The 57671-nt window shown below is 41.7% G+C and carries 52 protein-coding genes and 2 pseudogenes (1 of these 54 running past the window's edge); 19 read left to right on the top strand and 35 right to left on the bottom strand.

Annotated elements, in window-relative coordinates:
* Both ACQ76V_RS08460 and ACQ76V_RS08455 read left to right on the top strand, forming a co-directional pair.
* Window positions 1–184: the final stretch of an RtcB family protein gene (locus ACQ76V_RS08460; RefSeq protein ID WP_441000051.1), read on the top strand. The gene continues 1007 nt to the left of window position 1, outside the view; 184 of the gene's 1191 nt are visible here — the last part of the coding sequence; its start codon lies beyond the left edge, outside the window; its stop codon occupies window positions 182–184.
* 111 nt (window positions 185–295) lie between these two features.
* Entirely contained in the window at window positions 296–1609 is a 1314-nt protein-coding gene (locus ACQ76V_RS08455; protein ID WP_441000050.1) for an Nramp family divalent metal transporter, read from the top strand.
* A gap of 64 nt (window positions 1610–1673) precedes the next feature.
* Here the strand turns inward: ACQ76V_RS08455 and ACQ76V_RS08450 are convergent, their stop codons facing one another.
* Window positions 1674–2759, bottom strand: a complete 1086-nt coding sequence (locus tag ACQ76V_RS08450; RefSeq protein ID WP_441000049.1) for a Gfo/Idh/MocA family oxidoreductase — start codon at window positions 2757–2759, stop codon at window positions 1674–1676.
* 77 nt (window positions 2760–2836) lie between these two features.
* Window positions 2837–3727, bottom strand: coding sequence for a DUF72 domain-containing protein (locus ACQ76V_RS08445; RefSeq protein ID WP_441000048.1), 891 nt, complete (start codon window positions 3725–3727; stop codon window positions 2837–2839).
* Window positions 3728–3915: 188 nt separating this feature from the next.
* On the opposite strand from ACQ76V_RS08445, the gene ACQ76V_RS08440 reads away from it, so the two are divergent.
* Together ACQ76V_RS08440 and ACQ76V_RS08435 are read left to right on the top strand one after the other, a co-directional pair.
* Complete coding sequence (locus ACQ76V_RS08440; RefSeq protein WP_441000047.1) at window positions 3916–4281, top strand: nuclear transport factor 2 family protein; 366 nt, start codon at window positions 3916–3918, stop codon at window positions 4279–4281.
* Window positions 4282–4294: 13 nt separating this feature from the next.
* Window positions 4295–4789, top strand: a complete 495-nt coding sequence (locus ACQ76V_RS08435) for an SRPBCC family protein (RefSeq protein WP_441000046.1) — start codon at window positions 4295–4297, stop codon at window positions 4787–4789.
* A 58-nt stretch (window positions 4790–4847) separates the two neighbouring features.
* Here the strand turns inward: ACQ76V_RS08435 and ACQ76V_RS08430 are convergent, their stop codons facing one another.
* Window positions 4848–6404, bottom strand: a complete 1557-nt coding sequence (locus ACQ76V_RS08430; RefSeq protein ID WP_441000045.1) for a S41 family peptidase — start codon at window positions 6402–6404, stop codon at window positions 4848–4850.
* A gap of 72 nt (window positions 6405–6476) precedes the next feature.
* On the opposite strand from ACQ76V_RS08430, the gene ACQ76V_RS08425 reads away from it, so the two are divergent.
* The 5 genes from ACQ76V_RS08425 to ACQ76V_RS08405 all read left to right on the top strand — a co-directional run bounded on the left by ACQ76V_RS08425 (window position 6477) and on the right by ACQ76V_RS08405 (window position 11863).
* A complete protein-coding gene (locus ACQ76V_RS08425) occupies window positions 6477–6902 on the top strand; it encodes a hypothetical protein (protein ID WP_441000044.1) in 426 nt (141 codons plus the stop codon).
* Between the two features lie 55 nt (window positions 6903–6957).
* Entirely contained in the window at window positions 6958–7623 is a 666-nt protein-coding gene (trhA, locus tag ACQ76V_RS08420) for a PAQR family membrane homeostasis protein TrhA (protein ID WP_441000043.1), read from the top strand.
* 140 nt (window positions 7624–7763) lie between these two features.
* On the top strand, window positions 7764–10631 hold the full coding sequence (locus ACQ76V_RS08415; protein WP_441000042.1) for a TolB family protein: 2868 nt from the start codon (window positions 7764–7766) through the stop codon (window positions 10629–10631).
* Window positions 10632–10692: 61 nt separating this feature from the next.
* Window positions 10693–11250, top strand: a complete 558-nt coding sequence (locus tag ACQ76V_RS08410; protein ID WP_441000041.1) for a DUF2911 domain-containing protein — start codon at window positions 10693–10695, stop codon at window positions 11248–11250.
* Between the two features lie 16 nt (window positions 11251–11266).
* The gene (locus ACQ76V_RS08405; protein ID WP_441000040.1) at window positions 11267–11863 is read left to right on the top strand and encodes a MarC family protein; all 597 of its coding nucleotides are present in this window, start codon (window positions 11267–11269) and stop codon (window positions 11861–11863) included.
* A gap of 77 nt (window positions 11864–11940) precedes the next feature.
* Here the strand turns inward: ACQ76V_RS08405 and ACQ76V_RS08400 are convergent, their stop codons facing one another.
* Window positions 11941–12291, bottom strand: a complete 351-nt coding sequence (locus ACQ76V_RS08400; protein WP_441000039.1) for an AtuA-related protein — start codon at window positions 12289–12291, stop codon at window positions 11941–11943.
* 158 nt (window positions 12292–12449) lie between these two features.
* On the opposite strand from ACQ76V_RS08400, the gene ACQ76V_RS08395 reads away from it, so the two are divergent.
* Complete coding sequence (locus ACQ76V_RS08395; RefSeq protein ID WP_441000038.1) at window positions 12450–12815, top strand: nuclear transport factor 2 family protein; 366 nt, start codon at window positions 12450–12452, stop codon at window positions 12813–12815.
* Between the two features lie 204 nt (window positions 12816–13019).
* Window positions 13020–14270: a beta-ketoacyl-ACP synthase II gene (gene fabF, locus ACQ76V_RS08390; RefSeq protein ID WP_441000037.1), complete on the top strand. Its 1251-nt coding sequence runs from the start codon at window positions 13020–13022 to the stop codon at window positions 14268–14270.
* A 62-nt stretch (window positions 14271–14332) separates the two neighbouring features.
* Here fabF and ACQ76V_RS08385 read toward each other — a convergent pair whose 3' ends face one another.
* The 8 genes from ACQ76V_RS08385 to purM all read right to left on the bottom strand — a co-directional run bounded on the left by ACQ76V_RS08385 (window position 14333) and on the right by purM (window position 21238).
* A complete protein-coding gene (locus ACQ76V_RS08385; protein WP_441000036.1) occupies window positions 14333–14716 on the bottom strand; it encodes a hypothetical protein in 384 nt (127 codons plus the stop codon).
* A 158-nt stretch (window positions 14717–14874) separates the two neighbouring features.
* Window positions 14875–15405, bottom strand: coding sequence for a DinB family protein (locus ACQ76V_RS08380; RefSeq protein ID WP_441000035.1), 531 nt, complete (start codon window positions 15403–15405; stop codon window positions 14875–14877).
* A gap of 54 nt (window positions 15406–15459) precedes the next feature.
* Window positions 15460–16215, bottom strand: coding sequence for an alpha/beta fold hydrolase (locus ACQ76V_RS08375; protein ID WP_441000034.1), 756 nt, complete (start codon window positions 16213–16215; stop codon window positions 15460–15462).
* Window positions 16216–16246: 31 nt separating this feature from the next.
* Window positions 16247–16726 (bottom strand): nucleoside deaminase, encoded by a 480-nt coding sequence (locus ACQ76V_RS08370; RefSeq protein WP_441000033.1) that lies wholly within the window; start codon window positions 16724–16726, stop codon window positions 16247–16249.
* Window positions 16727–16728: 2 nt separating this feature from the next.
* Window positions 16729–16938 (bottom strand): hypothetical protein, encoded by a 210-nt coding sequence (locus ACQ76V_RS08365; RefSeq protein ID WP_441000032.1) that lies wholly within the window; start codon window positions 16936–16938, stop codon window positions 16729–16731.
* 68 nt (window positions 16939–17006) lie between these two features.
* Window positions 17007–19397, bottom strand: coding sequence for a glycoside hydrolase family 31 protein (locus ACQ76V_RS08360; protein ID WP_441000031.1), 2391 nt, complete (start codon window positions 19395–19397; stop codon window positions 17007–17009).
* Between the two features lie 121 nt (window positions 19398–19518).
* Window positions 19519–20004 (bottom strand): CIA30 family protein, encoded by a 486-nt coding sequence (locus ACQ76V_RS08355; RefSeq protein WP_441000030.1) that lies wholly within the window; start codon window positions 20002–20004, stop codon window positions 19519–19521.
* Window positions 20005–20233: 229 nt separating this feature from the next.
* The gene (gene purM, locus ACQ76V_RS08350; protein WP_441000029.1) at window positions 20234–21238 is read right to left on the bottom strand and encodes a phosphoribosylformylglycinamidine cyclo-ligase; all 1005 of its coding nucleotides are present in this window, start codon (window positions 21236–21238) and stop codon (window positions 20234–20236) included.
* A gap of 455 nt (window positions 21239–21693) precedes the next feature.
* On the opposite strand from purM, the gene dtd reads away from it, so the two are divergent.
* Complete coding sequence (gene dtd, locus ACQ76V_RS08345) at window positions 21694–22134, top strand: D-aminoacyl-tRNA deacylase (protein WP_441000028.1); 441 nt, start codon at window positions 21694–21696, stop codon at window positions 22132–22134.
* 124 nt (window positions 22135–22258) lie between these two features.
* On the opposite strand, the gene ACQ76V_RS08340 is transcribed toward dtd, so the two are convergent.
* Window positions 22259–23623, bottom strand: coding sequence for a prolyl oligopeptidase family serine peptidase (locus tag ACQ76V_RS08340; protein ID WP_441000027.1), 1365 nt, complete (start codon window positions 23621–23623; stop codon window positions 22259–22261).
* A 45-nt stretch (window positions 23624–23668) separates the two neighbouring features.
* Window positions 23669–24184 (bottom strand): annotated as a pseudogene (locus tag ACQ76V_RS08335) (TolB family protein); the annotation flags it as partial.
* A 350-nt stretch (window positions 24185–24534) separates the two neighbouring features.
* On the opposite strand from ACQ76V_RS08335, the gene ACQ76V_RS08330 reads away from it, so the two are divergent.
* Window positions 24535–25437: an alkaline phosphatase family protein gene (locus ACQ76V_RS08330; RefSeq protein WP_441000026.1), complete on the top strand. Its 903-nt coding sequence runs from the start codon at window positions 24535–24537 to the stop codon at window positions 25435–25437.
* Window positions 25438–25441: 4 nt separating this feature from the next.
* Here ACQ76V_RS08330 and ACQ76V_RS08325 read toward each other — a convergent pair whose 3' ends face one another.
* Together ACQ76V_RS08325 and ACQ76V_RS08320 are read right to left on the bottom strand one after the other, a co-directional pair.
* Entirely contained in the window at window positions 25442–25858 is a 417-nt protein-coding gene (locus ACQ76V_RS08325) for a DUF6567 family protein (protein ID WP_441000025.1), read from the bottom strand.
* Window positions 25859–26007: 149 nt separating this feature from the next.
* Window positions 26008–26568, bottom strand: coding sequence for an adenylate kinase (locus ACQ76V_RS08320; RefSeq protein ID WP_441000024.1), 561 nt, complete (start codon window positions 26566–26568; stop codon window positions 26008–26010).
* A 162-nt stretch (window positions 26569–26730) separates the two neighbouring features.
* Here ACQ76V_RS08320 and ACQ76V_RS08315 point away from each other — a divergent pair, with 162 nt between their 5' ends.
* Both ACQ76V_RS08315 and ACQ76V_RS08310 read left to right on the top strand, forming a co-directional pair.
* Window positions 26731–28092 carry an alkaline phosphatase D family protein gene (locus tag ACQ76V_RS08315; protein WP_441000023.1) on the top strand — a complete coding sequence of 454 codons (1362 nt, stop codon included), beginning with the start codon at window positions 26731–26733 and terminating at the stop codon, window positions 28090–28092.
* A 99-nt stretch (window positions 28093–28191) separates the two neighbouring features.
* The gene (locus ACQ76V_RS08310) at window positions 28192–29070 is read left to right on the top strand and encodes a mechanosensitive ion channel family protein (RefSeq protein WP_441000022.1); all 879 of its coding nucleotides are present in this window, start codon (window positions 28192–28194) and stop codon (window positions 29068–29070) included.
* Between the two features lie 63 nt (window positions 29071–29133).
* Here ACQ76V_RS08310 and ACQ76V_RS08305 read toward each other — a convergent pair whose 3' ends face one another.
* From ACQ76V_RS08305 to ACQ76V_RS08295, 3 genes are all read right to left on the bottom strand, one after another.
* Window positions 29134–32349, bottom strand: coding sequence for a VPS10 domain-containing protein (locus ACQ76V_RS08305; RefSeq protein WP_441000021.1), 3216 nt, complete (start codon window positions 32347–32349; stop codon window positions 29134–29136).
* 156 nt (window positions 32350–32505) lie between these two features.
* Window positions 32506–33903 carry a RagB/SusD family nutrient uptake outer membrane protein gene (locus ACQ76V_RS08300; RefSeq protein WP_441000020.1) on the bottom strand — a complete coding sequence of 466 codons (1398 nt, stop codon included), beginning with the start codon at window positions 33901–33903 and terminating at the stop codon, window positions 32506–32508.
* Between the two features lie 20 nt (window positions 33904–33923).
* A complete protein-coding gene (locus tag ACQ76V_RS08295) occupies window positions 33924–36944 on the bottom strand; it encodes a SusC/RagA family TonB-linked outer membrane protein (protein WP_441000019.1) in 3021 nt (1006 codons plus the stop codon).
* A gap of 572 nt (window positions 36945–37516) precedes the next feature.
* Between ACQ76V_RS08295 and ACQ76V_RS08290 the strand changes: the two genes are divergently transcribed.
* Window positions 37517–38743: an FtsX-like permease family protein gene (locus ACQ76V_RS08290; protein WP_441000018.1), complete on the top strand. Its 1227-nt coding sequence runs from the start codon at window positions 37517–37519 to the stop codon at window positions 38741–38743.
* Window positions 38744–38747: 4 nt separating this feature from the next.
* Here the strand turns inward: ACQ76V_RS08290 and ACQ76V_RS08285 are convergent, their stop codons facing one another.
* From ACQ76V_RS08285 to rpmB, 8 genes are all read right to left on the bottom strand, one after another.
* Complete coding sequence (locus ACQ76V_RS08285) at window positions 38748–39194, bottom strand: MarR family winged helix-turn-helix transcriptional regulator (protein WP_441000017.1); 447 nt, start codon at window positions 39192–39194, stop codon at window positions 38748–38750.
* Window positions 39195–39266: 72 nt separating this feature from the next.
* The gene (locus tag ACQ76V_RS08280) at window positions 39267–40034 is read right to left on the bottom strand and encodes an exodeoxyribonuclease III (protein WP_441000016.1); all 768 of its coding nucleotides are present in this window, start codon (window positions 40032–40034) and stop codon (window positions 39267–39269) included.
* Window positions 40035–40116: 82 nt separating this feature from the next.
* Complete coding sequence (gene tyrS, locus ACQ76V_RS08275; protein ID WP_441000015.1) at window positions 40117–41331, bottom strand: tyrosine--tRNA ligase; 1215 nt, start codon at window positions 41329–41331, stop codon at window positions 40117–40119.
* A gap of 6 nt (window positions 41332–41337) precedes the next feature.
* Window positions 41338–41904 carry a CvpA family protein gene (locus ACQ76V_RS08270; protein ID WP_441000014.1) on the bottom strand — a complete coding sequence of 189 codons (567 nt, stop codon included), beginning with the start codon at window positions 41902–41904 and terminating at the stop codon, window positions 41338–41340.
* Window positions 41905–41915: 11 nt separating this feature from the next.
* Window positions 41916–42371 carry a GatB/YqeY domain-containing protein gene (locus ACQ76V_RS08265; RefSeq protein ID WP_441000013.1) on the bottom strand — a complete coding sequence of 152 codons (456 nt, stop codon included), beginning with the start codon at window positions 42369–42371 and terminating at the stop codon, window positions 41916–41918.
* A 100-nt stretch (window positions 42372–42471) separates the two neighbouring features.
* Entirely contained in the window at window positions 42472–42639 is a 168-nt protein-coding gene (locus ACQ76V_RS08260; RefSeq protein WP_441000012.1) for a DUF4295 family protein, read from the bottom strand.
* Window positions 42640–42661: 22 nt separating this feature from the next.
* Window positions 42662–42826, bottom strand: coding sequence for a 50S ribosomal protein L33 (rpmG, locus tag ACQ76V_RS08255; RefSeq protein WP_095607703.1), 165 nt, complete (start codon window positions 42824–42826; stop codon window positions 42662–42664).
* An 8-nt stretch (window positions 42827–42834) separates the two neighbouring features.
* Window positions 42835–43080, bottom strand: a complete 246-nt coding sequence (gene rpmB, locus ACQ76V_RS08250) for a 50S ribosomal protein L28 (protein WP_342521455.1) — start codon at window positions 43078–43080, stop codon at window positions 42835–42837.
* Between the two features lie 288 nt (window positions 43081–43368).
* Between rpmB and gyrB the strand changes: the two genes are divergently transcribed.
* Window positions 43369–45294, top strand: a complete 1926-nt coding sequence (gyrB, locus tag ACQ76V_RS08245) for a DNA topoisomerase (ATP-hydrolyzing) subunit B (RefSeq protein ID WP_441000011.1) — start codon at window positions 43369–43371, stop codon at window positions 45292–45294.
* Window positions 45295–45408: 114 nt separating this feature from the next.
* Complete coding sequence (gene gyrA / locus ACQ76V_RS08240) at window positions 45409–47865, top strand: DNA gyrase subunit A (RefSeq protein WP_441000010.1); 2457 nt, start codon at window positions 45409–45411, stop codon at window positions 47863–47865.
* 65 nt (window positions 47866–47930) lie between these two features.
* Here the strand turns inward: gyrA and ACQ76V_RS08235 are convergent, their stop codons facing one another.
* From ACQ76V_RS08235 to mnmG, 4 genes are all read right to left on the bottom strand, one after another.
* Complete coding sequence (locus ACQ76V_RS08235) at window positions 47931–48881, bottom strand: L-lactate dehydrogenase (RefSeq protein WP_441000009.1); 951 nt, start codon at window positions 48879–48881, stop codon at window positions 47931–47933.
* A 31-nt stretch (window positions 48882–48912) separates the two neighbouring features.
* Window positions 48913–49854 (bottom strand): helix-turn-helix transcriptional regulator, encoded by a 942-nt coding sequence (locus ACQ76V_RS08230; protein WP_441000008.1) that lies wholly within the window; start codon window positions 49852–49854, stop codon window positions 48913–48915.
* Between the two features lie 87 nt (window positions 49855–49941).
* A complete protein-coding gene (locus ACQ76V_RS08225; protein WP_441000007.1) occupies window positions 49942–50577 on the bottom strand; it encodes a 16S rRNA (guanine(527)-N(7))-methyltransferase RsmG in 636 nt (211 codons plus the stop codon).
* Between the two features lie 46 nt (window positions 50578–50623).
* The gene (gene mnmG, locus ACQ76V_RS08220) at window positions 50624–52513 is read right to left on the bottom strand and encodes a tRNA uridine-5-carboxymethylaminomethyl(34) synthesis enzyme MnmG (protein WP_441000006.1); all 1890 of its coding nucleotides are present in this window, start codon (window positions 52511–52513) and stop codon (window positions 50624–50626) included.
* Window positions 52514–52728: 215 nt separating this feature from the next.
* Here mnmG and ACQ76V_RS08215 point away from each other — a divergent pair.
* A pseudogene (locus ACQ76V_RS08215) lies at window positions 52729–53511 on the top strand (sugar phosphate nucleotidyltransferase).
* Here ACQ76V_RS08215 and ACQ76V_RS08210 read toward each other — a convergent pair.
* From ACQ76V_RS08210 to ACQ76V_RS08195, 4 genes are all read right to left on the bottom strand, one after another.
* On the bottom strand, window positions 53506–54486 hold the full coding sequence (locus tag ACQ76V_RS08210) for an SDR family oxidoreductase (protein WP_441000005.1): 981 nt from the start codon (window positions 54484–54486) through the stop codon (window positions 53506–53508). The pseudogene ACQ76V_RS08215 and the gene ACQ76V_RS08210 sit on opposite strands and share 6 nt — an antisense overlap.
* 141 nt (window positions 54487–54627) lie before the next feature.
* Window positions 54628–54951, bottom strand: coding sequence for a hypothetical protein (locus ACQ76V_RS08205; RefSeq protein ID WP_441000004.1), 324 nt, complete (start codon window positions 54949–54951; stop codon window positions 54628–54630).
* 90 nt (window positions 54952–55041) lie between these two features.
* Window positions 55042–56286, bottom strand: a complete 1245-nt coding sequence (locus tag ACQ76V_RS08200; protein ID WP_441000003.1) for a sensor histidine kinase — start codon at window positions 56284–56286, stop codon at window positions 55042–55044.
* A gap of 65 nt (window positions 56287–56351) precedes the next feature.
* Window positions 56352–57671 (bottom strand): histidine kinase dimerization/phosphoacceptor domain -containing protein (locus ACQ76V_RS08195; protein WP_441000002.1); only part of this gene is annotated, 1320 nt, incomplete at its 5' end.

The raw sequence follows: 57671 nt of genomic DNA, 5'->3' as shown, positions 1-57671 counted from the left end.
CCGCCTGCAAAAAATAGGAGTGGAGCTACGCGGCGGCGGACTTGACGAGGCTCCCCAAGTGTACCGTCAGCTAAAAGACGTGCTGGAATATCATCAGGATACCATTCACATTCATCATTACCTCAATCCCATCGGAGTAGTTATGGACGGACCCGAGCAATTTGTCCCAAGTACCATAAAGTAACTCCTCCCCTTATCTGATTCACAGTGGAATAAACCATCTCTTTTTGTTTCATTTCCAATTTTCTTATTGTTCTTTTCAATTTGAAAAGTTTTCTAACCACAGATTTCTGTTATGGCTGAAGCATCACAACCTGCTGTGAGCAATAAGGGAGAGTATAAAAACCAAGATACAGATCGCTGGCAAGGAATAAAGCAGAGTTTAGGCCCCGGGCTGTTGATGGCTGCGGCAGCTATCGGAGTTTCACATCTTGTACAATCCACCCGTGCTGGTGCTACTTACGGCTTTGCCTTAGTTTGGGCTTTAGTTCTGGCTAATTTCTTTAAGTATCCTTTTTTGGAATATGGTCCGCGTTATGCCATTGCCACCGGCGAAAGTATGATTGATGGATATAATCGTCTTGGCAAATGGGCCATTGGCATTTTTGTGATTTTCACCCTGGGAACGATGTTTGCCGTTCAAGCCGCCGTAACCATCGTAAGTGCCAGCCTGGCTGCCGAACTTACCGGCATTGCCCTTACCCCTTTATCGTGGAGTGCCATACTGCTGGCCATCTGTATTGTTTTGCTTACTTCAGGGCAATATTCTGCGCTCGACGGTGCCATAAAATTAATCATGGTCGTACTTGCAGTATCAACAATCGTAGCATTGGGCGCTGCTCTCTTCCAGGGCGGACAGCACGAGGTTGCCAGCTACTATCCAAGTATCTGGAATGTGGCCGGTGTCTCCTTTTTAATTGCTTTAATGGGGTGGATGCCGATCCCAATAGATGCAGCAGCCTGGCATTCGCTGTGGACCTTAGAACGGGAAAAGCAAACCCAGTATCGTCCCAAGCTTAAAGAGTCACTGCTGGATTTTAATATCGGGTATATCGGGGCAGCGCTGCTGGCGTTAGGATTTCTCCTACTCGGTGCACTCGTCATGTACGGAAGCGGTGAAGAGTATGCCGGCAGTGGCGCAATCTTTGCCAACCAACTGCTGGGATTATACACCGAGAGTCTCGGTGATTGGCTCTATCCGGTAATCATCATCTGTGCTTTCACCACCATGTTCAGCACTACGCTCACCGTCACCGACGCCTACCCACGCGTCAGCCGTCGCATGCTGGAAGTCCTCATGCCAGACATCATGCAGGAGAAAGACAATCTTCGCGTTTATCGCATTCTTATTGTTGTCATTTCCCTGCTTTCGCTTGGCGTACTTTACTTTCTTGGCGATTCGTTTACCCTGATGGTTGATCTGGCAACCACCTTATCCTTTTTAACTGCGCCGGTTTTAGCGTACCTCAATTATAAGCTGGTAACTGCCGATCACATGCCAGAAGATTGCAAACCAAAACCCTGGCTTAAATGGCTTAGCTGGAGTGGATTGGTATTTTTGACCGGCTTTGCGCTGTTATATTTGTATTGGATCATCAGCTTTGGATAACTATTTATGTCAAAAAAGCTAAGAGAAACCGGAAGCTGTTCTCAAAAATTACTCTACCTTATTTTTAAAGCCTAATTTGGGCTTGGTTTTTCTGGGATGATTCCATGATGACCTGAACAATTCGAATATCTTTTAAGCCTTCTTCGCCGGGGACGACAGGATCGCGCCCTTCTTTAATAGCTAGCGCTTCATTGTCCATCTGTCGCGCCTGCTGATGATTGGGATCGGGTGATAACTTAGTACCATCGTTGGTTTCGCCCTTCACGCCGCTGTACGTTTGGAACGGCTGCAGTTTATACCATCCATCCGTACAATCCACATTCAGGTAATTTGTTGATTTGCCAAAGCTGGTTTCACCAAAGGCCATAACGCCATCGGGAAACTCGAGCTCAAACTCAGTAAACTCATCCACCTCATCATAGATATTACGTTCCGACCACTGTTTTCCTCGGACTGCAACAGGTTCCATATTTGTAGAGTAGCGCGAAGCATTAATGGGATAAACGCCCATATCATACAACGCCCCGCCGCCGAGTTCGGCATCCCGACGCCAGCTCTCGGGCGAATGCTGGGCATTGTACCCCGCGCCGGATTTAACTTCCTCAACAGCACCAAAGGTTTCCTTTTTTCCATATCGTATAATCGTACGATTATTGGGTTCGTGTTGCAGTCGATAGCCGATCGACAGTGAAACATCATTTTTATCAGTCGCATCAATGATCGACTGACATTCTTCAACGTTCATAGCCATCGGTTTTTCACACCACACATGCTTGCCGGCTTCGGCCCCAATTATAGCATATTTTGCATGAAGGCCCGGCGGCGTCACTACATAAATGATATCAATATTATCGTTATTAGCCACTTCGTGCATGTTCTCATAGTTATACACGTTATCATCGGGAATATCATAGCGCTTTTGCCAAAGCGGGATTTTGTGGGGAGATCCGGTCACAATACCGCGAAGCTCGCAGTGTTCCGTTTTCTGGAGGCCGGTGGCTAAACGCCCCGTGCTGTAACGGCCCAATCCCACCAACGCCACGCCCAACGTTTCTTTCTGTTTGGATAACAAGATGTTGGGGAATCCCAATGCTGCTATTCCCAATCCCGTTGTCTTCAGAAAATCCTTCCTGGAAAAATCTTTAGCCATAATATTTGAAATTCCTCGATTTCATATTGCGACTACCCCAACGAATAATGACGAACTATCATTTAACTGCTTGTTTCTTAAAACAGATCATTTTGCTTACCCGGCAACTGCGGTGGTTCCAAATCGGTCCCCAAGGCCTTATTTAATTTTTGAATAAAATAAGCTGACAGCTTTGGTGACGCTTTCTCGTTATTTTGATGCACAAAAAAGTGGATGTTATCCAGTCCCTGTTCGTTCCAGCCTTTTAGCCGTTCTACCCACTCGTCGAGACGACGGTAATCCGATTCGTGGTTAGCACCCACATACCGAACAAACGCTTCGTTATTTGTGAGGCGCATATGCAGCAGGTCGCGCCGCCCGGCAGTATCCGTAATTAGATTCGCAACATTATTTTCTTCCAGCACCTGATAGAGATCGTCGGCCACTCCGGATTCCGCAAACCAGTCGGGATGGCGGAATTCAATAGCCAAGGGCACGCCCTCGGGCCAATGCTCTACAAAATTAGCTACCCGGTCAAAAAATTTGGGCTTAAAGTTACCGCGCAGCTGTAGAAAAGTGGTCCCGAGTTTTTCTTTAAAATGGATAATGCTGTCATAATAATCGTCGGTAGCTTCTTCAATTCCATTCAACCATTTCAAATGACTAATATAACGGTTAACCTTGGGGAAAAATTTAAACTCCGATGGCACTTTATGGTACCAGGTTGTTATCTGATCTTGATCAAACGTATTATAGAAAGTGGCATTGAGCTCCACAGAGTTAAAATTTTTACCGTAGTATTCGAGCTCATCACCCACGCCATCAGGATAAAAATTCTTGAGGTCTTTTTTGTTCCACTTTGCGCATCCCACAAAAACATTCGGGACATCTTTTTCACCGTATGCAGCCAATACCATTGGGGTTTCCGGATGATCCTCGGGAAGAGAAAGATTATAATCTTCGGGATTATCAACACTGCCAAATTTCATAACTAACGTTATATGCCTGTTTCGATTGGTTGTTCATTTTGAGCAAGGGCCATAAATCCAAATATAGGATTTCACCTACAACATGCTGCTCCAAAATAGGTATAGGCTGTAATATGCAAAAGTTATATTGTAGAATGCCATATTGAGTCATTATGGTAACTATCCTAAAACGAGGAGAGAGGTCAATCATGACTAATAAAAAGCAGTTCTTACGTAATTTAAACAAAGCATTTGCCATTAACGATGTTGATTATGTTTCAAAGTGCGTTACCGACGACATACAATGGGACATGGTCGGTGAAGATATAATCAAGGGGAAGACAAATCTTAAAAGAGTACTTATAGAAATGGGAAATGACATTCTCTTTGATTTGCAGATTGATGATATCATTATACATCAAAACAAGGCCGTAGTGGAAGGGACTATGTCCTCTCACGAAGGCAAAACATACGCTTTTTGTGATATCTATACTTTTGCAAGCGGAGAACATCCGATCATAAAAAAAATGAGCTCTTATGTCATAGCTATGCTGAAACATCCATTACAAGTATAATGAGGGAACCTTTATGAAAAACACGTCCACCCAAAAGGGGTTGGTAATAATCCGAAATTTTAATGCTCCGCGAGCGGTTGTCTGGGAAGCCTGGACTAATCCTGAAATCGTAACACAGTGGTGGGGCCCCATAGGTTTTCGCTGCCCCTCTGCAGAAATTAATTTGCGTGAGGGAGGCAGCTATTTAATTTACATGCGTTCGCCCGATAACAAAGATTACTGGTCAACAGGGACTTACAAAGAGATTATATCACCGCGAAAATTGGTATTCAGCGATAGTTTTTCTGATCCCGAAGGAAATGTAGTTCCCGCCTCGCATTATGGGTTTAATGAAGATTTTCCACTGATAATGGAAGTCGAGCTCATGCTTGATGAGATAAATACCAAAACCCGAATGACGCTCACCCATACCGGAATCCCCAAAGGGGAGATGAGCGAGCAAAAGAAAGCCGGGTGGCGCCAGTCTTTTGATAAACTGGATGCATATTTTAGTACTTATGCAAAATAGAAAAAGGGAATCAGCGGTATTTGCCAATTCCCTTTGGAAACTTTTTATGTCCTGTTTATCACTTCTTATCTGTAGGTATCATAAAAGGCTCAACATGCATGCCTTGTCTATGAGGCTTAAATGCATCTAATCCAGTAGGTAATTGCACTTCTTTCATTTTGATCTGGTCAGTGGTTGCCTTTCGTTTTGCTTGTTGACCTATAATTACGTCAATTGCACGAGAAAAAAGAGGTTCTTCGGGGCTGCCGATCTTCGGCTTATTTAAAAGGTTATCTAATGTTATCTCCGTCACGCAATTATCATTTTCATCATCAGCACAACCATTCGAGGTATATCCATCCGGAGCAAAACCATTAGGATAGGCCTCTCCATCAGCGTTAACAATTTTTAGCACAATCGGCTGTATGGCTTTCTTGTGATCGGGATTAGCCTCGTCGCTATTCAAATAGGGAGTAGGGGCATCATACAGCGTTAAAGATCCTTCATCCTTACCTACCGTTTTCAACCCGATATATGTCACTTCCATATGAGGACGTAAGCTATTGATGACCGTCTCACTGGCTGAAGCCGTGCCCGAACTCGTCAATACATACACAGTATTCAACGACAAGCTGTTTATGGGTTCGGTATTGACAAAATTGCCTTCACTATCACGATCAAACTCTCCATCTTCATTTTCCAGCGGAACTTCATCTAAAAAAAACACTTCCCGATTATTCTGGGAGCGCTTCTGATTGTATTCAAACTCTCCAAACTTTGTCGAACTTCCGAGCCCGGAAATCATGCTCGTCAGCAATTGACTTGTAATAACAGCCCCGCCGCCGTTATAGCGTAAGTCCAAAACAAGCTCATTTACACCTTGGTTTTTAAAATCAGCAAATACATCGTTTAAGCCTTGATGTGAATTCGTCTGAAAAGCGTTATACATCAAATAGCCGATTTTCACACCACTGGTATCTATAACCTCACTGGTAAAGATAGGGTCTTCAATTACCTCTCGCGATTCTACCGTCACCGTCTCATCTTCTACATATTGAATAGTCCCCCCTGAGGTATCGATATGAGCCAGCGTTAAATCATGGGCTGAATTATTAGTCAAAAGATCCAGGTAATTATTTACTGTTATAGTATTTCCATCTACTTTTGTAAATAAATCCAACCGCTCAAGTCCAGCATCTTCTGCCGGTGAGCCAGGAATAATATAGCGTACATACCCTACTAAATCCGTTTGTTGCGAATCTTTATAGTAGAATCCATAATTCAGCCCCAATGCAGCATAAATACCATCCTGTTCATTTTGATATTCTTCATAATCATCGATAAAGAAAGAAAAATCGTCATTCGGATGTCGTAATGATTCAAATAGGGCTTCGGCATCTGAAAAATCTTTCAGATAGTTATTGAAATCAGTGTCATTCGTAAAATAGTCGTCCCCAAGTTCGGTGACATCTGCCTGCCAATAATACCAGTAATTCATGGCATTCCATACGAACTGCTTTTCGGCCGTCGCTTCTACATTATTTTCATTTCCGGAATCGGGATCTGTGGGACTTGAATCACTACAACCAATCATTACCGCAAATAATAAAACCCAGATAAATCGCAATTTTTTCATAACTTTTGTACTAAATTAAAGCAAGAGCTGTTATACACCTATAAAACTAATTCCAGATCACTTTTATTTCCAATGAAGATTACAACTTTACTTCTAACCTCTCTTTTTCTGTTTTCATCAGGGTGCTCATCTACAGAAAATACAGCAAGTAATGGAAATATTCAGATTTTAAATGCGACCTATCATAATTGGTCGCGTTCACCTGTTGGCAGTTCAGATCTGCCAGAGGTAGGGACTGATTTAAAAATTACGGTGAAGAATTGGGCTTCCAAATATAGTCCTGAATATATTATTTACAATAATAGAAAATCGCTCTCTGCATCTGTAAGCGATACTTTAGAAGATAGTTTGGTAATTACCGGAAAAATAATTCGTACATCCTCCAAACTTCCGAAAACTTCTGAAACGGTTTCGCAGTCAGATCGGTTGGTATATAAGACCGAGGAAGGAGAACAACATTATATTGAAATCACCAATTGGGAATCCTCAAAAAAATAAATACCTCACCATTCTTTGCGATGGGGATTTTGTATCTTGGAGCTGATAAAAAGCCATGAAAAAACTACAGCAATACATTCGTGAACCCATCAATACCCTTACTCATGGAGTAGGTGCTTTACTTGCTGTCGTTGGGTTAGGTGTTCTTATTTTCGAAGCCATGCAACGTGGTTCCATCAGTCACCTCATTGCTTTTTCTATTTTTGGGCTGAGCATGATTCTTCTTTACACCGCCAGCTCGCTTTACCATGCCTTGCCCGTTAAAAAGAAGACCTTAGAACTGCTCCAAAAGCTGGACCACAGCATGATATATGTGCTCATTGCCGGGACCTACACCCCTATCTGCCTGCTCGTACTCGAGGGTGGATGGAAATGGGGATTCTTTACGACCATCTGGAGTTTGGCGATCATCGGTATCATCAAAAAGTTTTTATGGATGAGCGCTCCACGTTGGCTCTCTACCTTGTTTTACCTGGGCATGGGTTGGCTGGCCGTTATCATCTTTCCCACTCTCATGGAAAAACTGCCGATGGCTTTCATGGTATGGATTGGCGTTGGTGGGCTGGCTTACACGTTGGGCGCTGTAATCTATGGCATTCAAAAACCGAACCCCATTCCCAACTGGTTTGGCCATCACGAAATTTGGCACCTGTTTGTAATGGCAGGCACCTTTTCACATTTCTGGGCTATTTATTACTATTTACCCGGTTATGGAGGATGATTTTGGAATTATGTCCTCCTTTTTTTCCTGCGTAGTAGGAAAATATCCAACGGAAAGGAATTGCAACTCAAACTCATCTTGATGATTGCCGCAAATCTTTATTAGATTGATCCTATCCAAAAATTATTAAAGAAAGAAGCATGGTTCGTAACGCGCTACTAACCCTAAGTTTGATTTTTTTATTCTGTGCTTCTGCATTTGCTCAATTCTACCCCACCCAACATCGTCCGCCCAACCAACACTGGCAGCAATTAAAAACTCATCATTTCAAGTTCATTTATGCCCAAGAAAATGAAAAGCAAGCCTTTGAGCTGGCCCAAATGTTAGAATCACAATATCCAAGTGTTCAAGATATTGTAGGTGGAGAACTCGAGAACTTTCCGATCATCTTAAACAACTATAACGATCGTTCCAACGGATTTGTCACGCCCTATAACTTCCGGTCTGAAATTGAACTTCCACCTATCAAAGGCAAGTCACTGAATCCCCGAACGGGCAATTGGCTGGCCAACGTGGGTCCGCATGAGTTGGTTCATGCCCTGCAATTCAATAATCTGGGCACCTACAATTTTCCTCGTGTTGTCAGCTTGTTTTCCCCAGACCTTGCACGCATGTTTCATGCTGCTATTCCGATGGGCATGCTCGAAGGTATTGCCGTTTATCATGAAACCGAACACATTACCGATTACGGCGGCAGAGGTAATTATCCTGTTTTTACCAACCAATTTGATGCAGCCTTCAACAGTAATCAACGCTGGTCTATGGGACAGCTGATGCAGACATCCAGCTACACGCGGCCATTTGGACGGCACTACATAGGAGGCTACGAATTTACCGACTGGCTTCACTCCAAATTTGGGGATAATATTACCCGCAATGCACTCGATTTTTATATGGATTTCCCTTTCCTCGGTTACGGGGTGGCCCTTCGCCATACTACGGGGTTGTGGCCAGGGCAACTTTACCATCAATTTGAAGAACACCATAAAAGCCAACAGGAAGAAAAGAAACCAGAGCCACGGTTTTTAGAATTGGGCGTGCCATATAAGGGGGCTGAAATCCGCCGCCCGAAATGGCTTTCCGATTCTAAACTTATTTTCTACGGCTCGTTTTACAATGCTCGCTCCGGCTTCTATACTTATGATCTTGCCAGTAAAAAAATGCACCGTCTTATTACTTCCAATTCAGTTCGTGATTTTCAGTATGATCTTTCTGGTGATCGATCACAGTTAGTCTACAGTTACTACGAAGCAGATCTCATTTATGACAATATGGCCAAAGCCGAATTGGTGCAATATAGTTTTGATACTCATCAACAAAAACAGTTAACCAAAAGGGGTCGTTTATATGCACCCGTCTTTTATGGGGATAAGCTTTGGGCCCTCAAATCACAGCCTGCTCGGTCGAAGTTGGTAACGTTGGGCAACTCCAATTACGACGATGAGCGAGAGGTTTTTTCGGCACCTAATCACGAGATAAAAGCCGTGGCTGTCCACCCTGAACACAACCAATTGGCTATTGTCTCCAACAAAAACGGAGAGCAAGCTCTATGGATTACAGAACGGAATAACATCTCCGAGCCGCTAAAAGATGCGCCTGATGTAACTTTTGAAAAGGGCTCTGTTTTTGACCCCGAATGGCACCCTGCTGATGATAAAATTTTATTCAGCAGTGATTTCTCGGGCACCATGCAACTTTATGAGTATGATCTGTCTGATCAGGAGCTTTTACAGGTAACCAATTCAAAATTCAACGCGTTTGAGGGAAGCTACAGCCCGGAAGGAAATCGGATTGCTTTCGTCCGCCAAGATGAGAACGAACGGCTGCCGACTATCATGGAACGATCGAAATTTGCAAATCAGCCGGTTGTACAAAATCGTTGGAAAGATCGGAACACCCGTCATTCCGCGGTTACTGATATTATTTCCGATTCCGTTGCCCAAGCTTCTAATAAATGGGACCCCGGATCATATTCTTCGGGAATGGGCTGGCTAAAACCACGTACCATTTTGCCCTTTGCAGATGAGGTGTCGAATCAAAATGATTATGAGATCGGCATATCGTTACACAGTGTAAATACACTATCGACAAAAGCTTACTCGGCGGATGTCTCTTACTTTAAACAGCGAGGCTGGTATGATATCATTTATCAAAACAAAACATTTTGGCCCGGGGTTAAACTGCGTGCATTTAATGAGCCGTCGTATCGATCTGCTTCAAACGTTGGCCTATTAGGCCGGCAGGAGCGAAGCTTGGCACTAAGTATACCTCTGCAGGTTAATTTGAATCGGAATATCTACAACACTACGCTATTTGTAGAACCGGAAGTTCGCCGATCACAGCTTCGCTTTTTTGATACCAATTTTAGCAATTCTATCTCTGACTTTGCCAACATTAGTGCTGGTAATATATACACCCAGTTCAACTATAGGCTCCAACAAAATATTAGAGACCCTCAACCTAATACCGGTCTTATTTTGTTTTCCGAAATTGAGCATTACTTATCGGGAGATAACATTACATTCGGATTTTCGAACAATGAAATTACTTTTTCATCGCCAAATACCACAGCCCTGAGAACGGGCATCTATGGTTTTGTTGCTCCGCTGAAACGGTGGAACCAATCATTACGACTTGGGTTGCGCGGAATCACCCAATCTGGGCTGATTTTCGATAACCAATCTATTGTTTCCGACGGGTTTTCTAACTTTGTTTTTCCCAATTCACCTAATCTGTTGAGTTTTGATACCCGCTACACCATCCCGCTCACCTATGTTGATGATGGTGGACTGCTGCTTCCCTTTTATTTAAGCAATATCTACCTGGTCGCTTTTTCCAATACCGTTACCGATCCAACATTCTCTGATTGGCACGATCAGTCACGTACTGTATTTGGAATGGGAATACGGGCTAATTTTCAGCTTTCTAATTTACGATTCAACATTGGTTTGGGCTTCGGTTATGAACCCACGCGCAAGCAATCCCAATTTTTTATAGGGAACTTTTAAACGTATACTTATCTCAGAATTTTTGTTTTATTCTCTAATCATGAATCTACGTTTTCTTTATTTGCATAAATTAATTCCAGTGTTATTGGCAGGTCTCTTTTTGCTAACGGGATGTCGAGAACCCGAACCACAAGAGCCAGATGCCGACCGACGTAAAAGTCCTATTGCTATTGCCCAAACAACCCACCAACCGAGCAATACCTATGTTAAAATTGTATATGGGCAACCTTATAAAAATGATCGTCAAATTTTTGGTGAGCTGGTCCCTTACAATGAGGTATGGAGAACCGGAGCTAATGAAGCAACGGAAATTACAACGACGAAAGAGATCATGTTCGCCGGAGAAACCGTGCCCGCCGGCACGTATGCGTTGTTCAGCATCCCGCGAAAAGAAGATAGCTGGACCATCATCCTTAACAAAGAACTTGCACAATGGGGAGCATTTGATTACAACTCCAAACACGACTTTTTACGGGTTGAGGTCCCTACCTTATCTACAGATAAAGTAACCGAAGCGTTTACTATTCGCTTCTCCGATATCCAAGAGGATTCCACCAATATTATTATGGAATGGGATCAGGCCAGAGTGAAAATCCCTGTTACATTTTCTAATCCCTGATAAATGGTCATATAATATGGATTTAGCTGTTTTCCTGAATGCCTTAACTGGGTTTTTTGTGATTATCGATCCCATTGGAGCGGCCTTGGTTTTTCACTCTCTGATACCGGAGGGAGAAAAGCACCATCGCCGCATGATGGCTTTGAAATCAATTATAATTTCAGTTTTTCTGCTTATTGTATTTGGAAATTACGGCGAGCCACTACTTGATCAGCTGGGAATCAACATTAATTCGCTGCGTATTGCCGGTGGACTACTACTTTTCTATACGGCTTTCAATATGATTACCGAAGGTGTTGAATATGAAGATACTACAGTTAAGAAAGATATCTCCGTGTTTCCAATGACCATTCCTTTACTGGCCGGACCAGGGGCGCTTACGTTATCTATTCTGCTGTTTTCCAATGCTTCAAAAATATCCGCCAATCTATCAGTTATTGCAGCTATCCTCTCCATTTTACTGCTTACCTTTATTCTGATGCTAACATCCAAATATCTGAAAAAGATTATAGGTAAAACCGGGGATGAGATTCTGCGACGATTTTTAGGAGTGCTCTTAGCCGCTCTTTCCATCCAGTTTATTTACGATGGGATTCGTCAGATGGTTGAATAATCGGTAAGTCCAGCAAACAACATTTTTAGCTGAACGCAGAACATTGCACCAAGTAAAAAAACTTTGTAAAAAACGATCTACGCTGTCTCTTTTACTTTCTCCAGCAGTTCGTCAGGTACGTCTAACTCCATCCGCAGCAGCATAGAGGCGTGGGTTTTACCCTGAGCATCCAGCTTTAGGGATACTGTTCCGCCGCCGCCCAAGCTCTCGTGCAGCACAAAATTAAGTGCCCCAATATTGGGAAGTTCATACCGCTCAACGTCACCTTTACAGATGTGTTTCATCTGCTCTTTTACCACATCGGCCGTGAGGTTTTCCTTTAAGAAGGGATACACATCCGGGTGTCGAGCTATCACTCCCACATTACTTCCGTCCCCTTTATCACCGCTTCGTCCGTGTGCAATTTCAATGAGCTTTACCGTAGCCATAAATTTTTATCTCTGCATTTTGTTTTCTGTTGTTGATAAAGATAGACCGATGTTCGACTCCCTGCAACCAAAAAATTTTTTCTTTTCCGTAAACGATTTTTAGTCAAGTACCGTTATATCGTCTCACAAATACTTTAATATCAAACTTTATAACATTTATGAGTTATTTCGATAAAATTTCTGACATCTACGATCACATTGCACAAGGTACCGCTATGGATGCCTTTGAAGAATATTATGCGGAAGATGTCACTATGATTTTGGAAGACGGTACGGCTGTAGAAGGTAAGGAGGCCAACCGTGAACGCGAGAACGAATTTTTCAGCAGCGTTGAAGAATTCCACGGTATCCAAGTTTCTGGGATTACTTCGAATGAAGATGAAGGAATTACTGCTGTAGAATCAACTATGACCGTTACTTTCAAGGGAACTGACGAACCTATGGATCTTGAACAGGTTGCCGTGCAACACTGGGATGGAGACAAAATCGAAACTGAACGTTTTTACGGAACACAGACGGACTAACGTTAATCCCATAGTCCTGTTACCTAAGCCCTCCTCAACCAGGAGGGCTTTTTTATTTGTGCCCTTTTATAGGCTTCCGGATTACGATTCCAGATAACAAATTGGTGGAAGCTTAAAGAATCCGTAATTTCCACGCGACTTATCTTGTCAATAGTTTTATTTATTGACCTTTTTCATCGCAATAAAATTTACTCCTTTTTTATAATGAGCAAGCCTAAACGAGTTGTAGTAACCGGACTCGGTGCCATATCTCCGCTTGGTAACAACGTGCCCGACTTTTGGGAAAACCTAACCAATGGGGTGAGTGGTGCCGACCGAATTACCCATTTCGATCCCTCTCAATTTCGCACACATTTTGCCTGCGAGCTCAAAGATTTTGACGTCAAAGAGCACTTAGAGCATAATACCATTCGGCGTTCTGATCCCTATAGTCAGTACGCATTGGTTGCAACAGACCAGGCCGTTGAAGATTCCGGACTCGATTTTGATGAGATGGATCCGTTTGATACCGGCGTTATCTGGGGCAGCGGACAGGGCGGCATGAAAACGTTCGAAGATGAAGTTAAAAATTATACGCAACGTAATTTTAAGCCACGCTTTAACCCATTCTTTGTCCCCAAGCTCATTATTAACATGGCGCCGGGTATGATCTCTATGAAATATGGGCTGATGGGTATCAACTATGCCACCGTTTCGGCTTGCGCGACTTCCAATACCGCGATCATGGATGCGCTTAATTATATCCGCTGGGGCAAAGCAAAAGTCATGATTACCGGCGGTTCTGAAGCGGGGATTACCGAATCTTCTTTTGGCGGATTTTCGGCAATGCGTGCCATGTCGCAGCGTAACGACGATCCCAAGAGTGCTTCGCGTCCGTTCGATAAAGACCGTGACGGATTTGTAATGGGAGAGGGTGCAGCCTCGCTCATCCTCGAAGATTATGAACATGCTAAAGCACGGGGTGCCAAAATTTATGCCGAGGTTACCGGTGCAGCCATGACGGCCGATGCCTATCACATGACAGCCACACATCCCGAAGGAAAGGGAGCAACTGCTGCCATGAAACAAGCTCTTAACGACAGTGAACTTAATGCCGAGGATGTTGATTATCTCAACACGCACGCAACTTCTACACCGGTGGGAGACATCAGCGAAATTAAGGCGGCCGTTAATGTATTTGGGGAATCTCCTGATCATTTAACAATTGGGGCTACGAAGTCAATGACGGGTCACCTGCTGGGTGCTGCCGGTGCCATTGAAGCTATTGCCAGCATTAAAGCTATTAATAACAACTTGATTCCTCCCACTATCAATACCGAAAATATTGATGAAGAAATTCCATCATCACTGGATATCGTTCTGGGGGAAACCAGAGAAAAGAATGTAGATGTAGTGATGAGTAACACCTTTGGCTTTGGCGGCCACAACGGTATTGTAGTGTTTAAAAAAGCGTAAGGGATTAGTAGATCTTATTGGTTACTGAACCCCAAGATGGCTTGCTATCGATGAACTGTAAATTAACCATTTTCTTGCGTCATCTTTTTGAAGAGTTTTACGAAACTTTTAGCCGACTTTTTTGATTTAAATTCTAATAAAAACCACGCTTTCCTCAAGTTTGGTTCATCCTTACTTGTAATTGCCGTACCTTCTTGGAGTCTAAATTCTACTACCTGATTTCCCTGATATTTCCGGCGTTTTACTTTTGTGGTTTTTGATACGGGAATAATTATATCGCCAATTATCAACTGCCTCGCATGTTCATCAAAGTTGGCGTTAGCTTCTGCAACGATTCCTTTTTTTGTTACCTCAAGCAGGTTATCCGCATAATTTTTAGTCTGCTGTGATAATCCCATGCCCGGGATAAAAAAATAGATAAGGAGAGTTAGAGTTATGTATTTCATATAATTCTACCTGATGATGGTTAACAACTTTTTTCGATTTATCACCAGGTGTTACCGTATGATAAATCTTAGTAAAAAGTTACGAACTGCCTGATCAGAGTACAATAATTAAGATCGGTAAGAGATAAATAATTTGACATTAATTTCCCCAACTTTGGTCACCGATTCCACGGCGGTACAATCCCATTCATCCGTGCATAAGCTATCGACTGTCCCACATGCTCACTTTTATGGGTGATTAACTGCATCAACACGGCCTGACCGTTTACTGCATTTCCATACAGTTGTGTTTCTTCCTGAAGCTTGGAATCCGGCATTTCCTTGATAGCATTCTTTACATGCGCTATGGATCGCTCCAGGATATCCACCACTTCTTCCTTACCGGTAATTGACTCAATGTTATCAATATTTACATCATCGGGTGCTGGTATGCCAAGGTTTTCATCAAGGTAGTAATAATTATAACGCGCTATATGCGTATAAACTTCTTCGACCGACATCACCTCCTCACTCGGACGCCAAGAATACAATTCAGCCGGCATCGCTTTGGCCAGTGAAAGTACGCGCGAAGCATAGTCAAAATGCCGACTAAATTGATTCTTAAAATTATTGGTTTCCTGAGCCTGAAGGGGCTGAATACCAAGCATTATCATTAATACCAATAGACAAACTCCTATCCGTTTTTTCATAGCGAGTATATTTTTTTTAATTGATGGTTATAAACTTCAATCCTATTTCCGTACTTAGTTTTGACTGCCGTTCTTTTTCTGATTGCGGTCGTTTTGATCGGTTTTTTTTATTTCCCTAAAGAAGTTTTTAAGAGAAAGTACGAGATATTCTTTGTCCACTTCGTTTATGGGGTGCCCTGTTTTAGGTATCACCATCAGCTCTGACTTTTCCGTTATTCTGTAGATCTCTACCGTCTCAGCAAATCCGGCGGTTGTATCGCGGTCACCTATATGAAATCGCAACGGACACATTATCTGTTTCCATTCATCCACTTTTATTTCCGGATGTGCACCCAGGTACTGCAACATATCCCGGGTGCTGTTTACCACACGCTCCCAACCAGAAAGATGTCTTTCACTAAGCTGCTTGACGAAGTGCGGCACCTTTTCTTTCATCTTTTTAGGGTGCAGGTATTTGCTCTCACGGTCGGCCACTTCTTCATCCCATTGTAATATGGTGCCCAACGTTGCCACCCCTTTTACTCTTTCGGGATTATTTTTAGCTAACACCAGTGCAACATATCCACCCATACTATACCCAAAAAAATAAGCCTGATCTATACGGTACTCATCCATATATCCCAATACATTTTCTGCAAAATAGGGAATACGAAAAGAACTATTTGTGGGACCTGCATTCCCGTGTCCTTCAAAATTTAGTTGGTGTACATCAAAATGTTCTTTAAGCTGTGGAAGAATAAAATCAAATTGTTCTGATGTACCCAGTGCTCCGTGGAGTAAAATAAGCGGAGTTTTCTCTTTACCATTCATAATAACCTATCATTAAACTAATATTATATAATCATTGCCCATGATACTTCCGATGCAACTCTTTTATCTCATTTACTAATTCCGGTACCGGACCCTCTACTTCAACATTCGGCACAATTTCATTTATGGATATTGGCTTTACCGGTGATGAATCTTTATTGAATACTTTTAACCATTTAGTTAACTGATTTGAGGAGCTTATAAATACTATTCTTCCCAGTCCCACCCATCCGTGAGCTGCGGCACACATGGGGCAATGTTCACCTGAAGTATAAACCGTAGCTGAGTCTCGCTCTTGGGAGTTAAGGTTTTGTGCTGCCCACTGCGCTATTTCAATTTCCGGATGCCGGGTAGGATCACCTTTTGTATTGATGCGATTCCGATCCTCAAAAAGAACTTCATTATCCCCTGAAACCAATACCGATCCAAATGCTTCATCACCCGCCTCAACTGCTTTGCTGGCCAACGCAATGCAACGTCTTAAATAATCTAAATCGCTTTCTGTAACCATTGTTAAATTCCTTGTGCCGCTTCATATCCTTTCTGATAAACTTCTTGCAATGATCCAGTATCTAAAAAGATCAGTCCTATGAACACTAATAGTACTCCAATTAGCATCATTGCATATCGATATTCCCTATACTTTTTAAAGAAGCTTATAATGAATATAATAATTCCCCCGATAAAGCAGAGGTCTACTAATAATTCATCAATAAAATCCATCACACTTGATTAGCAATAATTAGATATCGACTGAAAACATTATCGCTAATATCTGCAAATATTCAAATCTACTCCTGAGTCCAGTTTATTTTTATTGATACCGTTTCCTGCGTATTCCAATCAAGAGGTATTTGTACTTTATTTGTAGTCTCATTCCATTGTATAGCTACATCTTCACCATTAACCGTAATTTCTTTGGGCTGATCTGAAATATTATGAACTACCAACTCTATGTTTTTTTCTGATGACAAATAGTTTTCACCAATTTTAGCCCGGAAGGTAAAATCCAACTTATTTTCGTTTCGTGCCGACTCAAATGTCAGTAGCTCATACATACCCTTTTCAATAGCACTTCTTGTCAACCCATCATCATTATACATCTTCGAAGACGAATTACTGACTGATTCATCTGCATAATAGTGCAAAACTAAATTATCCCCACTATACTCTTTGACGCTTTGCACCGGATGGCTCATGGGAATAAAAGCCCCGGCGCGCACAAAGGTGGGAATAGTCGTATCATTTACAGCAATAGTAGCTTGTTGTCCACCTTCTAATTTTTGATTGGTATAAAAATTATACCAATTCGTACCATCTGGAAAATAAACTACTTTCTCTGTTTGTCCAGATTCTACAATCGGAGCCACCAAAAAATCATTACCCCACAGGTAAGCATCATCATAATGATATAGCAATTCGTTTTTAGGTTCCCCGAATAACAGCGGACGCATTAGCGGCGCGCCGGTTTTATGATTTTGATACACCAAGTGATAATTATACGGCAGTAACCGATAACGCAGTTCTATAGCTTTCTTGGCCAAGCTTTTGGCACTATCACTGCGAAAAACAGGCTCGCTGGGTACTGCTTCCTGGGCGTGGGGACGATAGATCGGTTGGAATACCCCATACTGCATCCAGCGTACGTAAAGCTCGTCATCCAGATTGTCTCCTGCAAAACCGCCCAGATCACTGTGCATATAGCCGATGCCCTGCATTCCCATCTGCAGCGAAATCTCGGGCTGACTTTGCAAGCCGCCCCAACTGCGAGCTACATCGCCCGTCCAAGGTATAATGCCAAAACGCTGTGAACCCGAATAGCCGGCACGCATTAGAATAAAGGGACGCATATCTGGATCATACTCATAAAACGCCTCGTCTACTAACTTTGCCCATTGATGCCCGTAAATATTGTGCACTTCATCAGCGGTGCCAGTAGCATGAATAGCCTCAGAAGGATGAACTTCAGGCTCCCCCAAATCCCCCCACATGCCCGTAACACCTATGTTCAACAAATCTTTATAAATATTCTTTAACCAATTGTATCCCTTCGGATCAAAGACATCAATAATGCCCGTATTTCCGAAATAGAAATCAAATGTAAGCGGATTACCCAATGAATCTTTAGCCAATACATCATTCTTTACAGCTTCATCCCACCTATTAGATGTGGTTTGCACGTATGGCTCGGTGATCAAAATTGTCTCAATGTGGTCGTTCCGAAGAGTACCGATCATCTGCTCAGGTTTTGGAAAGGAATCAGCATGAAAGGCTAAATTTCCCATATTTCCTTTCATCTCTTTGCCAAACCAAAACAGATCCAGTATGATAGCATCCATCGGAATTTCCTGTTCCCTGAAAAGCTCGGCGGTCTCCAACACTTCTTCCTGAGAGTGATATCCGAATCGACTGGAAAAATTACCAAGCGCCCAGCGTGGAAGCATCGGCTGCTTACCCGTGAGATCGGTAAAACTATCTATAATATTTAACCACGAACTTTTACTAACTATCTGGTAAGTTATCTGCCCACTGATGGTTTTATAAGAAAGAGTATTTTTATCCTTACTATCCAAGTCCATAAAACCAATCGGAGCATTATCAAAATGCAGTAAATATTTTTTAGAAGATAAAACGACCGGCATGGTATAGTTGAGCAGCTCACTGCGGTCGCCATAACCATAGTGTGCCTGATTATATAATTTCAAGCGGTATCCTCGTCTTTTCATATTCAGGGCTCGGGCTCCACCCCCGTATAAAGCTTCCTTCTCGGTAATATTAAAATTAATCGACTTTAACGAATCTTGGTGGTAGCCGTCCTTTTCAGATATCAGTAACTCATTATCCCGATAATAAGATATTTGGAAGGGCGACTTTTGGACCTCGACCGAAATACCTGCAGATGAAAGTTTCACTGATAAATCAGTCTCGGCTATATCCACCGCTACATCCTGCGGATCCATAACGACCGCATGCGATTTTTTATTAAACTCTTCTCCCTCCGGAATAAACGAGGTTTCTACCATATCCGGGGTATAAAACATCAGCCGGTAAGTACCATCACTAACACGTATTTTATAATGGTTTTCACTTTTAGTTATTTCTTTAAAAGCACGGTTAATAGACTGGGAGAGTGCTGATCCACCGGTAAATATAAACAGGAATAGAAATAGTACTGTTCTCATCAAATTATACTAAACTGTGAAAATTCATCGATTTCTGAGTTTGAAGGTAGAATTATTTGATTCCCAGAGTCAATACTTTTTGCTATCTTAAATTCAACCCAGACCAGACCGTACTGGACACTCACTCAGAAATTAATTCAATCTTATCTATCAGCAGCTCGAAGACCTGGGTTTTCTTATTGGCAATCAAAAATCCAAGCTGTTGAATGGAATGGTGATTAAAATTGGGTTGATCCAGATTTTTGCCCCGAAATGTGGGGTATAGATCCCTAAGTGAAATGCTGATTTCTTCCCATTTACCCGTGGTTTCAAAGTAGGTAATGTACGACGCATAGGCCTGCTTATCGTGTTTGACCCGGAACTGGTATCGTTTGCCGTCGCCCTTGAGACGTATTGTGATTTGGTCTTGGGGTTCCACTTTTAGATCGGCCAGGTTATAACGCACTGAGGAAAATCCTCCGTTGTTCTTCAATGAAACCTGTCCGCTGAACCTTCCATGGCCTTCAGGACTCAGGCTGATGTTCCCTTGTGAGCTGCCGCCCATCACTACATCATCCAGCGTTTCCCAGTTATGTAAGCTGGTATTCTCATTGAAATCAAAGATCATCTGGCGGGCCATATTAGTATTGTAGAAAGTTATCTTTATCCAACTGTCTTATAATAATTTTATATGCTTACGTCTTTGCTAAAAATACCCGCAAAGATATATGGTTTATTTTTGATCTTCATTCCAAAAGAATGCAGTAACAATAAATGGTCCAATAAGTATTACAACAAGAATTGTAGTTACGGTACATTTATGGGAAGGCATTTTTTATAATGAATCTGGACTACTCTTACCTTATTTTTCCCATCTCTATCACTTCTTCATCCATTTCCGCGGCAATTTCTTTTACTGCACCAACCGTATTTGGATCTACAATAGCAATGAGCCCAATACCCAGGTTAAAGGTCGCCCGCATATCATCTTCGGGCACGTTACCCAACTCTTGGATGAGCTCAAAAATAGCGGGACGCTCCCAGTAATCCCAGTCTACCTTGATAGAGAGTCCGTCGGGTACCACGCGCTTAGTGTTGCCCATGATACCGCCGCCGGTGATATGCGAAAAGCCGTTAACACCGTCAATATCCCGTGTTGCTCGAATAATCGATAAATAGGATTTGTGAATGGCCAGCATCGCATCCCCCACTGTAGTACCCAACTCATCCACATGATCTGTTATTTCGTATTCCGAAAACAGAACTTTACGTGCCAGGGAATAGCCATTGGTATGGATACCGGTACTGGGAAATCCAAGCAACATATTTCCTTTTTTAATTTTTTTCCCTTCAATCACTTTCTCACGATCTACCATTCCCACGATAGTGCCCGCCAGGTCGAATTCACCCTCGCTGTATATATCGGGCATTTCAGCGGTCTCCCCCCCAATAAGAGCAACGCCATTTTCTTTACATGCTTTTGCAAATCCGCTAACCACTTTGTAACCAACATCCTGCTCGAGTTTACCAGTAGAAAAATAATCCAGAAAAAAGAGCGGATCGGCTCCGCAAACCGCGATGTCGTTTACGCAGTGATTGACTAAATCTTGTCCCACCGTGTCGTATCTTCCTGTTTTGAATGCAACAATCAGCTTCGTGCCTACACCATCTACACTGCTGACAAATACAGGGTCCTCATAGCTGTTTAAATTGGGACGGAAAAATCCTCCAAAACCCCCGATATTGCTAAGTACGGCATCATTGTGAGTTTCTTTTACGACATCTTTTATTGAGTCGACCATTTCTTCTCCAGCCTCAATATCGACGCCGGCGTCTTTGTAGGTAAATTTTTTTTTGCTCATTACGGGTTAATGAAAATTAGTTCGTTTTTTTGACTGAGATAAATATAGCCAACTTGCATCTCGTTTTTAAGAAATATTTCTCCACATTATCCACCGGAAAACATAAGTAACATTAAATAAATAATATTTGTAGTACATAGTAGTTACTGTGGAAAAGTGGATAACTTTTTTAATCACAAAATTTTAGTTAGTAAAACTGTATTGTGGATTATTTTGTGGATAAAGGTATCAATAAACTCAAGGACTTAGAAGAATTATATTTAAGTTATCCACAATCCACAGCAAAGTGAGTGTCAAGAAAAAAATGTTATTGACACGATTTTCTTACTGTATAACTTGTGGAAAATATTATTCTGTTGTTGAAAGCTGTGGAGAAATTTTGTTGGTTTTGGTTGATCTATTTTAAGAAGTAGTTATACACATAATTATCCACAGGGTTATTAACAGACTTAGATATGAAGATAGTGTTACAAAGGGTGTCCGAAGCGAGTGTTTTAGTGCATGATGAGCACGTTGGTGCAATTGATCACGGATTAATGTTGTTAGTTGGAGTTCATGAAGATGACACCGAGAAGCAGATGGAGTGGTTAGCTGAGAAAATATTGAAACTTCGCGTGTTTGATGATGAGGATGGAAAGATGAACCTGTCGGTACAGGATGTAGGGGGAGAAATACTGGTTATACCTCAGTTTACACTGTATGGAGATTATGAACAGGGAAATCGTCCCAGTTATTTTGAAGCCGCAGGTCCAGATAAAGCCGACAAACTGTATGAGGATTTGATTGGTTATTTTAAAAAACACTCGGACCTCAATATTGAAAGTGGTCAATTTGGTGCTTATATGGATGTGCGGCTTCGCAACGATGGTCCGGTGACCTTAGTCATGGAGCGGTGAAAGGATATTATTTTGAGTTGTTATAATTCCATCCTGAACTTGTAGCAGGATCTTTACAATAAAATAAAAGAAGGGAAGCTGTATTAATTCAGTTTCCCTTCTTTATAGAGGACCCCAAAAAGTTTTAATCTACAGGTAGCCATTTTTCAAACCAGTCAATATTTCTTTTCATGGCATCAACCTGCATTTTTGGTGATTGGATGCTGTGCCCTTCATTGGGGTAAATAGCAAGCTTATGTGGAGTGTCATGACGCCAGAAAGTTTTAGCAAATTCAACTCCTTGCTTGGCCACAGGAGATCGCTGTCCAAATTCAAGTAATGTAGGAATTTGTGTAGTGAAACTATTTTTAAATATGGGAGAAATTTCTACATATCGATCCGGGTTTTCATAGGGTGTGGATTCAAAATAATATTCATGGAGCCCTTTGTTTCGAGCCCCTTCAAGATGACCATACATCGATAAATAATTTCCAAAGCCCTCGGCAAAAGATGCTACCTTAAAGATTGGATTGTTTGCTGCAACCATAGGACCGAGCCACCCACCATGACTATGACCCATTATTCCAAGCTTTTCTTTGTTGCCTAAATTATGACTAATTAAGTAGTTAATACCTGTAATAATATCTTGTACGGATTCCTTATCAGGTTTTTCCGGGGTTTTAAATTCTTTACCAAATGAATTAGTGTATCGATAATTTGGGATAAAAATTGCATATCCCTTTGCCGTTAAACTTTGAATGGGAAAAGGCCACTGTTCCAGATAGGGATCAAATTTGTTGCTAACCGGAAGACCGGGCCCACCGTGGAGTAATGTTATCACCGGTGGAGGGTTTTCTTTGTCAAAGTTTTTTGGATGAATATACCAACCCTGTACTTCAGTGCCATCATCAGATTTCCACATTAATGATTTTATCTCTGGTAAAGTTAGGTTCTTAGTATTCTTATTAAAGGATGAAAGTTTTTTAGTTGTGTTAAAGTTGTCACCCGAAAAATAAAGTTCGGGAGCTTCATTAATTTCTTCTTTAATCCAGGCTACGTGTTCTCTATTTGAATTAGAATTAAATGAGAATTGAGATTGGTAGCTGTCAGATACGTTAACAGGTGAAATAGTAGATTCGGATGGATCAATAAGAAATAAACCGCGCCGCGCCTCCTGGGTATTTTCTACATACACCTTATTATCTGCAGTCCAGTGGAAAATGGGTTTATAAAAGTCTTGCTGATCGGCATCTGTTATTAATTCTTTGGCATCCTTTTCCAGATTATAGATCCCAATTTCCGGTGTAGTACCCCATCTGTCGGAATGATCAATTCGTAAATATCCTAGTTTATCACCCGATGGCGACCAGAAAGGAGTAGAATAAGAAATAACATCATCAAAAAAACTGGTCGGATTCTGATTTCCTTTAGCAACTTTATTGAGCTTATTATTCTGATTATCATAAATGGCTAAATCACTTCCCCGGGAAGGTATTCCCGTTTTTTGCATGGGAGAATTTGCTACTTGAAGTGCAATTCTATTTCCATTAGGCGACTATTCAAAATCTTTGACATGTAAAGAATCACTTACTAATATTTTATCATCCCCATTCAGTTTAGAAACAAATAGTTGAAGTGAAGGAGCAGTCCGACGTCTCTGAAGATTATTGTTGATTTTGGAAGCCCTGAAAGTAAGTATGTCAATTTCTACGCCTCCTGTTTCTTCGGACTTGGCCCTTTTTCTTGCCTTCTTCATTGCTTGTATATCTACTGTGGAGTAAGCAAGAGAATTACCGCTGGGGGCAATAGAAAATTGTCTCACACCGGCCGGTACCTTCGTAATTTGCTGACTTAAATCACTGTTAATGTTTTTAGTCCACACCTGTAACTGTCTTTTAGCTCGAGCAAGGTAAGCAATTTTCTTTCCATTGGGCAGCCATTCTATTGATTGAGCACTCTCAGGTAAGGAAAGTTTCTTTTTATCTCGGGATTTAGTATCAATCAACCAAAATGATTTATCATAACTATTTTTAGATAGGTTCGCTTTTCGAGTTTGGACGATTACTTTACTTCCGTCAGGAGAGAGAGAGCAAGCTGACGAGGATCTTCATACGAAATTAAATCTGAAGGAGTTGGTTGCTCTTGAGCTAGTACATTTAAGTTGTTAATGAAGAATAGACTTACTATTGATAAAAGAAAAATCTGATACCTTTTGTTACTCATAATGTGATATTTGATTCCTTAAAATGAGTAAAGCCTACGAGAATGTATATCTGGTGTTACATTTTTAAGTAAGGGATGGTATCTGCTTAAAATTATTTGCATGTAATGAGTTACTTTGTTACAAAGATTGTGATACGAAATCAGGTAAGATGCTGTATTGTATTCTATCTGGTGTAAGGTTTTAATAGTTTATTTGTTATGTCTGTAATATTTCTATTTATAGATGGGGTAGGATTGGGAAAAGCTAATAGATCTAATCCCTTTACGGGGTTTTCCTACCAAGGTTTTTCAGCGATGGCCGGGGATCAGGAATTTTCTGGTAGAGCATCAGAATTAAAGGAAACTAACCATCTGTTTAAATTCTTGGATGCCCGTTTAGGTGTAGAAGGGTTACCCCAGAGTGGAACGGGGCAGACGGCCTTATTTACTGGAAAAAATGCACCCCGAGAAATTGGTAAACACTTTGGACCTTTTCCACACTCCGGTATTAAGCCTTTTATAAAAGAGCATAGCTTATTTATAAAAACCAAGCAGTTAGGTAAACAGGCTAACTTTATAAATGCTTATCCGGATATATTTTTTAAAAAGGCGCGAGAAAGAAATAGGTGGAGCTGTACGACGCTCATGACGAAAAGTGCAAATATATCGTTACATACTACTAAGGAAGTTAAAGAGGAAAAGGCATTAACTGCTGAGTTAACACAACAGGCCTGGCGGGAGCATCTTAATATCGACGTACCGCAAATTATCCCCGAAGAAGCTGCAGATCGACTTTTAGAGCAAACTGAGGAATATGATTTGCTGCTACACGAGTATTATCTCACCGATAAAGCGGGACATAGTCAAGAGCTGGAAAAAGCGACTCGTTATTTACAAACATACGACCGTTTTTTATGGCATCTTATTAACCATAAAGCACCTTCTACGACGATTGTGCTCTCCAGTGATCATGGGAATGTGGAGGATTTATCCATCAAAACACATACACTTAACAGCGTGCCGCTATTTGTATACGGCCCCGGAGCACATAAGTTATCTGGTGCAGAAAGTATTATGGATGTAACACCGGGTATTTTACAGCTATTGGATAATATTTACTAACTTATTAGTCAGTAAATTCAATTACATCAGCACGTACACCTATCATCACTTTAGTGTAGATAAATAAATTTAGGATATCTGTATCGTACCGAACGTTGGTTAATGCCAGGCGTTTTCCATTGATGGTACCATTATCTTTTTCGTAGTTAGTCCAGAGATCTTCCAAGGCTTCTTTGTAAAGCAGTCCGGTTCCTTCCACACGTCCGGCCGCAAACGTACTCGTGGTAAAACCTGTAGAGTAGCTAAAGCCTAAAACATAGGCTGATTCTGAATAGCCTGATACATTTGTTGCTGTAATATTATAGTTGGCCTGTTCCAGGTTAACTTGCGTTTGATTGGCAGAAAGAAAAGCGCCAGAAGTAGTACACCCCGAAATAAATAGAATACTCATAATGGCAACCCACCCGATACAATTTTTCATAATAATCTTGATTTGAAGATGAATAATTAGAGTTGCCGATTAAGTTATTCACCAGTTCAAAGAAGAGATGTAGGGAAATCCCTAAGGTTGTTTAAGGGATTTGTACTGCCAAGAATAAATATGGATAAAAAATGACTACAGAGAGAAAACTACTTGCTGTTTAGCGTGTCTTTAATGCGATTAAATATTTCTTTGATTGAACCGACGCCATCTATGGTTTTTACCACATCCTGTTTTTTATAGTACTTTAGTACCGGCTCGGTTTCTTTGTGGTAAACAGATAGTCGATTTTTCACTTTTTCGGGGGAATCATCGGAACGTCCTTCGCCGCGGCTTAGAATGCGATCAATTAACTCTTGTTCGGGAACTTCCAGCTGTAGAAAAGCGTCAAGGGTTTTGCCTTTTTCATCCAACAGATCATCAAAGGCTTTGGCTTGTGGTACGGTGCGCGGGAATCCATCTAAAATATAACCACCGTTGTATTTATCATCTTTGAGTTCCTCTTTAACAAGGCCTACTACTTTTTCATCGGGAACCAGATCACCGGCATCTAAAATAGCTTTGACTTCTTTACCGAGAGGAGTTTCATTTTTTATGGCTGATCGAAATATTTCTCCGGTAGACAGGTGGGGAATGTTGAACTCTTCACTGATGAGATTAGCCTGGGTACCTTTACCGGCGCCGGGTGGACCAAAAATGATAATGCGCATAAGTTAGTGGTTAGGTTAAGTGCTCTTAATTAAGTGATGCTGAAAATACCGTAAACGACAAGTATATTCAACGAAAACAGGTCAGAAAATAAGTCTTTATTTTTCTTCTGTTAAAATAAGATATTGGAAGGTCGTACTGATTTGTAATTAACTCCCAGATTCATGAGCATTTATACCTTACGTCGATATGTTACACTACTGATCTTTTTCTTTCTTGCCGGATTTCTACAGACCCAGGCACAGCAATCGTTGTTGGAAGCAGGTCCTATGCTGGGCTATGTAGAGATGCAAGAAGCTAATCTGTGGATACAAACAACAAAACCGGCCTCATTTGAATTATTCTATTGGAAAAAAGGGGAAGAACATGCGACTAAACATGTATATAGCAGTTCTACATTGGCGCTGGAATCAAACACAGCCCAGATTAAATTAACGGATCTGGATTACGGAACAACGTATCAGTATGAACTTTCCATAGAGGGACAAAAAGTAGAACGTCCATATAAAACCGAATTTACGACCCAGCAGCTGTGGCAGTGGCGCAAGGCAGCACCTGATTTTTCGGTAGCGATGGGATCGTGCCTGTATATAAATGATTCGCAATTCGATCGTCCGGGTACGCCCTATGGAAAGGGCACCGAAATATTATCGCACATCCCAAAACAAAATCCGGATATCATGTTGTGGCTGGGTGATAATCTGTACTATCGAGAGCCCGATTTCTATTCCAAAGAAAGAATGGACTATCGGTTTAAGGATGCCCGAAATACTCCGGAGATGCAGTCCTTGCTGGCTAATACCATCAATTTAGCTACCTGGGACGATCACGATTACGGGCCCAATAACTCGGATCGATCCTATCGCATGCGTCAACAAGCACTGGATATTTTTAAGCGATATTGGACAAACCCAAGTTATGGAACCCGTGAAACCGACGGTGTTTTTACCAAATATAAATATAGTGATGTAGAGTTTTTTCTGATGGATGATCGTTTTCATCGGGCCCCAAATCGGTTAAAGAAAGAGGATAAGGATTTCTTCGGAGAGGCGCAGTTGCAGTGGTTAATGGATAGTTTGATCGGCAGTAATGCGACGTTTAAGGTTATAGTGGTAGGGAACCAGGTTACTAATAAGATGAACAATCATGAATCGTTAGTGGCCTATGGAGAGGAATATGAGGAGCTTATGGACTTTTTAGATGCACACGATATCCCCGGAGTGCTGTTTATATCGGGTGATCGTCACTTTACTGAGTTGTTAAAAACAGATCGTGAGGATTCTTATCCCATTTATGAGTTTACCTCATCTCCGCTAAGTAGTGGAACGTACGGGAATTTAGATAAATCAAAAGAGTTTGAAAATCCGCAGCGAGTAGATGGGACCCTCGTATATAAAGATCAAAACTTTGGGATGTTGCATGTTAAAGGAGAGCAAGATAATCGGCAATTAATTTTGGAAACTTACGGCTCTGATGGAAAGAAGCTGTGGGATTATACTATTCATGAAAAAGATCTCACAAATTAATAGCTGACTATTAACTAATTTTCGCTATATATTGAGAAGGGAGGCTGGTAATATAATCGGTCTCCCTATTTGTATATTCATCAAACAATTTTCGGCGTTATGACTTGGGAAGAATTATTTAGCTATATTCGGGAAATTTTAAACATTCAGCTGTTTACCATTAGTGAAGTACCCGTAACCACAGCCTCTATTCTTATTTTCTTCCTGCTCCTCACCTTTTTTACCATCGCTGGAATTTTAGCTCGCAGGACGATCAATCGCAAAATATTTAAACGATTTCATGTTGATGAGGGTACCAGCTATACTCTTTCTCGTCTTACGCAGTATGTTATTATTACCATCGGGGTACTTATCTCCTTCAACTTTGTAGGAATAAATTTAAGCAGCCTTACCGTAATATTTGGTCTCCTCTCGGTAGGTATTGGTTTTGGACTCCAGAATGTTACCTCCAACTTTATTTCGGGGCTTATTATTCTGTTTGAGCGTCCCATTAGCATAGGTGATCGCGTGGTTGTTAATGAGATAGAGGGGGATGTTATTGAGATAAATATTCGATCTACGATGGTACGGACGGTAAATAATATTTCTATTGTAGTACCAAACTCAGAGTTTGTCTCTAAAGATGTAATTAATTATTCACATGGAGATCCCACATATCGGCTGGATGTAAGTGTTGGAGTATCGTATGCATCAGATTTGGATACGGTTTTGAAAGCGCTTAAGGAGGTAGCCGAAAATAATAGCAGTGTCATGAAAAAACCCAAGCCGGAAGTACACCTTTTAGAATTTGGAGATTCTTCGTGGAATATGCAGCTACGTTCCTGGATTCCCAATGTTAAAGACTATCCCAAAATTCGAAATGAGCTCAATCAAGCAATTGTAAGAACGTTCGATAAATATAATATTGTCATTCCATTTCCCCAGCGGGATCTGCATGTACGGAGCTCGGTTAGATTGCCTATTGATAAAGAGGGGTAAAAATAAAAAAAGCAGCACCACGGATATTCATGATGCTGCGTTAGATAAGTCTGGATTACTATATTAATTCTCGATGGGAATAGCTTCCTTGTCTACTTCCTCAATTAAGCTCGAAGCATCACCGCGTAAAATGGGCTCTATACGTTCAAACTGTGCATCCACTTGTGCTGCCAGATCCTCATAAACTTCATATTGCTGTTTGGTAGGACGTCCATCGCCGGTACCTACCGTATTAGCTAATGAGGCCAGCTTGTTGTTAAGCTTTATGGGGTAATTTAGGACGTCCTGAAACGACTCGGCTTTCGTCTGCATCAGTTCTCCTTCCACATCTGCAAGTGTTGTTAACATGGCATCAACACGGTCTTGCAGTTCCTGATTGGCTGCATTGTCAGATTTTATGTTATTTAATTCCTCGCGAATTTCTCGAATGCGGTTGATAGCTTTGTGGGTTGTGTCCAGTTTGCTGATGATCGTCTGGTGCAATTCAAACTGTGCCTCGAAATCATCTTGTGTCACGTCAATGCGTGGGTCTTTGGTGATTTCAAAGTTTTGACTCATAATCGTTTGATCATCAACAATTAAGCGTACTTCGTATGTACCGGGTATAGCCGAAGGACCTCGCGTAGAACCGGCCCAAAGTATTTGTCGACCATCGAGGTCTGTAGCTCCTGGGTAACGCATATTCCACACAAAGGTATTTTGGCCCTGTTTAGTCGTTAATACATCAGAGGGCACGTCATGTTCTTTTTCATGAAACTCCTCCGATTCTTTTACTTCATTTCCATCCAGATCTTCTTTGTTAGAGAAGGTGCGAATAACATCACCATTTGATTCAGCAAACTGCAGCTGTATCTCCTGTTCAGAAATTTTACTATTTAGATTATAGTGAACAACCACGCCATCCTTTGGATTTTCACCCAGTGTTTGGCCGGGCTCGGGTTCGGTGTGGTTACCAAACAGGTAGGTTGTTTCCGGCTGATAGAGGTAGTAGTCGGATTGCGTAACTTGCTCTCCAAGTTGATGGAGCACAGATAAATCATCAAGGACCCAGAACGAGCGACCTTGTGTAGCTACCACCAGATCTTTATCGCGTTTATGAACGGTTAGATCTGTAATTGGTACGGCAGGGAGATTAAGCTGAAACGGTTGCCAGAGTTCTCCATCATTAAAGGATACGTAAAGGCCGGTTTCGGTTCCTGCGTAAAGGAGTCCTTCTTGATTGGGGTCTTCGCGAATGACGCGAGTAAAATCTTTGCTGGGGATGCCGGTCGTTATTTTCGTCCAGCTTTGCCCATAATTATCCGTTTTATAAAGCATTGGTTGAAAGTCGTCAAACTTATAACGAGTTGCAGCCAGGTACGCAGTACCGGCATCGTGGGGAGAGGGGTCGATGATGCTGGCCATAGCTTCGGGCATGCCTTTGGGTGTTACCTCCGTCCAGCTGTCTCCATTATCGCGACTAACGTGAATAAGTCCGTCATCAGCGCCAGTCCACAGAACGCCGGGTTCAACCGGTGACTCTGCAAAGGTAAAGATGGTATTATAATATTCAACGCTGGTATCATCCTTAGTGATGGGACCGCCCGATTCGCCCTGCTTGGATTTATCGTTGCGCGTCAAATCTTCGCTGATGGTATCCCAGCTCATGCCCTCATCATCAGAGCGATGTACAAACTGGGACGTCGCATAAAGGAGATCAGGGTCATGGGGCGAAATATAGATGGGGAAGGTCCATTGGAATCGATATTTTAGATCCTTGGCACCGGCACCCATGGGGTTGTCCGGCCATACATCAATACGATCACTTTGGTCAGTAAAATCGTTGAACTTATTAAAGTATCCGCCGTAACTACCGCCGTAAGTAACATTGGGATTTTCGGGATCTGGAGCAATATAGCCACTTTCTCCACCGGCTACGGGATGCCAGTCGCGGGTTTCAATGCCATAGTCAGCAGTACGACTTTTAATACCCACCGTACTGTTGTCTTGCTGGGCTCCGTATATACGATATGGAAACTCATCATCAGTTATAACTTGGTAAAATTGTCCGGTAGCATATTTATGATATGATGACCAGCTTTTTCCGTCGTTATAAGAAACTTGTCCGCCACCGTCATCAGCCACAACCATGCGATTTCCATCATTGGGATCTATCCAGAGATCGTGGTGATCGCCGTGCGGGGTGCCAACTCGGTCAAAAGATTCTCCCCCATCGGTAGATTTGTAAAATCCCACGTTAAGTACATACACCTCATCTTCGTCCTTCGTATCGGCTACAATATGGGTATAGTACCAAGCGCGTTGACGCAGGTTACGATCACTATTTACACGATTCCAGGTTTCTCCGCTGTCATCAGAACGGAAAACGCCGCCATTATCACTTTCTATAATTGTCCAGATTCGATCGGGATTAACGGGAGAAATAGCTACACCGATTTTACCCATTAGTCCTTTAGGCATACCCGGGCGCTCCGAAATGTTGGTCCATGTTTCGCCACCATCTCTGCTTTTATACAGGCCGCTGCCTTCGCCGCCACTCGACATTTTCCATGGATTGCGATATGCTTCCCACAGCGAAGCATATAAAATATTGGGATTAGTGGGGTCAACTTCGATATCTACCGCCCCGGTATTTTGATTATGATATAACACTTTTTCCCAGGTTTTTCCGCCATCCGTGGTTTTATAGACGCCACGTTCTTCATTACCCTCAGTACCAAATGCGTGTCCCATAACGGCAACCCAGACGATATCTTCATTTTTGGGATGTACGGCAATTTCTCCAATAAAATGAGATTCCGGCAGGCCGATATGCTCCCAATTTTTTCCACCATCGGTGGTCTTGTACATACCATCACCGGCCGACATGTTGCCACGGATGCAGGTTTCACCCATACCTGCGTAAATGACATTACTGTTGGATGGGGCTGCTGTTAGTGCACCAACGGATCCCGTTTTTAAATCACCGTCGGAAACATTAACCCAGTTATTACCCCCGTCCGTTGTTTTGTAGATGCCCCCTCCTGTAAAGCCAGTATAATAGGTATCCGGCTGGTCGGGATGACCGGTAACCGCTACTGAACGTCCGCCGCGAAAGGGGCCTATATTTCGATATTCTAAATTTTGTAGATAGGGCTCTTCAAAAGATACTTCATTAACGTCCTCGGCTTGATTTGATTCGCCAAATCGTTGCGCCTTGGCAGAGAATGAAATCCCCATGAAAAGCAGAGCAAGAACGGTTACTATGCTCCAGTTGTAATTTTGATTGTGTCGTAACATATATCCCTGTTTTGTGTTGAAATTAACTAATCCCATCGTTGAATAAGCAATGTATAAAAAATTGTGTGTGGGATTAGGTAAAAAAATGTGAAGTATTAATTAGTAGTAGGCTAAAGTCCCCGACAAGATAGGTTTGCCGGGGAAGAGTATTGTTATTTACTGATAGGCTTCGTTTTGCTCCAAATTTTCATTGGCATCGATGTCGCGCGAAGGAATTGGAAAGACCATACGGCCTGAATTAGTAAGTGATACGGGTTCGCCATTAGTTCGGTCGATGTTGGTTAGTACATCTATTGCCCGACCGGTTCGCACTAAGTCGTACCAGCGGTGACCTTCTTCAATAAATTCGATTCCTCGTTCTTTTTCAATGGCTTGAAGAACTTCTTGCTGCTCGTCAACTCCGGTACCGGCTGTATCTTGCAAACCGGCACGGTTACGTATCTCATTGAGATCTGTTAATGCTCCAGTTATATCGGGCGTTTGTTTTCGAGCTCTAGCTTCGGCACGGTTGAGGTACATTTCCGCTAACCGCAGTATCTGAATGTTATCATCACTACCTGACTTTTGATATTTGGTGGGATAATAAACCCCCACATTAGTATCAAAAGCGATAAGATCACCACGCTCATCATTGGATCTGGACATCACCATTTCAGCATAGTCTTTGTGTAGAGCGATATCACCACGGCCGCCTCCACTTGAAGGGTAATACCAGAAGCGAATATCATTGGGATCAGTTGTGTTGAAAGAAAGTTCAAAAATAGCTTCAGCTGTATTTTCTGTGATAAAAATATCAGCGAAGTTTTCTACCAATTCAAAATTTTGGTTTACTATTACATCGGTAGCATATTGTTCAGCAAGACCAAATTCTTGAGTATAAAGATATAATCGAGAGAATAATGCCTGAACGGCTGCTTCAGATACTCGATTTGGTGAAGAATACCCGGTGAGTCGGTTTTCGGCAGCTTGTAGATCAGATTGCACCTGATTGTAAGAAGCCTCAATGGATGCTCGTTCTGGAAAACTATTTTCATCAATTTGACGAGAAGGTTCTGTTGGAAGCGGAATACCCATGGTTCCGGCTTCTCCCGGAGCACCACCAAAAGTCCGTGTTAAATCAAAGAAGGCCAACGAACGTATAAAATAAGCTTCTCCGAGTATTTGATCTTTATTTTCTTGAGTTATGTTATCAAGGTTTTCTACTTCAGCAATGATATTATTTGCATGATTAATTGTAGAGTAGGCTTGAGACCAGAGGTTTCGGTTTTCAAGATTCCCAGGAGATGTTACATAAGTATCCATCTCACGGTAGAAATCCCACGTTCCTACGCTTTCCGAAACGTCGGAGGTAACATCACTAATTATTTGAATATTGCTGCCATAGTAATCGCTTGATTGTAGCTGGCTGTATAAACCATTCAAAGCAGCATTGGCACTTTTTAGGTCCCGGATGGCATTTTCTTCTGATATTGCCGTCTGAGGTTCCTGGTTTAATACATCACAGCCCGAGGCTGTTATAAATGCTATAAGAAAAATTATGTTTAAATATTTCATAAGAAAAAGACCTTTATCAGTTAAAATGAGATATCAAAACCGCCCATGATGGTTCTGGACTGTGGCATGGTATAAAATTCGATTCCACGTGTAAGCTGGGTGGTGGCTGTCGCTGTAACTTCGGGGTCAAGACCGCTGTAATTGGTGAAAGTGAGCAAGTTTTGTCCCGTTACATAAAAACGCGCTCGTGAAATATTGAAGCCAAGCTTTGATAAAAAGGAATCGGGGATGGTATATCCCAACGTGGCATTTTTAAGTCGGATATAAGAACCATCCTCTACAAATCGTGAGGGACGAAGATTACCGGCATAATTAGAGCTGGTCATTTTTGGCACCATGGTTTGATCGCCGGGTTCCTGCCAACGGTCCAGCTGCGAAGATAAATAACCGGTATTACGAGTACCGCCATGCTCTTGGAAAAACCTGTTCCAATTTAACTGATCGTTTCCATAACTGTATTGGAAAAAGATCGAAACGTCGAACCATTTATAATTAAATTTATTGGTAATTCCTCCAAAGAAATCGGGATTTGCATCGCCGACAATTTTACGATCTGTATTAGGGTTAAAGCTTCCATCACCATCGACATCCTCAAATATAGGTTCGCCGGTGTCGGGATCTACCTCAAGTTGGTTGTGAAAGTAGAACGAGTACATGGGATAGCCTTCTTGGTAGCGATAGATATCACGGTTATAGACATTAAAAGGAGAAGCCAGTCGTGTTATTTTGTTCCGATTTCCGGCAATGTTGAATTGTACATTCCAATTAAAGTCACTTTTTTGGATAGCATTGGCATTAATACCCAGCTCCATACCTTTATTTTGGAGAGAACCAAAGTTTTGTACGAGCTCTTCGAATCCGGAAGACATGGGAACTGGTACTGCTAACAGAAGGTCTTCGGTCTGTTTGTCATAGTAATCATACACAATTGTTACGCGACCGTCCCAAAGACCAATATCAAATCCGATATCGAGCTGACTGGTTGTTTCCCATTTTAAATTGGGATTGGAAAGTTGTTCGGGGCTGGTTCCCGGACTACTGGTATAACTTTCTCCACCCCAGAGCCCTCGAGCCTGAAAATTATTGATACCACTTTGGTTTCCGGTAATGCCATAACTTCCTCGTAATTTTAGGTTACTGATCCAGTCTACATTAAAGAAGTTTTCTTCTGAAGGAACCCAACCTAATGCGAAGGACGGAAAGGTACCCCACTGGTTATTCTCTCCAAATCGTGAAGAACCGTCTCGTCGCAAGGTAACTGTTGCCAAATACTTTCCATTGTAATCATACTTTAGCCGACCGAAGAAGGATGTAATACCCCAGCTTGTTCCTGTTGAGGAAGCGGTCTGTACGGCGGCATCTTCGATGCGTTGAAAATCATCACTTGGAAATTGCTGGCCCGCAGCCGTTGTTCGCTCAAAGGTTGATTCTTGATAGCTGGTACCAATCAATGTTGAAAAGTTGTGATCGCCGGTGTTATATAAATAGCTTAACGTGTTTTCTCCGGTCCAATTGCTGGTTAAGGCAACACTTGAAAGGGCATCCCCATTAACGGCTGCACCGTTATTTGTTAAGCTGTTGTCATACCGATCTTCTTTCACCTCGTTGTAGTCGTAGCTCCAGCTGGATCGAAATGTGAGTCCTGGGAAGAATTCGTATTCACCGAAAGCGTTTCCTACAAAACGGTTTACGTCCATATTAAAATCGACTTCTTCAGCGGCTGCAATGGGATTCTCAAAAATACTGAACTTTGTATATGAACCATCCTCCTGATAGTACGGTAAGTTCGATGGTAAAAAATAAACACCGCCCAGAACACCTGTAATATTATCGTTATTTCGAGCCCGATTCCTATTTGAAAATGAATAGGTTAGGCTGGTTCCGAAAGTAAGGTTTTCGGTAGCATTTAAATCCAAATTTACACGTGCGCTGCTTCGCTCGTATGTTGCCGGTTTTACCACTCCGTCCTGCTTAAAATTAGATCCGGAGACTGAATATTTAACAGTTTCATTGCCACCGCTTAGCGTTAAATCATAATTTCGAATTGTACCAGTACGAAAAACTGGATCAGCCCAGTCTGTGTTAATCGCATTTTGCGGATTTGCATAAGGTTCGGATTCTCCATTATTGCGTGCAGCCTCATTCATGAGCATCTCGAACTCAGAACCTGTAACTAAATCCGGCATATTAACGGGCTCTTCGAATCCATAGTAACTGCTAAACTTTATTGAGGGGGTGGCATTTTTTCCACGTTTGGTGGTGATAAGCACTACCCCGTTGGCTGCCCGAGCGCCATAAATAGCAGTAGCCGAAGCATCTTTTAATATCTCAATAGATTCAATATCTGACGGGTCAATGTCAGCCAATGCACTGGTTGTTTCTCCTCCCAAATCCAGACCAAAGTTTCCAGTCTCGATCGGAACACCATCCACAATATAAAGTGGATCACTGCCTCCGGAAATAGAGGTGGTACCCCTAATTTTTACAAAAATTCCGCCCCCTGGGGTTCCTGAATTACTGCTAACCTGAACGCCTGCGGCTCGACCTTGCATTAGCTGATCACTGCCTGCCACAGGAGTGTTTTCAATATCTTCGGATGTTACTGAAGAAACAGAACTTGTTAGTGTTTTACGGTCTTGTTCACCGTATCCTACTACTATTACATCTTCAAGCATTTCAACATCTTCTTGGAGTTTTACATTTAACGTGGTCTGTTGACCTACTTTTACTTCCTGTGATACGTAGCCGATATAGCTAAAAACTAATATGGCATCCGGACCGGATACTTCTATTTCAAAATATCCTTCATTATCAGTACTTACTCCGTTTGTGGTTCCTTGCTCCAGTACATTAACACCGGGTAGTGTACTACCGTCCCCGGCAGAGGTAACAGTACCGCTGACCGTTGTTTGGGCAAGCGAAATAGAAGTTGAAATAAATAGTATGAGGAGTGTTGCACAGAAAGATCGTAATGTTTGTGTGGTAATTGCCGTTGATATAGGTATAGAATCAACTATACCTGTGGTATTGTTGTGAGTCATATTGTATCCCTGTTTAATTATTAACTTAGATGGGCAATTATATTTAGCCGTTTACTCTTAAGTATGTGTTGGAATAACTGCTATATAGTCCCTGAAATAGTTAGGCTTAAGTCCCACCTATCTTTTGTAATTTTTAAAATGCCTAACTGTTTTTTACACAGTAGTGTATCGATCGTATAATTTCAATCTAATATTAAAATTAATTAATAAATGAAATAGTAAACGGATTAAATTACATGCCCTCCTAATTGAATTTATGTAAGCATATGATACCGTTGCTGTTAGAGTGGAACTAATCAAAGCTCTAAACGATGTAGAAATAGAAAGTTAAGCTCAAAGTGCTTTATGTTATTTCCGTTGATAGTTAAGGACGTGAGCGAAGATGTGCAGATTATGGGCGAACGACGTTTGTATTAATAGGAACTTAGCCGGTAAATTCAGGTAGTCATTGAAAGTTACTTGTTGTTTTATGTTTAAGATCTATCAATGTTAAATTTTGAGCTATTTTAACAAAGAATTATATATATATCAGTGGCTGTAATCCTTCTTTTTTATGATTATTTTCAGAGCTTATGAAAACAACCGGATTTGTAGCCAGACGTTATTTATTTTCGCGAAAGCACATCTCGCTGATCTCTACACTTACTATTATCAGTATTATTGGGGTTACTATTGGTACGGCACTGCTGATCGTCGTACTTTCGGTGTTTAATGGTTTTTTCGATGTGATTCAGGGACTGCTCCTGCAGAACGATCCCGATCTGCGAATAGAATCTACCACCTCTAACTCTTTTCTTTTTACCGGTGATATGGAGCAGAAGCTATCCGATATTCCCGAAATTCAGGCAACGGCTTCGTATGTAGAAGGAAAAGCACTGCTGGCATTTGAGCAAAGTGATGATAAAGTAGTACAGGTTAGGGGGATTGATGAGGATGATTATTTTGAGGTGAGTAACCTTGATGAAAATATTAGCGAAGGAGTTGTTGATTTGCCCGTCCGTGAACGTCGCCCTGGTATGTTGATCAATGGGCAATTGCTCAATGAGCTGAACCTCAGAATAAATGATGAAGTCGTATTGCTAAGTGCAGCGGGGATGCGTAAGTCACTTACACAGTTCTCGCTTCCACGAAGTTTTCGCTTTCAGATACGGGGAAGTTTTTCACAGATTCAAATTACCGATGGCCCTGGTGTTTTTATTGATAAGGAAGCTGCACAGCGATTATTTGAGGTTCGTAATGCTATTTCTGGCATTGATGTTCGGTTGCAAAATACTGCTCAGGCTCAACCTGTGAAGGAAAAATTACAGGCCACACTTGGATCAGATTACGAAATTTCAACCTGGTATGACCTGCAAAAGCCCCTTTACGATGTCATGTACCTTGAAAAGTGGAGTTCCTATATCATCTTGATGATCATCGTACTGGTAGCCGTACTTAATATTATTGGATCACTGACGATGATTGTCATCCAAAAAAATCGTGATATTGGCATTCTTTTGACTATGGGTTTCACTCCTTCAGATATAAAAAATATATTTGTTCGCCAGGGTTTTTATATCGGTTTAATTGGTTGTGTTATCGGTGGTGGGCTCGGGTTACTGCTTAGTTGGGTGCAGCAGCAATATGGGCTCATAAAGCTTTCATCAGCCTTCATTATTGATGCCTATCCGGTAAGTATAAGCTACGTTGATGTGAGTATCGTGCTCGCGGGTAGTTTGCTCTTGTGTTTACTGGCCAGCTGGTATCCTGCTAAAAGAGCGGCCCAGGTATCACCGGCTGATGCTATCAGATATGATTAAGAGGCTATTCTTTAAGTCCCAACTTTTTGCAGATATTGCCGAGTTGCTCTAATTCGTTATCTGATAATACCTCAAACTCCGAAACAATACGATCAAGATGTTTTGGAAAGTAGTCAGATATAAATTCTTCGCCCTCATCGGTAAGATGAATAAGCATGGAGCGCCGGTCCTCAGGATCCTGATGACGCTCAACCCATCCACTTTTTTCAAGATTATCAATCACGAGGGTAATATTACCGCCACTTTTCAGAAGCTTTTCTCCCAACGCTTTTTGATTAAGAGGCCCTAAATGCAGAAGAGCTTCCAGCACGCCAAACTGGCTAATTGTTAATCCTACATCACTAAGCTGCCGGTTAAGTCGGTTATTTATGGTCTCGGTGGCACGCATCAATTTGATAAATGCGTTAAGTGTTTTTTCCTCTCTTTCATTGCCTTGGTAATGTGTGCCCATTACTTATAACCTAAATTATTAAATATTAAATAGCGCGGAGTAAAATATATAATAATGATGCTGGGAAAGCCATTAAAGGTTATAACTAATTGTCACTGGGGCATGATCCGATAAATCCCATTCCATTTCGATGGTAGCCTCCTCGGCAGCAGAGAGCATTTGCGGACAGGTCATGTGGTAATCAATACGCCAGCCTTTGTTTCGCTCTTTGGATGCTGCGCGATAGCTCCACCAGCTGTATAAGTCTTCTTCTCCTTCATGTAGGCTGCGATACACATCCTCAAAACCGGTTTGCAGCAAACGTGAGACCCACTCTCGTTCTTCGGGTAAAAATCCGGAGGTGTTTTTATTTCTTTTGGGATTATGGATATCAAGAGGTTTATGACAGATGTTATAGTCCCCACAGATTACTACCGGTTTTTTTTTTGAAAGAAACTTCTGGGCAAAGGGGAGGAAGTAATCCAAAAATTCCATTTTTAGATCTTGTCGCTCATCGCCGGTAGTTCCGCTGGGCGCATAGATCGAAAACACATATAGGTTATCATACTCAGCCATTATTATGCGTCCCTCACTATCGACCCAATCTACCCCCATACCCTTTTCTATGCGGATGGGTTCCTGCTTTGATAAAATACCTACGCCCGAATATCCTTTCTTTTCTGCGGTATGATAGGCTTCATGATAATCCAGCTTCTGTACCGGTCCGGGGACCTGATGCTCCATTGCACGTAATTCCTGAAGGCAAATAATATCCGGATCCGTTTGATCAACCCAATCCGTAAAACCATGACGGTGTGCTGCGCGAATGCCGTTAACGTTAAGTGATGAGATTTTGAGCATATTACTATTGTAGAAAGTAGAAGGTAAAAAGTTAAGGGTTATATTTAAATAGTTATTGCGTTCTTCCCAGAACTTTTTCTTCTCACTTAGCCTTCACAATAGCATAATTACGTTTCCCGACTTTTAAGGTAAACTCGGTATCATCAGCAAACGTTACGCTGTAACCTTTATCCGAAACCTTCTCATCATCAATAGAAATGCCGCCCTGCTTAATCAGGCGTTTGGTCTGGCCGTTACTGTCTGTAAAGCCCGCATCCGAAACAATATCTAACAGGCGTACTTCCGAACCGGCGTCATATTCAAGGGTGGGGGCATCATCGGGGATTTCATTACCGACAACTGTTTTTTCGAAGTGGTCACGAGCAGCTTTGGCAGCCTCCTTTCCGTGATACATGCGTGTGATTACCAGTGCCAGCTCGTGTTTGGTATCGCGCGGATCCTTTTCTGCTTTTTCTTTGTATTTGGGCAGTTTATCCACGTCGATATCAGAGAGTAATTCAAACCACGAGAAGATCAGATCATCGGGAATGGAAAGTACCTTTCCGTACATGTCATTGGCACTTTCTGTAATGCCGATGTAGTTGTCGTAAGACTTCGACATCTTCTTGGTTCCGTCGGTGCCAACGAGCAATGGCATCATTAGCGCAATTTGGGGCTCCTGGCCATCATCTTTTTGGAGCTCACGACCTATAAGAAGATTAAATTTTTGGTCCGTACCGCCGAGTTCTACATCCGATTGCAAGTGAACGGAATCTTGCCCCTGCGCCAGCGGATATAAAAATTCGTGCAATGAAATTGGTTCATTGTTTTCGTACCGCTTGGAAAAATCATCCCGCTCAATCATACGGGCAACAGTCAGCTTAGATGTCAACTTAATAACATCCTGGAAATTCATTTTCCCTAACCATTCAGAATTATATACGATGGTGGTTTTATCTTCGTCTAAAATCTTCGTTGCCTGGTCAAGATAAGTTTTAGCATTTTCTTTGATCTCTTCCGGAGAAAGAGCCGGGCGCGTTTCATTTTGACCGGTAGGGTCGCCGATGAGGGCAGTAAAATCCCCAATGATAAGAATGGCTTCGTGACCTAAATCCTGGAACTGGCGTAACTTTCGAAGAATTACTGAGTGGCCCAGGTGCAGGTCGGGACGTGTAGGATCGCAGCCCAGCTTTATTTTCAGGGGTGTGTTTTTTTCTCTGGATTTTTTGAGCTTTTCGACAAGCTCTTCTTCAGGTACAATTTCAACTGTACCTCTTCTAATTACATCAAGTTGTTCGTCAACAGGTAAAAAATTCATAAATCGTTAGGAATTGCTCTGTTCTAAAAAGGGAAAGTTTTCAATTGGATTATATTGCTCGAGCGTCTTCTTGATGGTCGTCGTAAAGTTTTCGGCACCGGGATAAACGGTTGCTACCGTGTCATAAGCCCAAGGGGCCAGGTAGATAACATAAGAATAGGTGGCTGAGTTTTTTCGGGCTTCTTTAGAAGGAATACTAAATCCGGCCAGAATAAGAAGAATGGCACTTATTACAATACCGCTTTTTAAAAAGCCAAAAGCAGCACCAGCAATGCGATTAACAGAATTTAGTTTAATCGTCTCTAAAAACTTTTTGCTAACAAATGCTGCCAGGTGCACCAGTGATAATGTACCGACGAAAATAATGATGGCCGAAATAAAAGGGATGAAAGAAGCGCCTTCTTCAAAAAACGGTTTTATTGCTGCACTGACGGAATCCATATATTGAAAGGTTAGAAAAACCCCTAAAATGATCCCCACAATGCTGAATACTTCCTTGATGATCCCATTAGCAAATCCGCGATAAGCGAAGTAAGCAATAGGGATTAGGATCAGGAAATCGATCAGACTCATGGGTAGTGGCTTTAAGAAAGTTCTTCTTTAACAACCTTGCTTACTACAGATCCTTCTGCCTTACCTTTCAATTCTTGCATGAGCACCCCCATAACTTGCCCCATGTCGGACATATCCTCGGCGCCGAGTTCTTCGATTTTTTCTTTGGCTCTATCGCGTACCTCCTCTTCTGAAAGCATTTCCGGAAGATAGGAGTTAATGATCTCCAACTCCTCCTTTTCAGAATTAGCCAGATCATCGCGGCCGCCTTTTTCAAACTGCTCGATAGATTCCTTGCGTTGCTTGGCTGCTTTCATGAGTACCTCAATGGTTTGCTCATCAGAAAGTTCTCGTTCACCGCCTTTACGTTCACTTATTTCACGCTCCAGCAGTTTCGACTTGAGTGATCGCAATACGCGCAGCTTATCCTGCTCTTTATCTTTCATTGCCTGTTTGAGGTCGGCCATGATTTGATCTTTGATAGCCATATAAATCAATTTTAAAAGGGTTAGGATGGAACAAGCTCATAAAAAAAGGCTCCATCCACTCATGCGGATGCAACCTTTTTATCAAATAAAGAAAAAGTGCTTAGTCTTTATTCTCGTTGATAAAGTCTTGCACATTATCTTCATCGATAATGGCTTCTTTATAACCATACTTATTGTTAGCCGTTTTTTGGGCTACAATAACTTTGGCCATGCGCCGGTTGTCCGACTTTTGCTCATCTTTTGTTCCGAAAGTTTTCTTCTTAGCCATGATACTGGTTCTTGGATATTACTTATTTAATTTCTTTGTGAACGGTATGCTTGCGAAGAACCGGATTGTATTTTTTCAACTCCAAACGATCCGGAGAATTTCGTCGGTTTTTAGTAGTATGATACCGCGACGTACCCGGTGCTTCGGTACATTCTAAAATTACTTGTACTCTGTTTCCTTTTGCCATAGTGCTATTTATACGTCTTTAATGAGAGTTCCTTTTTTTCTTGCTTCTTTCAGCACGGCATGGATACCTTTCTTATTAATCGTGCGAAGCGTTTTGGCAGAAACTTTCAGCGTTACCCACTTATCTTCCTCGGGGACATAAAACTTTTTCTTCTGCAGATTCTGCTGAAACTTGTGCTTCGTCTTGTTATTGGATTTTGAGGAGCGATAACCATTTTGTGCTCCCTTTCCGGTAATGTCATCTTTACGTGCCATGATACGAATAAAACGTTATTTTACATTTCTTCAGATAGACTGGAAAAATAGGCTTATTCCCCAAAAAGATCAATGTTTCTTTTAAAGGTATTTTTTTCACATATTAAGCCGTTCTGGGGAGAACAAAAACAGCAAATTCAGGAAGACTTCTAACAGGGGATAAATTTGATTTACGAGCATATCTCTACTTTTGCCAATAAGCACCATCACTTACTTTGATTTTGCCTATTTATGCCCTATTTTCAGGCGTCTTCATCATTATTTTAAACCCCATTCATACCTATATTTATGGCGAATAAGAAAGGATCAGATTACAAAGCGGAAAACATTCAGGTTTTAGAAGGTCTGGAGGCCGTTCGTAAGCGTCCTGCGATGTATATCGGGGATACCGGTCAGCGCGGGCTTCATCACCTTATTAATGAGGTTGTTGATAACTCTATTGATGAAGCAATGGAAGGCCATTGCGATCAAATGGATGTGACTATTAATGAAGATGGTTCCATTACCATTACAGATAACGGTCGTGGAATTCCAGTCGATGAACATCCCAAAATTAAATTACCTGCTGTTGAGGTTGTTTTAACAAAACTGCATGCCGGGGGTAAATTCGATAAAAATACGTATAAAGTATCTGGTGGATTGCACGGTGTTGGTGTTAGTTGTGTGAATGCCCTTTCTTCTCACTTTTATGCTGAGATCCATCGTGACGGTGAAATTTATGTGATGGAGTTTGAGCATGGTGCCACGGTTCAGCCGCTTAAGGTAAAAGGTAAGACCGACAAAACGGGAACGACCATTACATTTACACCTGATCCGGAGATTTTTAAGCAGACCCAAGAGTTTAAGTACGATATTATTGCGGAGCGGATGCGTGAATTAGCATTTTTGAACCCGCAAATTACGATTAACTTAAAGGATGAGCGTGATGAAGACCTGGAAGAAACCTTCCATTACGAAGGCGGGGTAAAAGATTTTGTTCAATATTTGGATGAGGACCGTGAATCCATGATGCCGGAACCTATATTAATAGAAGGTGAGGTTGATATGGTTCCTGTTGAGTTGGCTATTCAGTACAATGGAAGTTATTCTCAGAATGTTCACTCCTACGTTAATAATATTAATACGCGCGAAGGCGGGACGCATATTTCCGGTTTCCGTCGTGCGCTTACCCGCTCGCTGAAAAAGTATGCTAAGGATAATAATCTTATCAAAAGTGACATCAGCGTTTCGGGCAGTGATTTTCGTGAAGGAATGACGGCTGTGTTAAGTGTAAAAGTTCCCGAACCTCAATTTGAAGGACAGACGAAAACGAAGCTCGGTAACTCTGAAGTACAAAGTGCCGTTGAGGTTATCGTTTATGAACAGATGAATGAGTATCTGGAACGGAATCCCAAGGTTGCTAAAAAGATTCTTGAGAAAGTAATTCTGGCCGCCGAAGCGCGAGAGGCAGCCAAGAAAGCTCGTAAGCTTATTCAGCGCAAGAGTGCGATGAGCGGTGGCGGACTTCCTGGTAAGTTGGCGGATTGTTCGATAAAAGATCCCAAGCAAAGTGAGATTTACCTGGTAGAGGGTGACTCCGCCGGTGGATCTGCCAAGATGGGTCGTAATCGCAGTTTCCAGGCGATACTGCCGCTTCGAGGTAAGATCTTGAATACCGAAAAGGCCAAGATCAACCGAATTCTGGAGAATAATGAAATTCAGGCCATGATTACGGCTTTAGGTGCTGGAGTGGGCCATTCTGAAGAAGATTTCGATCTGGAAGAATTACGGTACCACAAAATCATTATTATGACAGATGCCGATGTGGACGGCTCTCACATTAGAACCTTGTTGCTTACGTTTTTCTATCGATATATGAAACCCCTTGTGGAAGGTGGTCATGTATATATTGCGATGCCACCGCTTTATAAAATTACGGATAGCCGGGGCAATATTGATTACGCCTGGGATGAAGAAACGCGTCGAAAGCTGGTAAAAGAGCACAGAAAATCCCGTTATAAATTTGATGTTTCCCGCTATAAGGGGCTTGGGGAAATGAATCCCGAGCAACTTTGGGAAACCACAATGGATCCTGAAACACGAACCCTGCAGCAGGTAACGGTAGACAATGCCGCCGCTGCTGATAAGCTGTTTTCCAGGTTGATGGGTTCTGATGTTCAACCTCGTCGGGAATTCATTGAACGTAATGCTAAATACGCAACGCTCGATATTTAAATCTAAGTGGTGGAGTACGAAGTGTTGAGGTTCAGTTTTGAACGAAAACACTTTACCACTTTAGCCTTAGTCACTTTTAGGAATCTAATTTTAACACTGTACTAAATATTATCCATGGCAAGAGATAAAATTATACCTATTGCGATTGAAGATGAGATGCAGTCGGCCTATATCGATTACTCGATGTCGGTTATTGTATCTCGTGCCCTTCCCGATGTTCGGGATGGCTTAAAGCCGGTTCACCGACGTATTCTCTATGGGATGAGTGAGCTGGGCATGCTTCATAATAGAAATTATAAAAAGAGTGCTCGTATTGTAGGTGAGGTGTTGGGTAAGTATCACCCGCACGGTGATTCGGCCGTTTACGATTCGATTGTTCGGATGGTTCAGGATTTCTCCCTGCGTTATCCATTAGTTGACGGGCAGGGGAACTTTGGTTCTATTGACGGTGACTCTGCAGCGGCTATGCGTTATACAGAAGTTCGTATGGAGCGTATTGCCGAGGAGATGCTCACGGATATCAACAAAGAGACTGTCGATTTTAACGATAACTTTGATGATACCCTTCAAGAGCCAACGGTGCTCCCGGGGATGTTGCCGAATATGCTGCTGAACGGAGCTTCGGGTATTGCGGTGGGGATGGCTACGAATATGGCCCCCCATAATTTAACGGAAACCATTGACGGTATTGTTGCCTATTTGGATAATCCGGATATCGAATGCAAGGAGCTTATGGAACATATTCCAGCTCCAGATTTTCCAACTGGTGGCATTATATACGGTTATGAGGGAGTGAAGGAAGCCTATGAAACGGGTCGTGGGAAGATCACCCTTCGTGCTCGTTGCACAACAGAAGAGCTGCGTCACGGACGTGAACAAATTGTTATCACGGAGATTCCTTACCAAGTTAATAAAACTACCTTGGTTCAAAAGATTGCCAAGCTGACGCAAAACGATAAAATTGACGAAATTTCTGAGATTCGTGATGAGTCGGATCGTGACGGAATGCGCATTGTGGTAATACTTAAAAGAAATGCCAATACAGGCATTGTGCTCAATCAGCTTTATAAGTATACACAGATGCAGACGACCTTTGGGGTTATTAGTTTGGCGCTTGTAAAAGGGCGTCCCAAAGTAATGCCGCTTAAGGAGCTTATTTATCATTATGTAGAGCATCGTGTTGAAGTTATTATTCGACGTACGCTTTATGATCTGGATCAGGCTGAATCTCGAGCGCATATACTTGAGGGACTTAAGATTGCACTGGATGATCTGGACGAGGTCATAAAAACGATTCGAGCCTCGGACAGTCCTCAGGAAGCGAATGAAGCGCTACGATCAAAATTTGCGCTTACTGATCTGCAGGCGAAGGCTATTTTGGATATGCGTTTGCAAAAGCTTACCGGACTGGAGCGTGATAAGATTGAGCTTGAATACAACGATATTGCCGAGAAAATTGCGGACTATCGTGAGATTCTTTCCAACCGTGATCGTCAAAAGACTATAATTAAAGATGAACTTCTTGAGATAAAGGATCGATACGGTGATGAACGTCGTACACAAATTGTACATTCGGCTGAGGATTTCAGCGTTGAAGATATGATTGCTGATGAAGATGTAGTTGTGACTATATCCAATAAAGGCTTCATCAAGCGTATGCCGGTCAGCGGTTACCGTCGACAGAAACGTGGTGGAAAGGGAATGAAAGGCACTACTACAAAAGATGACGAGTATGTAGAGCATCTTTTTGTAGCGACCAACCATAATTATATTCTCTTCTTTACGGAGAAAGGACAATGTTACTGGTTGAAAGTGTATGAGATTCCCGAAGGATCAAGAACTGCTCGTGGACGTGCCATTGTTAATCTTATTGATATTGATAAGGATGACTCTATCAAGACATTTGTGCCAGTGAAAACACTGGATGATGAGGAATACATCAATAACAATTACATTATTATGACCACAAAAGAGGGCAAGGTTAAGAAAACCACCCTTGAAGCTTATAGTCGTCCGCGACGAGATGGAATTATCGCTATTAATATAAATGACGATGATTCATTACTCGAAGCTGCTCTTACGAATGGTGAAAGCAACATTATTCTTGCCAATAGAAAAGGACGAGCTATTCGATTCCACGAAGATGAAGTCCGTGATATGGGCCGAAATACTTCTGGTGTAAAGGGAATGGATCTGGGTAAAGATAACGAGCTTGTTGATATGGTTGTTATCAAAAATACCCACGGTGCTACCGTTCTGGCCATCTCTGAAAATGGTTACGGGAAACGTTCGCTGGTCGAAGATTACCGCGAACAAAGTCGTGGCGGAAAGGGCGTAATTACACTTAAAGTCACCAAGAAAACCGGAGAACTTATTGCTCTTAAAGATGTTTCTGATAAAGATGATCTGATGGTTATTACTGAAGGCGGTAAAGTTATTCGGATGAGTTGTGACGGTATTCGAACGATGGGTAGAAATACACAAGGTGTTCGTATTATGCGTCTCGATACCGAAGGGAAAATTGCTGCCGTTACTCGAGTCGTTAACGAAGAGGAAGACGAAACGGTTTAGCAATTAGCACTTTATTAATTATATAATGTAGACCCTGTCAGAGTTTAAATCTGACAGGGTTTTTTTTAATCGATCTCTTCAATTCCGGACAGGCTTTCTTTCAAAATATTTGCTGATTGAGTAAGCCCTTCTATCTCTTCATCAGTAAGATCGGGTGTAATTTTATTCTTTACGCCTTCCAGTCCAATTACACTTTGGAGGCTCATGCATACATTGCTGATTCCGTATTCTCCATTCCAATGGACACTAACAGGAATCACACTTTTTTCATCTTCTAAAATCCCTTCTACGATACGCGCGATAACAACGCCGATTGCAGTATTGGTAAATCCTTTACGCTCAATAATTTCGTAAGCGGCATTCTTGGACTTCTGACACAGTTTTTCGAGCGCTTCTCTGTTATACGGTTTGTTCATTATAGTATTATGTTCAATGGGCTTGCCGCCGATATTGGCCTGGCTCCAGATCGGCACTTCGGAATCGCCGTGTTCGCCGAGGATATAAGCGTGTACCGATCGCGGGTCGACTTCATAGTAGTTACCCAAGAGCGCACGGAAACGGGCGGTATCTAAAAGGGTACCGGTACCAATAATTCTGTGGGGTTCTCGGCTGCTTAACTTTTGTGAAACATAGGTGAGGATATCCACCGGATTGGTAGCAATAATCAAAATGGCATTCGGGGCATGGGTATCTAATTTTGAAATGATATCCTTAAAAACAGTGGCATTTCTATTTAGGAGTTCAAGCCTTGATTCGTCGGGTGACTTTTGTCCAACTCCTGCGGTAACAACAATGACCTGGGTATCCTTGAGGTCTTTGTAACTGCCAGAGCGCACTTTTACATTTCCCACCAAAAGCTGACCATGCATCAGATCCATGGCTTCGCCTTCGGCTTTTTCTTTATTTTGATCAACCAAAATAATTTCACTTGCTATTCGCTGATTGAAGAGGGCATAAGCAGCAGCCACTCCAACATTTCCGGTCCCGATGATACCAACTGTTCTTCGCTGTATCATATTATTTTGTTTTCTGAATCTATGATAATATTTAATTATCTATCATTTCTTTTAATAATACATTTCTTTTTTCTAATAATAGGTCTGGTGAAATCAATTTTACGTCCTTAGGAAATTGAAGAAGCCATTCATTAATGAAATCCAAATTGTCAAAATAAAATTCAATCCTAAAAAAATTAGGTTTAACGGCCTCTTTATTAATTATTTTTGTCGGTAGGTTGGCTTGAAATCGCTTTACTGCGTTCTTGTGTACATCTACTATTATTTTTTCCGAACGCTCGTCAGAACGAAAAATAAGGCCTTCTACGTCGATTTTGCCATATGGCACGAATTCTTTATCCAGAATTTTGATATTTGACATGCGATCGAGCACAAAATTGCGGGTATCGTCTCTTTTATGTGAGTGGCCGATAACATTCCAGTGGTCACGATAAAAAACAATAATATAAGGGTCGACTTTTCGACTGCTGTTTTCTTCTGTCGATTTAGCTCGGTAATTAAATCGTATGGTTTTATTTTTTGCAATCGCATTGCTGATAACATACCAGTCACCGCCCTCCATTTTTTCAGCGCCAAAATTCAGAAAGGGATCAACCACCGTTCGTTCTTCCAGTGATTCCATAAAATTACGTAATTCATCTGGTACTACTTCTTTGATCTTTAGCTCTACACCCTTGGCATCCTCAATGAGTTTTTGGTCCACCTGAGATTTTACAAAATTAAGTCCCACCATAATGGTAGCCAGCTCTTTATTTGTGAACATAAGCGGTGGAATTTTATACCCTTGCATAATACCGTAGCCATGGTACTTATCGTGGGTGACCGGGACATTCATTTCCGATAGAGCATTGAAATCCCGAAATACAGTTCGCCGGCTTACGTTAAATTTTTCGGCAATTTTATCTACGGTGATACGACTGTTTGATTGTTGAAGCATTAGGATAAGCTTCATTCTGCGCTCAGAGCTATTCATTGATCAAAGGGATAGGTTTTGCGGTGGATGAAAGCACCTAATATAAGTGAAAGCGCAGAGTATATCAGCGAAGAAAAATCGGGAAAGTTAGGGGCGGGTGATGGTTATGATGGCTTTGCCAGCGTAAAATTCAGAACCACTGGAAAGGTCGTAGCATGTAATATTTAGCGATTCCGAAATGTCTTGTAGCTCCTCTTCGAAATCCAATCCTTTGTAAAGAACCATTTTTTTCCAAGGCAAATGGTTCGTCATTTTGATTAGATTGTTAATTTTAAAAGCATGTTTGGATATCAGAATACACTTTTGGTCATGCTTAAGGTTTTCAATGGAGCCATCAATAATGGCAATATTTTTAAGCTTCAGCTGTTGGGCTATTTGCTTCATCGCCAAACATTTTTTGGTAACTAAATCATTGAGCACAAAGTGTTTTTGGGGATGGGTAATTGCCAAGGGGAGGCCGGGCATACCGCCACCGGTCCCGGCGTCAATGAAGAGGTTGTTTTGTCTAAAGAAATAAAACTCCGATATGATCAGGGAGTGACGAATATGCTCCCAAATGGTTTCACGTGGAACGTCTCGACTCACGAGGTTTACGCGTTTATTCCACCAGAGTAGTTTGTCTAAGTATGATTCAAGCTTTTGCTTGTTATTCGTGAGGAGTTCATCAACTTTATCAAATGTTTCACGTGGAACGAGTTTTTGAGAGATATGAATTTGTTTCACGTGAAACTTATTTCTTTGTTGGGTTTAATAATTACTATGGGAAGAATTAGTTGTTAAGATATACCATAAGTACCGAAACATCGCTGGGCGAAACGCCACTGATGCGACTCGCTTGCCCCAGAGTTTCGGGCCGAATGCGTTCCATTTTTTCCTGTCCTTCAGCTGAAAGGCTATTTATTTTACCATAATCAAGCTCGTCAGGAATAAGGGTATCTTCCTGCTTTTTCATCTCCTCAACCATTTCAAACTCCTTCTCGATATATCCGGCATACTTGATCTGAATTTCAACCTGCTCGTAAACAAGTTCATCAGTAGTAATCTGTTGTGCTTGTTCTTTGAGTTCCGGATCCGCTTCCGTCAGATCAAAAATAGAAAGTTCGGGTCGGGGAATAAGTGTTTTTGCTTTTACCGGCTGGGATAATGTAGAGGTGCCTTGCTCTTTGAGCATCGCGTCCATCTTCTCTGGATAGACGGTATAATCTGCAAAAAGATCATGAATCTCATCGATAGCTTCTTTTTTTGTTTTGAATTTTTCAAAGCGTTCATCAGATGCAAGGCCAATCTTATGTCCAAGCTCAGTGAGACGTAAATCGGCATTATCTTGTCGCAACAAAATTCGGTGCTCTGCGCGGGAGGTGAACATGCGATAAGGCTCTTCGGTACCTTTGGTGATAAGGTCATCAATAAGCACCCCAACATAAGCCTCGGATCTTTTCAGGATAAATTCTTCTTGTCCCTGAACTTTTCGTGCTGCATTTATTCCGGCCATAAGTCCTTGGCAGGCAGCTTCTTCATATCCGGTTGTACCGTTAATTTGGCCTGCAAAAAAGAGACCCTCCGTAATTTTGGTTTCCATGCTGCGACGAATCTGATATGGAGGAAAGTAATCATATTCAATCGCATAGCCCGGACGAAGCATTACGGCATCCTCAAAGCCTGGAATAGTGCGGAGCGCTTTGTACTGTACATCCTCGGGGAGAGAGGTCGAGAACCCATTGAGATACATTTCGTAGGTATTCCACCCTTCGGGCTCTAAAAATAATTGATGACTGTTTTTGTCAGAAAAGCGATTGATCTTATCCTCAATAGATGGACAATAGCGTGGTCCGGTTGATTCTATTGTGCCATTAAACATGGGGCTCCGATCAAATCCGGATCGGAGCATATCATGAACGTCTTCATTGGTATATCCAATCCAGCAGGTAAGCTGCTCTTCTTTAGAGGGGAGCGATTCAGTCATGAAAGAGAAGGCGTTGGGATCCTTATCACCATACTGAATTTCAAGTTTGTTATAATCAATAGAACGCCCGTCAATGCGCGGCGGCGTACCGGTTTTAAGTCGACCGACTTCAAACCCTAAATCTTCAAGAGCAGCAGAAATTCCGATAGAGGCACGTTCTCCTGACCGTCCGCCACCGAAATTAGTATCCCCAATATGCATAAGCCCATTGCCAAAAGTACCGGTAGTAAGGATAACAGCATCCGCTTCAAAGACTTGACCGGTTGAGGTTTTAACACCCTTTGCTCTTTTCCCATCATCGGTTGTTAAAACATCAACCACATTATCCTGGCGGAAGTGAAGATTCTCTTTCTTTTCAAGCTCTTCGCGCATGGTCTTGCTGTAAAGAGCTCGATCACTTTGACAGCGTGGACTCCACATTGCAGGCCCTTTACTGGTATTCAGAATACGAAATTGCACCCCGGATTTGTCAGCAACTTTGCCCATAAGCCCGCCGAGGGCATCAATTTCTCGTACCAGCTGTCCCTTAGCTACACCCCCAATAGCCGGATTGCAGGACATTTTTGCAATGGCATCAAGGTTCATTGTTATCAATAGTGTGTTAGCGCCAATTTCTGCTGCCGCACCAGCGGCTTCACTGCCTGCGTGTCCGGCACCAACTACTATGACGTCGTATTTGGGAAAAAGAGAGTCCATAATATATTCTAAGTGTATGTTTTTATTACACTTATATGCTTAATTAATTGTGATAATGTTCAATTACTGCAATCCTTTACTATAATCAGTGGTAAACTTGAGAGTCTCCAAAAATAAGGGTTTTTGAGCAAAATATTTAACCTTCTGTCATAGAGTTATTATTGTGGTGATTACCAGTAGAATAGCAATTATAGGAAACTCAAAACGGGTAAATAATGTCAAAGATTCGGAAAGCCGTAATACCCGCTGCAGGATTGGGCAGTCGTTTGAGGCCACTCACAGATTATTTATCCAAGCCGATGTTGCCGTTGGGGAAAAAGCCGGTACTGCAATACATCATCGAGGAGCTAAAAGAAACGGGTATAGAAGAGATTGCTGTGGTAGCAAAAAGTGATGATACAGATATGAGGAACTATTTTAAAAAAGAAACCACAGTAGACTTTATCGTTGATGATACCCTTAGCGGACCGGGTGGTGTGTTGTTGAAGGCAGAATCATTTGTAAATGAAGAAAATTTCGTGGTAGCATTTTCGGATTCACCGCTAAAAGGAGAGGGGCGAAAAAATTATATCCAAAAATTAATCTCTTTGAAAAGGAATACAGAGATTGCAGCGGTACTGTAGATTTATCCAATACCTGAAGAGGAAATCTCATCGCGGGGCGTTGTTGAGTGTGAAATAGCTCCGGAATCAGGCGGTGATGTCTTACAACTTACAGGTATGATTGAGAAACCGACAGCAAAAATTAAAAACCCATGGGCAGTTGCTGGTCGGTATGTATTGGACAACCGCATTTTTAACATATTGAAAAGTATTGAACCGGATGAGGACGGAGAGCTTCAGCTAACACCGGCAATCCAAGAATTGATATCAATGAACAAGGCAGTTTTGGGGTTACCTTTGCCCAAAAAGTTAAAGAGATATGACACAGGAAATTTTAAGAACTATTTTGAGGCTCAGAGAGCATTTATGAATGAGGAGGAACAGAGTTCCTTATAGTAATTGTTCTTTTTTAAGCCAATCATAACAATCCTGAACAGATGTTTCCACAGATGGAATGTGATAACCCAATTCTCTTTTGGCTTTTTCACTGGAGTAAATCACATTTCGGGTCATAAGTTTTGCAAGTTCCGGAGTTAAGTCTGGTTCTTTTCCAGTAAAAAAAGAAATTCCAGCCTGCAGATAGGCAACAAGTTTGAGTATGAATTCAGGAATTACTTTGGGTTGAGCGGAAATGTTAGAGATTTTTCCGATGACAGATACAAACTCAGCAAAAGTGCAGTTCTGGCCGCCCAGAATATAGCGTTCCCCATCTTTACCCTTTTCAACGGCTGAAATATGAGCCTTTGCAACTTCCTCCACATGAGCCACACTCATATTTCCCCGGGTAACACCGGGTAAGTTATCATCTCGAAGGGCAAAGAATAGACGCCCCCAGTTATTAGCATCATGTGGACCTACGACCATGGCCGGATTCATGATTACGACTTTAATATTGTGATCACGAGCTTTCAGTGCCTCTCGTTCCGAGAGCCATTTGGTACGTTCGTAATTAACCCATGAGTCTTCTCCCTGCTGTGGTGTTTCCTCAGATATGGTTCCGTTTATCATTCCCCAAGCCGAAACGCTTGACGTGTGGATGAACGTGGATACATTTTTACCGGCAGAAACCTGAATCATATTCCGTGTACCACCCACATTAATTTCTGTTTGACGTTCATTTTTTTGCGACCACATGTTGGTATCGCCAGCCAGATGGAAAACGACTTCAGTATTGTTGGGTATGGCTTTTTGCAAAGAAGCAAGATCAGTGATAGATCCCTCCACCAATTGAACCGGCAGTTGCTTCAGCTTTGATATATCAGAAGTGGGTCGATGCAGAGTAGTAACATCCCACCCTCGTTCAACAAGTTGTTTTACCAAATTGATGCCAATAAAGCCAGTACCACCGGTAACAAAAGAACGTTTTGTCATAAAGATGTTTAATTGTGAACGATTGTGGTTGAACCAGTTATCAACTCGTATAGAAAATGGGCCAAAGGTAAAGGAATCCCAAAATAAAAAAGCCCTAAACTGATTAGAGCTTAGGGCTAAAAGATCTATTAAAAATCAGATTTATTGATTGTTATTCCAATCCAAAAATTCAACAATAGCACGCCAAACAGCTTCCATTTTAGTATCTGACTCAGCCTCAAAGGTAGTATCATCATCTACAACGACCATGCAGGCTTTATCTTTAATAAGTACCGAGTAACCCAAGTCATCTTCAATTTTGATGACCACCGGCATGAGCCATTTCCAGGCTAAGTGGAATTTCATGTCTTCGAGTTGCAGAAAAGCCAGCGGAATATCTTTTACATCATCCTGTTCTATTTTGATGGTTGAGCCCATCAGATCTTCAATCAGACGGTTGCCATTATTAATTTCTTCTTGGGTCATAATAATTGGGTTGATTCTTGAATATTTGCTGCTTTAAAATACGGAAATTTCAAAAGGGTACAACGTTAATTAAAAGACAAAGTTAGGAGTTTAATTTTCAAAGATACTACTGCTTCCTTTTTTGGATGTTTTCTTGAAAGAGAATGAAAATTTTGTACCCTGTTCTGTGGAATCGATGTTGTGTTCAGCTTCAAGTTGCTTTAAAAGAGTATCGACAAGTTGAAATCCGAGCGTGTCATTTTCGGAAAGCGTTGTAAATTCATCGGGCAGTCCTGTCCCATTATCAGAGATAGATATGGTAAGCATTTCGTCCTCATTTTCGGATAATTCTATTGCAATAAGGCCGTTTTTATCAGAAGTAAATGCATGCTGTAATGTATTGGTAACAAGTTCATTAATGATGAGAGATGCTGGTACTCCCTGGTTGATATTAATGGTAATGGCAGACAGATTGAGATCTAAATCAATGGTATTAAGCTGATCATAAACCTCGATTAAATTATCAACTAACTGTTTTAAGCTTTTATCGAAACGTAACTCGTTAAGGCTATTTGACTGATATATTAACTCGTGGATAGAACCAATGGCCTGAATTCGGGTAAGGCCAGCAACAAGTTTTTCTTTGAGACGAGGGTTGTCTTCTTCAAAAATCTGAAGTTGCATTAATCCAGAGACAATAGCCAGATTGTTTTTTACCCGGTGATGTATTTCGGAAAGAAGGACTTCCTTTTCGGCCAGGGAGTGTTCAAGCTTCGCTTGAGTTTCCTTTTGATCGGTGATATCCATGGCGCTTAAGATCAGGAACTTTTCATTGTCATTCTGTAGAATTTCGGAATTAAGAACCAGAGAAATAGGATTGCCAGTTTTGTCGTTTATAACCCATTCTTCATTTGGAAAGGATTGTCCTTCTAAAAGTTGTTGAAAATCATGGAATCCCCTCTCATAATTATTTTCACTAAGCAAATAAGAAAAGTGGCGCCCGACAACTTCTTTTTTATCGTATTCAAAAATGTGTACAAAAGCATTGTTAACATTATCAATGATACCCTCTTCGGTAATAACAAGGATAGCCACGTCGATGGTTTCCAGAATGGAATCCGTATATCGGCGACCTTGCTCCAGCGACTTATCTTTAAGATAGAGCAGTGTATATACCCCCGCCGAGGCAATAGTCACAAAAAGGAGTCCCTTTAGTATTTGGATGTTAAGAAGGCTGAACGCATGATCATTCAGCTCGGCAGCAATAAAATCAGAGCCAATAATCCATCCATAACCAAATAACAGAAGCATTAATGCTATAGACTTGCTATCTAAAAGAATTCTATAAAATCTCATTATAAAGAGTCGCTTAAATTATCTGCTATATAATGATAGTTATATGAGGCATATAGTATGAAATATCAATCTAAATATGCGTTGCCAATACCATTAACTTTGGCTCGGTCAAACGTCAGAGAAAACGCTGTACCGTTTTCGTCAGAAATAAATTGATAGATTGCATTTAGCTGTTTAGAAAGCGTATCGACAAGTTTAAAACCCAGAGACCCTTTATGTATTAGGTTTTCATAGTTGTTGGGTAATCCTTTTCCATTATCAGTAATAGCAAGCAGGATATGGTTTTTCTGTTCAGTAAGTTCAATGCGAATGGTACCAGTATCCTCAAAAGCATGCTTGAGAGCGTTGGTGACTACTTCATTAATAATGAGCGAGCAGGGTATAGCCTGATTAACATTAAGTTTAATAGCTTCCAACTTAAAAGATATCTCAATACTATCCGCTGATTGGAAAGTATCCGTAATATTTGAGATTAGTTTCTGTATATTTTCATCAAACCGCAGATTTGAAAAGCTATTTGATTTGTATAACAGCTCATGAATGGCAGCCATGGTTTGGATACGAGCCACGCTGTCAAAAAGCTTAGCGCGTAAATCTTCGTCTTTCTCCTCAAAAGCCTGCAGTTGCATCATACCTGATACCACAGCAAGGTTGTTTTTTACCCGGTGGTGTACTTCAGCCAGCAAGGTTTCTTTCTCCTTAAGGGATTCCCGAATTTCTTGGTCGCGCTTTTTCTTCTCCTGGTAGGCCAGAAGCTGTGCAATCTGATCGGTAACCGCCCCGGCAAATGAAATTTCATCACTTTTCCAGTTGCGCTGTTGGGTTACGGATTCATGGCAAACGACGGCTTGGGTAGAACCATAACTTATTACGCTGGTATCTAAAACCGATTTTATGTTATTAGGTTTCAAATACGAATCCGTGAGTTCACTAAAGGCTTCGTGATGGTATGGGTGCTGAGCAGCAATAATGCGTTGTTCATTAATGTAATTAAAATAGGTTGGGTTATCTTGCTGCATAATAATATTCCCACGCATACTGTTAAGCTGTCCCTCGTCATAAGAACAAATGCACCGCAGTTTGTGGTCTTCAAGCAGCCAAAGGTTTACACGTTCTACATTTAATGTATCGGCCGAAATTTGCAGAACTTCTCCCAGCGCATCCAAAATATCCTTTTGCAGCAGAGAATGATCCGTAGCCAGGCGGGAAACAACGTTCTGAAACTTACGACTTCGCTGCTCCCGTTCTTTAAAAGTCGTAATATCCTGCATAGCACCAATTATGCGAATAGGATTATTGTCATTATCACGTACTACAAAAGCGCGATCGTAAATATATTTGTAGCTGCTATCTGCGCATTTGAAGCGATATTCAAACTGAATACG

The sequence above is a fragment of the Fodinibius sp. SL11 genome (genome assembly GCF_052060035.1).
Classification (GTDB): Bacteria; Bacteroidota; Rhodothermia; order Balneolales; family Balneolaceae; genus Fodinibius.
Note: the sequence above shows the minus strand (reverse complement) of the source record. Positions and strands in the feature narration are given on the sequence as shown.

Excerpts from the sequence above, each read along its gene's own strand:
- ACQ76V_RS08455 (WP_441000050.1), top strand. The coding sequence starts at position 296 with ATGGCTGAAGCATCACAACCTGCTGTGAGCAATAAGGGAGAGTATAAA.
- ACQ76V_RS08450 (WP_441000049.1), bottom strand. The coding sequence starts at position 2,759 with ATGGCTAAAGATTTTTCCAGGAAGGATTTTCTGAAGACAACGGGATTG.
- ACQ76V_RS08445 (WP_441000048.1), bottom strand. The coding sequence starts at position 3,727 with ATGAAATTTGGCAGTGTTGATAATCCCGAAGATTATAATCTTTCTCTT.
- ACQ76V_RS08440 (WP_441000047.1), top strand. The coding sequence starts at position 3,916 with ATGACTAATAAAAAGCAGTTCTTACGTAATTTAAACAAAGCATTTGCC.
- ACQ76V_RS08435 (WP_441000046.1), top strand. The coding sequence starts at position 4,295 with ATGAAAAACACGTCCACCCAAAAGGGGTTGGTAATAATCCGAAATTTT.
- ACQ76V_RS08430 (WP_441000045.1), bottom strand. The coding sequence starts at position 6,404 with ATGAAAAAATTGCGATTTATCTGGGTTTTATTATTTGCGGTAATGATT.
- ACQ76V_RS08425 (WP_441000044.1), top strand. The coding sequence starts at position 6,477 with ATGAAGATTACAACTTTACTTCTAACCTCTCTTTTTCTGTTTTCATCA.
- trhA (WP_441000043.1), top strand. The coding sequence starts at position 6,958 with ATGAAAAAACTACAGCAATACATTCGTGAACCCATCAATACCCTTACT.
- ACQ76V_RS08415 (WP_441000042.1), top strand. The coding sequence starts at position 7,764 with ATGGTTCGTAACGCGCTACTAACCCTAAGTTTGATTTTTTTATTCTGT.
- ACQ76V_RS08405 (WP_441000040.1), top strand. The coding sequence starts at position 11,267 with ATGGATTTAGCTGTTTTCCTGAATGCCTTAACTGGGTTTTTTGTGATT.
- ACQ76V_RS08400 (WP_441000039.1), bottom strand. The coding sequence starts at position 12,291 with ATGGCTACGGTAAAGCTCATTGAAATTGCACACGGACGAAGCGGTGAT.
- ACQ76V_RS08395 (WP_441000038.1), top strand. The coding sequence starts at position 12,450 with ATGAGTTATTTCGATAAAATTTCTGACATCTACGATCACATTGCACAA.
- fabF (WP_441000037.1), top strand. The coding sequence starts at position 13,020 with ATGAGCAAGCCTAAACGAGTTGTAGTAACCGGACTCGGTGCCATATCT.
- ACQ76V_RS08385 (WP_441000036.1), bottom strand. The coding sequence starts at position 14,716 with ATGAAATACATAACTCTAACTCTCCTTATCTATTTTTTTATCCCGGGC.
- ACQ76V_RS08380 (WP_441000035.1), bottom strand. The coding sequence starts at position 15,405 with ATGAAAAAACGGATAGGAGTTTGTCTATTGGTATTAATGATAATGCTT.
- ACQ76V_RS08375 (WP_441000034.1), bottom strand. The coding sequence starts at position 16,215 with ATGAATGGTAAAGAGAAAACTCCGCTTATTTTACTCCACGGAGCACTG.
- ACQ76V_RS08370 (WP_441000033.1), bottom strand. The coding sequence starts at position 16,726 with ATGGTTACAGAAAGCGATTTAGATTATTTAAGACGTTGCATTGCGTTG.
- ACQ76V_RS08365 (WP_441000032.1), bottom strand. The coding sequence starts at position 16,938 with ATGGATTTTATTGATGAATTATTAGTAGACCTCTGCTTTATCGGGGGA.
- ACQ76V_RS08360 (WP_441000031.1), bottom strand. The coding sequence starts at position 19,397 with ATGAGAACAGTACTATTTCTATTCCTGTTTATATTTACCGGTGGATCA.
- ACQ76V_RS08355 (WP_441000030.1), bottom strand. The coding sequence starts at position 20,004 with ATGATCTTTGATTTCAATGAGAATACCAGCTTACATAACTGGGAAACG.
- purM (WP_441000029.1), bottom strand. The coding sequence starts at position 21,238 with ATGAGCAAAAAAAAATTTACCTACAAAGACGCCGGCGTCGATATTGAG.
- dtd (WP_441000028.1), top strand. The coding sequence starts at position 21,694 with ATGAAGATAGTGTTACAAAGGGTGTCCGAAGCGAGTGTTTTAGTGCAT.
- ACQ76V_RS08340 (WP_441000027.1), bottom strand. The coding sequence starts at position 23,623 with ATGCAAAAAACGGGAATACCTTCCCGGGGAAGTGATTTAGCCATTTAT.
- ACQ76V_RS08330 (WP_441000026.1), top strand. The coding sequence starts at position 24,535 with ATGTCTGTAATATTTCTATTTATAGATGGGGTAGGATTGGGAAAAGCT.
- ACQ76V_RS08325 (WP_441000025.1), bottom strand. The coding sequence starts at position 25,858 with ATGAAAAATTGTATCGGGTGGGTTGCCATTATGAGTATTCTATTTATT.
- ACQ76V_RS08320 (WP_441000024.1), bottom strand. The coding sequence starts at position 26,568 with ATGCGCATTATCATTTTTGGTCCACCCGGCGCCGGTAAAGGTACCCAG.
- ACQ76V_RS08315 (WP_441000023.1), top strand. The coding sequence starts at position 26,731 with ATGAGCATTTATACCTTACGTCGATATGTTACACTACTGATCTTTTTC.
- ACQ76V_RS08310 (WP_441000022.1), top strand. The coding sequence starts at position 28,192 with ATGACTTGGGAAGAATTATTTAGCTATATTCGGGAAATTTTAAACATT.
- ACQ76V_RS08305 (WP_441000021.1), bottom strand. The coding sequence starts at position 32,349 with ATGTTACGACACAATCAAAATTACAACTGGAGCATAGTAACCGTTCTT.
- ACQ76V_RS08300 (WP_441000020.1), bottom strand. The coding sequence starts at position 33,903 with ATGAAATATTTAAACATAATTTTTCTTATAGCATTTATAACAGCCTCG.
- ACQ76V_RS08295 (WP_441000019.1), bottom strand. The coding sequence starts at position 36,944 with ATGACTCACAACAATACCACAGGTATAGTTGATTCTATACCTATATCA.
- ACQ76V_RS08290 (WP_441000018.1), top strand. The coding sequence starts at position 37,517 with ATGAAAACAACCGGATTTGTAGCCAGACGTTATTTATTTTCGCGAAAG.
- ACQ76V_RS08285 (WP_441000017.1), bottom strand. The coding sequence starts at position 39,194 with ATGGGCACACATTACCAAGGCAATGAAAGAGAGGAAAAAACACTTAAC.
- ACQ76V_RS08280 (WP_441000016.1), bottom strand. The coding sequence starts at position 40,034 with ATGCTCAAAATCTCATCACTTAACGTTAACGGCATTCGCGCAGCACAC.
- tyrS (WP_441000015.1), bottom strand. The coding sequence starts at position 41,331 with ATGAATTTTTTACCTGTTGACGAACAACTTGATGTAATTAGAAGAGGT.
- ACQ76V_RS08270 (WP_441000014.1), bottom strand. The coding sequence starts at position 41,904 with ATGAGTCTGATCGATTTCCTGATCCTAATCCCTATTGCTTACTTCGCT.
- ACQ76V_RS08265 (WP_441000013.1), bottom strand. The coding sequence starts at position 42,371 with ATGGCTATCAAAGATCAAATCATGGCCGACCTCAAACAGGCAATGAAA.
- ACQ76V_RS08260 (WP_441000012.1), bottom strand. The coding sequence starts at position 42,639 with ATGGCTAAGAAGAAAACTTTCGGAACAAAAGATGAGCAAAAGTCGGAC.
- rpmG (WP_095607703.1), bottom strand. The coding sequence starts at position 42,826 with ATGGCAAAAGGAAACAGAGTACAAGTAATTTTAGAATGTACCGAAGCA.
- rpmB (WP_342521455.1), bottom strand. The coding sequence starts at position 43,080 with ATGGCACGTAAAGATGACATTACCGGAAAGGGAGCACAAAATGGTTAT.
- gyrB (WP_441000011.1), top strand. The coding sequence starts at position 43,369 with ATGGCGAATAAGAAAGGATCAGATTACAAAGCGGAAAACATTCAGGTT.
- gyrA (WP_441000010.1), top strand. The coding sequence starts at position 45,409 with ATGGCAAGAGATAAAATTATACCTATTGCGATTGAAGATGAGATGCAG.
- ACQ76V_RS08235 (WP_441000009.1), bottom strand. The coding sequence starts at position 48,881 with ATGATACAGCGAAGAACAGTTGGTATCATCGGGACCGGAAATGTTGGA.
- ACQ76V_RS08230 (WP_441000008.1), bottom strand. The coding sequence starts at position 49,854 with ATGAATAGCTCTGAGCGCAGAATGAAGCTTATCCTAATGCTTCAACAA.
- mnmG (WP_441000006.1), bottom strand. The coding sequence starts at position 52,513 with ATGGACTCTCTTTTTCCCAAATACGACGTCATAGTAGTTGGTGCCGGA.
- ACQ76V_RS08210 (WP_441000005.1), bottom strand. The coding sequence starts at position 54,486 with ATGACAAAACGTTCTTTTGTTACCGGTGGTACTGGCTTTATTGGCATC.
- ACQ76V_RS08205 (WP_441000004.1), bottom strand. The coding sequence starts at position 54,951 with ATGACCCAAGAAGAAATTAATAATGGCAACCGTCTGATTGAAGATCTG.
- ACQ76V_RS08200 (WP_441000003.1), bottom strand. The coding sequence starts at position 56,286 with ATGAGATTTTATAGAATTCTTTTAGATAGCAAGTCTATAGCATTAATG.